At 71.7% G+C, this 55,586-nt stretch carries 57 protein-coding genes (1 of these 57 running past the window's edge); 31 read left to right on the plus strand and 26 right to left on the minus strand.

What is annotated here, in order from left to right:
* Positions 1-310: 310 nt before the first annotated feature.
* Positions 311-700, plus strand: a complete 390-nt coding sequence (locus LZ495_RS39885; RefSeq protein ID WP_235058123.1) for an allophanate hydrolase-related protein — start codon at positions 311-313, stop codon at positions 698-700.
* A 163-nt stretch (positions 701-863) separates the two neighbouring features.
* Here the strand turns inward: LZ495_RS39885 and LZ495_RS39890 are convergent, their stop codons facing one another.
* Complete coding sequence (locus LZ495_RS39890; RefSeq protein ID WP_235058124.1) at positions 864-1,358, minus strand: hypothetical protein; 495 nt, start codon at positions 1,356-1,358, stop codon at positions 864-866.
* Between the two features lie 393 nt (positions 1,359-1,751).
* Between LZ495_RS39890 and LZ495_RS39895 the strand changes: the two genes are divergently transcribed.
* Both LZ495_RS39895 and LZ495_RS39900 read left to right on the plus strand, forming a co-directional pair.
* Positions 1,752-1,982, plus strand: a complete 231-nt coding sequence (locus tag LZ495_RS39895) for a hypothetical protein (protein ID WP_235058125.1) — start codon at positions 1,752-1,754, stop codon at positions 1,980-1,982.
* 216 nt (positions 1,983-2,198) lie between these two features.
* A complete protein-coding gene (locus tag LZ495_RS39900; protein ID WP_235058126.1) occupies positions 2,199-2,543 on the plus strand; it encodes a hypothetical protein in 345 nt (114 codons plus the stop codon).
* Positions 2,544-2,611: 68 nt separating this feature from the next.
* On the opposite strand, the gene LZ495_RS39905 is transcribed toward LZ495_RS39900, so the two are convergent.
* Positions 2,612-3,211, minus strand: coding sequence for a DUF2867 domain-containing protein (locus tag LZ495_RS39905; protein ID WP_235058127.1), 600 nt, complete (start codon positions 3,209-3,211; stop codon positions 2,612-2,614).
* A 103-nt stretch (positions 3,212-3,314) separates the two neighbouring features.
* On the opposite strand from LZ495_RS39905, the gene LZ495_RS39910 reads away from it, so the two are divergent.
* Entirely contained in the window at positions 3,315-3,878 is a 564-nt protein-coding gene (locus LZ495_RS39910; protein WP_235058128.1) for a TetR/AcrR family transcriptional regulator, read from the plus strand.
* Positions 3,879-3,957: 79 nt separating this feature from the next.
* Entirely contained in the window at positions 3,958-6,048 is a 2,091-nt protein-coding gene (locus tag LZ495_RS39915; protein WP_235058129.1) for a serine/threonine-protein kinase, read from the plus strand.
* Between the two features lie 318 nt (positions 6,049-6,366).
* Here LZ495_RS39915 and pucL read toward each other — a convergent pair whose 3' ends face one another.
* From pucL to LZ495_RS39940, 5 genes are all read right to left on the minus strand, one after another.
* On the minus strand, positions 6,367-7,278 hold the full coding sequence (pucL, locus tag LZ495_RS39920; RefSeq protein ID WP_235058130.1) for a factor-independent urate hydroxylase: 912 nt from the start codon (positions 7,276-7,278) through the stop codon (positions 6,367-6,369).
* A 3-nt stretch (positions 7,279-7,281) separates the two neighbouring features.
* Positions 7,282-7,620: a hydroxyisourate hydrolase gene (uraH, locus tag LZ495_RS39925; RefSeq protein ID WP_235058131.1), complete on the minus strand. Its 339-nt coding sequence runs from the start codon at positions 7,618-7,620 to the stop codon at positions 7,282-7,284.
* The gene (uraD, locus tag LZ495_RS39930; protein ID WP_235058132.1) at positions 7,617-8,168 is read right to left on the minus strand and encodes a 2-oxo-4-hydroxy-4-carboxy-5-ureidoimidazoline decarboxylase; all 552 of its coding nucleotides are present in this window, start codon (positions 8,166-8,168) and stop codon (positions 7,617-7,619) included. The genes uraH and uraD overlap by 4 nt, the downstream gene beginning before the upstream one ends.
* 209 nt (positions 8,169-8,377) lie before the next feature.
* Complete coding sequence (locus LZ495_RS39935; protein WP_235058133.1) at positions 8,378-8,749, minus strand: helix-turn-helix domain-containing protein; 372 nt, start codon at positions 8,747-8,749, stop codon at positions 8,378-8,380.
* Entirely contained in the window at positions 8,746-9,027 is a 282-nt protein-coding gene (locus LZ495_RS39940; protein ID WP_235058134.1) for a thiamine-binding protein, read from the minus strand. Before LZ495_RS39940 ends, LZ495_RS39935 begins: the two co-directional genes overlap by 4 nt.
* A 174-nt stretch (positions 9,028-9,201) precedes the next feature.
* On the opposite strand from LZ495_RS39940, the gene LZ495_RS39945 reads away from it, so the two are divergent.
* The 7 genes from LZ495_RS39945 (at position 9,202) to LZ495_RS39975 (ending at position 18,366) form a co-directional block, all read left to right on the plus strand.
* Complete coding sequence (locus tag LZ495_RS39945; protein ID WP_235058135.1) at positions 9,202-10,038, plus strand: hydroxypyruvate isomerase family protein; 837 nt, start codon at positions 9,202-9,204, stop codon at positions 10,036-10,038.
* A complete protein-coding gene (locus LZ495_RS39950) occupies positions 10,038-10,988 on the plus strand; it encodes a 2-hydroxy-3-oxopropionate reductase (RefSeq protein ID WP_235058136.1) in 951 nt (316 codons plus the stop codon). Before LZ495_RS39945 ends, LZ495_RS39950 begins: the two co-directional genes overlap by 1 nt.
* On the plus strand, positions 10,988-12,709 hold the full coding sequence (gene gcl / locus LZ495_RS39955) for a glyoxylate carboligase (RefSeq protein ID WP_235058137.1): 1,722 nt from the start codon (positions 10,988-10,990) through the stop codon (positions 12,707-12,709). Before LZ495_RS39950 ends, gcl begins: the two co-directional genes overlap by 1 nt.
* 355 nt (positions 12,710-13,064) lie before the next feature.
* On the plus strand, positions 13,065-14,234 hold the full coding sequence (locus tag LZ495_RS39960; RefSeq protein WP_235058138.1) for a glycerate kinase: 1,170 nt from the start codon (positions 13,065-13,067) through the stop codon (positions 14,232-14,234).
* Complete coding sequence (gene allB, locus LZ495_RS39965) at positions 14,231-15,568, plus strand: allantoinase AllB (protein ID WP_235058139.1); 1,338 nt, start codon at positions 14,231-14,233, stop codon at positions 15,566-15,568. Before LZ495_RS39960 ends, allB begins: the two co-directional genes overlap by 4 nt.
* 96 nt (positions 15,569-15,664) lie before the next feature.
* Positions 15,665-16,729, plus strand: coding sequence for an allantoicase (alc, locus tag LZ495_RS39970; RefSeq protein ID WP_235058140.1), 1,065 nt, complete (start codon positions 15,665-15,667; stop codon positions 16,727-16,729).
* A 176-nt stretch (positions 16,730-16,905) separates the two neighbouring features.
* Positions 16,906-18,366, plus strand: coding sequence for a catalase (locus LZ495_RS39975; protein ID WP_235058141.1), 1,461 nt, complete (start codon positions 16,906-16,908; stop codon positions 18,364-18,366).
* A 314-nt stretch (positions 18,367-18,680) separates the two neighbouring features.
* On the opposite strand, the gene LZ495_RS39980 is transcribed toward LZ495_RS39975, so the two are convergent.
* The 4 genes from LZ495_RS39980 to LZ495_RS39995 all read right to left on the minus strand — a co-directional run bounded on the left by LZ495_RS39980 (position 18,681) and on the right by LZ495_RS39995 (position 21,951).
* Positions 18,681-19,538, minus strand: a complete 858-nt coding sequence (locus tag LZ495_RS39980; RefSeq protein ID WP_235058142.1) for a hypothetical protein — start codon at positions 19,536-19,538, stop codon at positions 18,681-18,683.
* Positions 19,522-20,055 carry an RNA polymerase sigma factor gene (locus LZ495_RS39985; RefSeq protein WP_235058143.1) on the minus strand — a complete coding sequence of 178 codons (534 nt, stop codon included), beginning with the start codon at positions 20,053-20,055 and terminating at the stop codon, positions 19,522-19,524. Before LZ495_RS39985 ends, LZ495_RS39980 begins: the two co-directional genes overlap by 17 nt.
* A 110-nt stretch (positions 20,056-20,165) precedes the next feature.
* Positions 20,166-20,789 carry an FMN-binding negative transcriptional regulator gene (locus tag LZ495_RS39990; protein ID WP_235058144.1) on the minus strand — a complete coding sequence of 208 codons (624 nt, stop codon included), beginning with the start codon at positions 20,787-20,789 and terminating at the stop codon, positions 20,166-20,168.
* A gap of 121 nt (positions 20,790-20,910) precedes the next feature.
* Positions 20,911-21,951: a PadR family transcriptional regulator gene (locus tag LZ495_RS39995; protein ID WP_235058145.1), complete on the minus strand. Its 1,041-nt coding sequence runs from the start codon at positions 21,949-21,951 to the stop codon at positions 20,911-20,913.
* A 161-nt stretch (positions 21,952-22,112) separates the two neighbouring features.
* On the opposite strand from LZ495_RS39995, the gene LZ495_RS40000 reads away from it, so the two are divergent.
* The gene (locus LZ495_RS40000) at positions 22,113-23,339 is read left to right on the plus strand and encodes an RNA-guided endonuclease InsQ/TnpB family protein (protein ID WP_235058146.1); all 1,227 of its coding nucleotides are present in this window, start codon (positions 22,113-22,115) and stop codon (positions 23,337-23,339) included.
* A 41-nt stretch (positions 23,340-23,380) separates the two neighbouring features.
* Here LZ495_RS40000 and LZ495_RS40005 read toward each other — a convergent pair whose 3' ends face one another.
* On the minus strand, positions 23,381-24,202 hold the full coding sequence (locus LZ495_RS40005) for a DUF4097 family beta strand repeat-containing protein (RefSeq protein WP_235058147.1): 822 nt from the start codon (positions 24,200-24,202) through the stop codon (positions 23,381-23,383).
* Positions 24,203-24,467: 265 nt separating this feature from the next.
* Between LZ495_RS40005 and LZ495_RS40010 the strand changes: the two genes are divergently transcribed.
* Positions 24,468-25,331, plus strand: coding sequence for a DUF4184 family protein (locus LZ495_RS40010; RefSeq protein ID WP_235058148.1), 864 nt, complete (start codon positions 24,468-24,470; stop codon positions 25,329-25,331).
* A 67-nt stretch (positions 25,332-25,398) separates the two neighbouring features.
* Here LZ495_RS40010 and LZ495_RS40015 read toward each other — a convergent pair whose 3' ends face one another.
* From LZ495_RS40015 to LZ495_RS40025, 3 genes are all read right to left on the minus strand, one after another.
* A complete protein-coding gene (locus LZ495_RS40015) occupies positions 25,399-26,598 on the minus strand; it encodes a hypothetical protein (protein ID WP_235058149.1) in 1,200 nt (399 codons plus the stop codon).
* 86 nt (positions 26,599-26,684) lie between these two features.
* Entirely contained in the window at positions 26,685-27,875 is a 1,191-nt protein-coding gene (locus LZ495_RS40020; protein ID WP_235058150.1) for a hypothetical protein, read from the minus strand.
* A gap of 154 nt (positions 27,876-28,029) precedes the next feature.
* On the minus strand, positions 28,030-28,749 hold the full coding sequence (locus LZ495_RS40025) for a TetR/AcrR family transcriptional regulator (protein ID WP_235058151.1): 720 nt from the start codon (positions 28,747-28,749) through the stop codon (positions 28,030-28,032).
* Positions 28,750-28,841: 92 nt separating this feature from the next.
* On the opposite strand from LZ495_RS40025, the gene LZ495_RS40030 reads away from it, so the two are divergent.
* Positions 28,842-30,383 carry an MFS transporter gene (locus LZ495_RS40030; protein ID WP_235058152.1) on the plus strand — a complete coding sequence of 514 codons (1,542 nt, stop codon included), beginning with the start codon at positions 28,842-28,844 and terminating at the stop codon, positions 30,381-30,383.
* Here the strand turns inward: LZ495_RS40030 and LZ495_RS40035 are convergent.
* From LZ495_RS40035 to LZ495_RS40050, 4 genes are all read right to left on the minus strand, one after another.
* Positions 30,310-30,486, minus strand: coding sequence for a DUF6104 family protein (locus LZ495_RS40035; RefSeq protein ID WP_235058153.1), 177 nt, complete (start codon positions 30,484-30,486; stop codon positions 30,310-30,312). The two genes, LZ495_RS40030 and LZ495_RS40035, sit on opposite strands and share 74 nt — an antisense overlap.
* 125 nt (positions 30,487-30,611) lie before the next feature.
* Positions 30,612-34,412, minus strand: coding sequence for a multifunctional oxoglutarate decarboxylase/oxoglutarate dehydrogenase thiamine pyrophosphate-binding subunit/dihydrolipoyllysine-residue succinyltransferase subunit (locus LZ495_RS40040; protein ID WP_235058154.1), 3,801 nt, complete (start codon positions 34,410-34,412; stop codon positions 30,612-30,614).
* Positions 34,413-34,742: 330 nt separating this feature from the next.
* Positions 34,743-35,822 carry a HAMP domain-containing sensor histidine kinase gene (locus LZ495_RS40045; RefSeq protein WP_235058155.1) on the minus strand — a complete coding sequence of 360 codons (1,080 nt, stop codon included), beginning with the start codon at positions 35,820-35,822 and terminating at the stop codon, positions 34,743-34,745.
* A gap of 23 nt (positions 35,823-35,845) precedes the next feature.
* A complete protein-coding gene (locus tag LZ495_RS40050) occupies positions 35,846-36,628 on the minus strand; it encodes a response regulator transcription factor (protein ID WP_235058156.1) in 783 nt (260 codons plus the stop codon).
* Between the two features lie 419 nt (positions 36,629-37,047).
* Here LZ495_RS40050 and LZ495_RS40055 point away from each other — a divergent pair, with 419 nt between their 5' ends.
* On the plus strand, positions 37,048-37,932 hold the full coding sequence (locus LZ495_RS40055; protein WP_235058157.1) for a phosphatase PAP2 family protein: 885 nt from the start codon (positions 37,048-37,050) through the stop codon (positions 37,930-37,932).
* Positions 37,933-38,082: 150 nt separating this feature from the next.
* On the plus strand, positions 38,083-39,627 hold the full coding sequence (locus LZ495_RS40060; protein WP_235058158.1) for an MFS transporter: 1,545 nt from the start codon (positions 38,083-38,085) through the stop codon (positions 39,625-39,627).
* Here the strand turns inward: LZ495_RS40060 and LZ495_RS40065 are convergent.
* On the minus strand, positions 39,587-39,880 hold the full coding sequence (locus LZ495_RS40065) for a hypothetical protein (protein WP_235058159.1): 294 nt from the start codon (positions 39,878-39,880) through the stop codon (positions 39,587-39,589). The genes LZ495_RS40060 and LZ495_RS40065 overlap by 41 nt on opposite strands.
* A gap of 48 nt (positions 39,881-39,928) precedes the next feature.
* Entirely contained in the window at positions 39,929-40,588 is a 660-nt protein-coding gene (locus LZ495_RS40070; RefSeq protein WP_235058160.1) for a TetR/AcrR family transcriptional regulator, read from the minus strand.
* A 114-nt stretch (positions 40,589-40,702) separates the two neighbouring features.
* On the opposite strand from LZ495_RS40070, the gene LZ495_RS40075 reads away from it, so the two are divergent.
* Together LZ495_RS40075 and LZ495_RS40080 are read left to right on the plus strand one after the other, a co-directional pair.
* Positions 40,703-41,029, plus strand: a complete 327-nt coding sequence (locus LZ495_RS40075; RefSeq protein ID WP_235058161.1) for a rhodanese-like domain-containing protein — start codon at positions 40,703-40,705, stop codon at positions 41,027-41,029.
* 93 nt (positions 41,030-41,122) lie between these two features.
* The gene (locus LZ495_RS40080) at positions 41,123-41,836 is read left to right on the plus strand and encodes a helix-turn-helix domain-containing protein (RefSeq protein WP_235058162.1); all 714 of its coding nucleotides are present in this window, start codon (positions 41,123-41,125) and stop codon (positions 41,834-41,836) included.
* Between the two features lie 21 nt (positions 41,837-41,857).
* Here LZ495_RS40080 and LZ495_RS40085 read toward each other — a convergent pair whose 3' ends face one another.
* The 3 genes from LZ495_RS40085 to LZ495_RS40095 all read right to left on the minus strand — a co-directional run bounded on the left by LZ495_RS40085 (position 41,858) and on the right by LZ495_RS40095 (position 45,084).
* Positions 41,858-42,874: a hypothetical protein gene (locus tag LZ495_RS40085; protein WP_235058163.1), complete on the minus strand. Its 1,017-nt coding sequence runs from the start codon at positions 42,872-42,874 to the stop codon at positions 41,858-41,860.
* The gene (locus tag LZ495_RS40090) at positions 42,867-43,826 is read right to left on the minus strand and encodes a threonine ammonia-lyase (RefSeq protein ID WP_235058164.1); all 960 of its coding nucleotides are present in this window, start codon (positions 43,824-43,826) and stop codon (positions 42,867-42,869) included. The genes LZ495_RS40085 and LZ495_RS40090 overlap by 8 nt, the downstream gene beginning before the upstream one ends.
* A 103-nt stretch (positions 43,827-43,929) precedes the next feature.
* Positions 43,930-45,084, minus strand: a complete 1,155-nt coding sequence (locus LZ495_RS40095) for an RNA ligase (RefSeq protein WP_235058165.1) — start codon at positions 45,082-45,084, stop codon at positions 43,930-43,932.
* A gap of 285 nt (positions 45,085-45,369) precedes the next feature.
* On the opposite strand from LZ495_RS40095, the gene LZ495_RS40100 reads away from it, so the two are divergent.
* The 10 genes from LZ495_RS40100 (at position 45,370) to LZ495_RS40145 (ending at position 53,380) form a co-directional block, all read left to right on the plus strand.
* Complete coding sequence (locus LZ495_RS40100; RefSeq protein ID WP_235058166.1) at positions 45,370-45,837, plus strand: nitroreductase family deazaflavin-dependent oxidoreductase; 468 nt, start codon at positions 45,370-45,372, stop codon at positions 45,835-45,837.
* A 178-nt stretch (positions 45,838-46,015) separates the two neighbouring features.
* On the plus strand, positions 46,016-46,813 hold the full coding sequence (locus LZ495_RS40105; protein ID WP_235058167.1) for an enoyl-CoA hydratase/isomerase family protein: 798 nt from the start codon (positions 46,016-46,018) through the stop codon (positions 46,811-46,813).
* 27 nt (positions 46,814-46,840) lie between these two features.
* A complete protein-coding gene (locus tag LZ495_RS40110; protein WP_235058168.1) occupies positions 46,841-47,320 on the plus strand; it encodes a hypothetical protein in 480 nt (159 codons plus the stop codon).
* A gap of 213 nt (positions 47,321-47,533) precedes the next feature.
* On the plus strand, positions 47,534-47,695 hold the full coding sequence (locus LZ495_RS40115; RefSeq protein WP_235058169.1) for a hypothetical protein: 162 nt from the start codon (positions 47,534-47,536) through the stop codon (positions 47,693-47,695).
* Positions 47,696-47,791: 96 nt separating this feature from the next.
* Positions 47,792-48,265 carry a MarR family winged helix-turn-helix transcriptional regulator gene (locus LZ495_RS40120; RefSeq protein ID WP_235058170.1) on the plus strand — a complete coding sequence of 158 codons (474 nt, stop codon included), beginning with the start codon at positions 47,792-47,794 and terminating at the stop codon, positions 48,263-48,265.
* Between the two features lie 157 nt (positions 48,266-48,422).
* Entirely contained in the window at positions 48,423-48,968 is a 546-nt protein-coding gene (locus LZ495_RS40125; protein WP_235058171.1) for a hypothetical protein, read from the plus strand.
* Between the two features lie 184 nt (positions 48,969-49,152).
* Positions 49,153-51,486, plus strand: a complete 2,334-nt coding sequence (locus LZ495_RS40130; protein WP_235058172.1) for an outer membrane protein assembly factor BamB family protein — start codon at positions 49,153-49,155, stop codon at positions 51,484-51,486.
* Positions 51,487-51,543: 57 nt separating this feature from the next.
* On the plus strand, positions 51,544-51,927 hold the full coding sequence (locus tag LZ495_RS40135; protein ID WP_235058173.1) for a DUF4259 domain-containing protein: 384 nt from the start codon (positions 51,544-51,546) through the stop codon (positions 51,925-51,927).
* Positions 51,928-51,953: 26 nt separating this feature from the next.
* Positions 51,954-52,451, plus strand: a complete 498-nt coding sequence (locus tag LZ495_RS40140; RefSeq protein ID WP_235058174.1) for an aminoacyl-tRNA deacylase — start codon at positions 51,954-51,956, stop codon at positions 52,449-52,451.
* A gap of 182 nt (positions 52,452-52,633) precedes the next feature.
* The gene (locus LZ495_RS40145; RefSeq protein ID WP_235058175.1) at positions 52,634-53,380 is read left to right on the plus strand and encodes a tetratricopeptide repeat protein; all 747 of its coding nucleotides are present in this window, start codon (positions 52,634-52,636) and stop codon (positions 53,378-53,380) included.
* On the opposite strand, the gene LZ495_RS40150 is transcribed toward LZ495_RS40145, so the two are convergent.
* A complete protein-coding gene (locus LZ495_RS40150) occupies positions 53,377-54,207 on the minus strand; it encodes an aminotransferase class IV family protein (protein ID WP_235058176.1) in 831 nt (276 codons plus the stop codon). The genes LZ495_RS40145 and LZ495_RS40150 overlap by 4 nt on opposite strands.
* Before the next feature lie 360 nt (positions 54,208-54,567).
* Here LZ495_RS40150 and LZ495_RS40160 point away from each other — a divergent pair, with 360 nt between their 5' ends.
* Together LZ495_RS40160 and LZ495_RS40165 are read left to right on the plus strand one after the other, a co-directional pair.
* Positions 54,568-55,218, plus strand: a complete 651-nt coding sequence (locus tag LZ495_RS40160) for a DUF5753 domain-containing protein (protein WP_235058177.1) — start codon at positions 54,568-54,570, stop codon at positions 55,216-55,218.
* The gene (locus tag LZ495_RS40165) at positions 55,215-55,529 is read left to right on the plus strand and encodes a DUF397 domain-containing protein (RefSeq protein WP_235058178.1); all 315 of its coding nucleotides are present in this window, start codon (positions 55,215-55,217) and stop codon (positions 55,527-55,529) included. Before LZ495_RS40160 ends, LZ495_RS40165 begins: the two co-directional genes overlap by 4 nt.
* On the opposite strand, the gene LZ495_RS40170 is transcribed toward LZ495_RS40165, so the two are convergent.
* On the minus strand, positions 55,526-55,586 hold the 3' end of the coding sequence (locus tag LZ495_RS40170) for an antibiotic biosynthesis monooxygenase (protein ID WP_235058179.1). The gene runs 527 nt beyond the window's last position; only the last 61 of its 588 coding nucleotides appear in the window; its start codon lies beyond the right edge, outside the window; the stop codon is at positions 55,526-55,528. The genes LZ495_RS40165 and LZ495_RS40170 overlap by 4 nt on opposite strands.

Consider the following 55,586-nt stretch of genomic DNA (forward strand, 5'->3'; position numbering starts at 1 on the left):
CGCGGAACGGCCGGGCGGTACCCGGCGGTCGCGGGGGCGCGTCCCGGCGGATGCCCCCGGCCGTTCCGCACCCTTCTCTGCTCCACTCTCTGCGCCACGCGTTTCTCTGCTCCACGCGTTCGACTTTCGTCGGATTCGTCCGCACCGAGCCGTGCTCTCCGGCGGCCTTTCGTCGGATCATCCGATCGCCCGTACGCCGATCCACCCGCCACAATCGGCCGGAACGCCCCTTACCGGGCGGTTGCCGCGTACCCGTCCTGTACGCCGCCCCGGCCACCTCCCGCACACCGAACCGACTTCAGGAGTCCGCATGGCTCGCATGTTCCTCAACGGCCAGGCGATGGAAGGCGGCCCCTTCCACCACCACCTCAAGGGCGCGCCGCTGGTCATGAAGACCCGCACCGCCCCCGGCTACCGCTTCTTCTCGATCGGCGACCGCTGCCCGGGCCTGCTGCCCGCGCCCGGCACCGACACGCAGATCGAGGGCGAGGTGTACGACGTCCCCGAAGAGGTGCTGCGCGACGAACTGCTGCCCACCGAGCCGGCGGAGCTGGAGTTCGGCATCATCAAGCTCGAGGACGGTTCGGCCTCCTTCTCCATGATCCTGCGCGTCGGCGAGCTGGAAAGCGGCAAGCACAAGGAGATCACCGAGTTCGGCGGCTGGCGCAACTACCTCAAGACCCTCGGCCGCGAGAGCTGAGCCCTGCGGCCTGAGGCCCTGAAGCATCGGCCGGGGCGCATCCCCGCTCACCCCGGCCGAGCAGGAACACCGAAGTCCCGTACCCGGGGAGGGGTACGGGACTTCGGCCTTTCCGCCGCGGCCGGGTTGGTGGGCGGCCGCAGCCGTCTCGGGGCCCGGCGGCTCAGCGGCCGGTCACGGTGGCCTCCAGCCGGGAGATGAGCCGCAGCACCTCGGCGCGATGCGACGCCGAGGTGATCCAGGCCGGCAGCCGGGACACCAGCGTCATGCGGATGCCCTCCTCGGTCCACGCGTCCTCGCGCAGCTCGGCCGCCACGTACCGGCGGATCAGCGCCAGGTGGTTGAGGTTGTACGCCCACAACAGCCCGTGCCGCGTGCTGAGTTGCAGCCACAGCGGCAGATAGAAGTACGGGTCGTACATGTGCGTGGCCCGCGCATTGGGCATCGCGTACACGCCGGAGTCCTTGTCCCGCGTGTGCCCACAGTCGGCGCACACCAGGCGCCGCGACTGGAACGGCGACATGACCAGGCGCTTGGGGTAGGCCACCACCCGTGCCAGCGCCTCGCACTTGGGGCACCGGATCAGGATCTCGTCCATGAAGTCGTAGATGGTGGACAGGTCGTCGCGGAAGCGCGGCGGGGACTCGGACGGCACCATCGCTGGGGCACTCCTCTCACGGCACGGGAAGGTCGCGAGCATCCGGGCGGGAACGGCGGCCGCCGCGGGCCCTGGTCCCGCCCGGGGGAGCGGGGGGATCCGAGGGAGTCCCCTCTTGCGGCACCGCCGACGAACGTCGACTGCGCCCATGCAACATCCCCGGGGCACCCCGTACATGAGTGTCCGTACTCAAGTACCTTGCGCACCAACACTGATCCCACGCCCCGCCATTTGCTCCCGTACGCAACCGACCGGTCACGCAACGTCTGTTCTGGCATTCGGGATTCCCGGGCCCTTTCGGGATATCCCGGACGGGCAAGTACGGACAAAGCTACGCTGGTCGACCGCAGCCAAGGGGATGGTTGCGTTCTGCCGACGGAGGGGGACACCGTCATGGCAATTCCTGTCGTCACGTTCGCCAATGGCATCGCCGCATTGCAGGGCGCCGCCGCCGGGACACCGGCCGCGGCGCTCGCGACCGCGTACGCCGGACAACTCAACGCGCTCGCCGGATGGCCCGGCGGGGCACCGTCGATCCAGCAGGTCCACCAGCACGGCCTCGCCGAACCCAAGGCGCACTACGTCGGGGGCGCGGCAACGCCCCGCAGGCCGTGCGGACGCTGACCACCTGGCTGGCGACGTACGTCCCGATCTACACGGGTGCGGGTGTCGCGGTCGGCAATGCGATGGCCGCCAACGCCGCGGACCCGGCCGCCGCCCTGCAGTTCACCAGCACGATCCACAACCCGGGCGCGAACGGCGCGACCGCCTACCTGGCCACGTACTCGACCTTCCAGGTCTACCACTACGAGCGCGTGAAGCAGTTCAGCGCGTCGCAAGTTGGAAGCCAACATCACCGCGAACTACCCGGCGGGCACCCCGGTGGCCAGGCTGTACCGCGCGGAGTGGCAGCGGGCCGGGTTGTCGACCACGGCCAAGATCGGCCTGTACGCCTGCATGGTGACGCACCTGCAGAACGCGCACGCCGGGGCCGCGGCCTTCCCGGCGGGGCTCGCGCTGCCCGCGCTGCTCGACACCAACGCGAAGAACGAAGTCGTCGCGTGGATGAAGGTCAACAACCTCCCGATCGTGGTCACCGCCTTCAGCAAGGACCTCGTACGCACCATGCTGCCGGCCCTCGCCCCGCGCGTGATCGACCCCAAGTGGGTGGCCCGCGCCCAATAGCCGGGGCTCGCAACCGACTTCCCGGCAGGCCGCCGCCTGCCGGGAAGCGGTCCCGGGAACGCAGGCGGTCAGGCGGCGGCGGCCCGGCTCGGGGCGGTCTCCTGCCACTTGCGGCCGATGGCGTTCAGGAGCGCCGGGTACACGCCCAGATAGCGGAACGGCTTGATGCCCAGCATGTAGAGCCTGCCGAGGCGGCCGTTGGGCTTGACCAGCACGGCCATCTGGCCGCGGTAGCCGCCCTTTTCGTCCGGGACCCAGCTGATGTGCATGACGCCGTGCATCGTCTTGTTGGCCGTCTCCGCCACCCACTCGTCGTGCGTCCGGTAGACGGTCTTGAACGGCAGTGCCCGCATGTCGGGGCCGGGGTGGGCGTCCTTCAGGTCGGCGGGCAGGCGGTCGCGGAGAGTCGCGACCCGGCCTCCGATGCCGTCCTGCGGGCGGTCCCAGCCGAACAGCGCGCCGAGCTTCCACCGCAGCGCGAACAGGGCCCGGGAGGCGAGCGAAGACCCGTGCGCCTTCTCGCCCTCGGTGAACTGCTTGACCAGGTGGGCGAGGTCGTCGGGTCCGCCGTGGGTGGGCAGGATCCAGACGTCCTCGAGCTCGAAGTCGTCGGCGATCTCGTGGATGCGCCATGGGTGGTCGGTGTGCGCGGAACTCGGGAGACGCATGGTCGGCCCCTGCCTGACGTCGATGTATACGATGCCGTATAGATCAAGCGTACGCGGGTTTATACGGTGCCGTATACATCGACGGTGTGAAGGAGGCCACAGCATGGGTGCGATCCGCACGCCCCGCGGCAAGTGGGTCGAGGAGGGCCTGCGCGCACTCGGCGCCGGCGGCCCCGAGGCAGTGCGCATCGAGGTGCTCGCCCAAGCGCTCGGGGTCAGCAAGGGCGGCTTCTACGGCTACTTCCGCAACCGCGAGGCACTCCTCGACGAGATGCTCGACACCTGGGAGCACGAGATCACCGAGGCGGTGATCGAGCAGGTCGAGGCAGACGGCGGAGACGCCCGCGAGAAACTGGCCCGCCTCTTCGGCATCGCGGCCGCGGCCGTGGACGCCCCCACCCGGGGCGTGGCCGCCGACCTGGCGATCCGCGAATGGGCCCGCCGAGACCCCGGCGTCGCGGAGCGGCTGCGCCGCACCGACAACCGCCGGATGGACTATCTGCGGTCGCTCTTCCGCGAGTTCGTTGCCGACGAGGCCGATGTCGAGCGCCGCAGCATGATCGTCTTCACCCTCCGCATCGGCAACTTCCTGATGGCCGCCGACCCGCCGCCCGGCACTACCCGCGGGGACGTCCTCCGCGACATCACCGCCTGGCTCCTGGACTGAGGCCGCTCCCGGCACCCGCGTACCCTGTTCGCGGCGCGGCCGCGGCGGGCGGCGCCGGACTGCGATCGGGGGATCGACTGTGGAAGGCCAGCTCCTCGACGGGCGCTACCGATGCCTCGCGCGCATCGGCAGCGGGGGAATGGGCGACGTGTGGCGCTGCCGCGACGAGCGCATCGGGCGGGACGTCGCCGTCAAGCTGCTGCCGTACGCCGCGAACTCGGGCGGTACACCGGACCGCTTCGAGCGCGAGGCGCGCATCGTCGGCACGCTGGCCAGCCCGGCGATCGTCACCGTCCACGACTACGGGCAAACCGAGGTCGGCGGTCGCCTGACGCCGTACCTGGTGATGGAGCTCCTCGACGGCACCGCGCTGAACACCCGGCTCATGACCGGCGAGCCGGTCCCCATCGCCGACGTCGCGGCATGGGGAAGCGCAGTGTGCGTCGCCCTTGAACACGCCCACGCCCGCGGCGTCGTGCACCGCGACATCAAACCCGCCAACGTCTTCTTGTGCGCCGACGGCTCGGTCAAGGTCCTCGACTTCGGCATCGCCCGCCTCGTCGAGCCGGATGCCGCCGGGCACACCCCCATGACGGTCTCCGGCATGATCCTCGGCACCCCGCACTACATGTCCCCGGAGCAAGCAGGCGGCCAGAAGGCGGACCACCGCAGCGACTTGTACTCGCTGGGATGCCTGCTCTACGCCCTGGTAGACGGGCAGCCTCCCTTCCATGCCGAGTCGATGTACGGCATAGCCATGCAGCACCTGACCGCCCAGCCGAGCCCGCCGGGACAGGAACGCCCGGATCTGCCATCCGACTTGCGCCGTCTGATCCTCGATCTGCTGGCCAAGTCCCCTGAGGACCGTCCGCAGAGCGCCGAGGAGGTACGCGGACGCCTTACCGCCCTCGCGGTGACACCGGTCACCACCCCTGTCGCGAACGGCAGTGCGCCTGCATCACCGCCCCCGCCGCCCACCGCACCGCCGCCCACCCTGATAACCCGCGAACCGGCCACCCGCGGCGGCCGGTTTGTCGTCGCCGCTGTGGCGGCCGCCGTGGCTCTCGCCCTCGCGATCGTCCTCGCCGTCCAATGGCAAGGCGACGACACGGGTACGAAGGGCAAAGCCGGCGGAGCCGGCCCGGCAAACGCGAGCAAGACCCCTACTGCCGGCCCGAGCACCACCTCCAGCGCGAAATCCGACCCGGCCGTGAATCCCGGCGCCGGGCAGACCGGTGCCGTCCCCGCCACCATCGACGAAGCGGGCACCCGCGAGTCGACCGCCCCGCTCATGGCGAGGATCCGGGCTGCCGACCCCTGCGCGATGCTGGACCGCGAATTCCCCAAGCGCTTCGGCCCCGTCGTCGTCGAGACGGCCCGCAAAGCGCAAGACTTCACCGAGTGCCAGATCCTGGCGAGCAACGGCGGCCCGACCGACCTCAGCGTTCGGTTCCGGGTCAAGTTGGGTGTACCGCTCACTGCCGCGGAGCGCGCCAAGACGACCCCGGCCACGGAGAACGGCGTGGCGCTCTTCGAACAGCCGGCACCGGCGACGGCCAACACCTGCACCGTCGTCCTCCCCTTCGGGGACACCGGCTTCGGTGCGGAGGTGTACGTCAACCAGCACTACCCGAACAAGGGGTCGGACCAGGCGCCGTGGGCCGAGGGGTGTGCGACGGCCAGGGCGTACGCGGCCCTCGTCGCCCCGAAGGTCTCCGCGCTGGCGCCGCGCGGAACCGCCCCGGCCGGTCGGACACTCGTCGGCAAGGACCCCTGCAACGACATCGACCTGAGCACGCTCAAGGCCGAAGGCTGGTTGTACCAGGGGGTCACCCGGGACCTGCCGTACCGCTGCGAGGCCCTGATGGTGAACGGCGACTCGGAGTACACCGTCTCGATCACCTTCGAACGTGATGCCGAGCAAGTCGCCGAGTCCGCTACACCGCTCTCGGTACGCGGCATGAAGGGGATCCTCCTGCCAGGCAACGACAGGGCGTCCTTCTGCATTGCGTCGCTGACCTACCTCCCCCAGACCTCGAGCACTGCCTGGGACGCCCATCTCATCAGCGTCCATGTCGACCGGAAGTCCGACAAGGGCGGTGCCACACTGGACACTTGCACGCTTGCCGAGACGGCCTACAACGTGGTGACCGCGGCGCTCGGGAGCTGAACCCGCTCCGCAGCAAGCAGAGGTCTTGCCGGTGGGAGCAGCCTGCCAGGCGAGTTGGACTGCAACGGGGGCAGGCCTTGACGTTGGGGTTTCGCACGCGCAGGCACCTGGTGACGGTGCTGATCGCCGTGGGAATTGCGGTGGCCGCGGGGGTCTTCGCCGGCCCTCGTCCTCGTGCGCAGGAGGCGCAAGCGGGAAGGGGAGAGTGCGGCAACTCCGGCCGCGTAGCTTCCCGTTGCCGGTCCGGGCGGCAAGACCGGCTCGGCCCCGGGCGCTTTGTGCGGGCCGGGGCCGTGGCCTTGGAGGGCCGGCGTGGGGTCAGTCGACCGGGATGACCGGGGTGACGCCTTCGCGGTGCACGGTGCCCTCGATCAGGCCGTACGGGCGGTCCGCCGCGAAGTAGACCTCGTTGTCGTTCTTCTGCCCGAACGGGCTGAGGTCCACCAGGAAGTGGTGCTTGTTGGGCAGCGAGAGGCGGATCTCGTCGATCTCCGGGCGGTTGTTGAGGACCCGGTTGCCCATCGCGAACAGCGTCTGCTGCAGCGAGTACGAGTAGGTCTCCGCGAACGCCTCCAGCAGGTGGCGCTTCACCTGGGCGTACGAGCGCTCGAAGTTCACCGGGGCGAGCTCGTCGCCGCTCCACGAGAAGCGCCAGCGGGCGTTCACCTCGGTGGCCAGGATGCGGTCGTACGCCTCCTGCAGCGTGGTGTAGCGGTCCTTGATGTAGCCCCAGAACTCGGAGGCCGTGGTGTTCATGACCACGAGGCCGGAGAGACCCGAGATGATCTGGAACTGCGAGCCGTCGTAGACGATTTCGCTGGTGCGGGTCTCCGCGCCGTCGCGTACGAAGGAGTGCTGCAACTCGTCGGCGCCGATGAACCGGTTGCGCGAGTCGGGCGTCGCGATGCGGTTCCAGGTGTATTCCTCGATGCGGATGCGGGCCCGGGTGATGGTGGGCTGCGAGTCCACGAAGTGGCGCGCGAGGAGTACGCCGAAGTCCTCGGCGGAGGTGACGCCGTGCTCCTGGGCGAAGGCGTACACCGTGTTCTTGGTCGTGTCGGTCGGCAGCACCTCGGCGTTGCCGCCGGTGAAGTGCGTGTCCGCGAGGTCTCCGGAGAGAGCGACGCTGACGTTGAGGTCCTTGACCTCGTGCCGAGTGCCGTCGCGGCGAACCCGGACGATCCGGTTCTCCGCCTTTCCGTACTGGTTCTGGCCGAGCACCATCGGCATGGTCTAGCTCCCTCGGTAAACGGAGTATCCGTACGGGTTGAGCAGGAGTGGTACGTGGTAATGGGGGCGCGCCGGGTCGGTGGTGAAGACCACCTGGACCTCGGGGAAGAAGGCGTCCTCGCCGCGGGCCGCGCGGTAGCCGGCCACGTCGAAACGCAGCCGGACCGTGGCCGGGGCGGGGGCCACCTCGGGAAGGTCGGGGCACCGGCCGTCGGCGTTGGTGTGCGAGGTGGCGAGCACCTGCCACGCGCCGTCGGCGCCGAGTACCGCGAGTTCCACCGCGACGTCGCGCGCCGGGTCGCCGGCGCTGGTGTCGAGGATGTGGGTCGATACGGCGGTCATGCCTGCACCAGCTTTTCCAGACGGATGCGGTTGATCTTGCGGAGCTCCTCGCGGGCGATGTCCCGCTCGGTGCCGGCGTCGTTGCCGAGCCGCTCGCGCAGCGCATCGAGCATCTCGGCGGCGGTCCGGCCGGTGGCGCAGATCAGGAAGACGTGGCCGAACCGGTCGAAGTACTGCTGGTTCGCGTCCGCCAGGTCGGCGAGCAGGGCGTTGCCCGCATCCCGGACGCCGGACTGCTCGCGCTGCGAAGTCGCGTCGCCGGCCCGGGGCTTGCCGATGACCGCGTGTCCGGCCATCGCCTCGTCCAGGTCGGCGGAGGTGAGGCCGGACATCGCGAGGTCGGATGCGGCGAACAGCTCGTCCGTGTCGCGGTACGGCCGGCGCCCGGCGACGGTGTCGATCCAGCTGCGGCTGGCGCACACCTCGCCGAGGAGCTTGAGGGCGTCGTCCGGCTCGGCCTCGTTGAGGCGCGCGAGCCCGGGCAGCACGCCGGGGGATGCGGGGGATGCAGGGGGTGTGGGTACCGGTGAATCGGCTGATTCGGCCACGCCGGCCTCCTGGACGGGAACGGAGTCATCGCGTCCGGATCATCGGAACCGCGCTCGGTTCGAACCGTAGGTCGGCAGGTGACGTGGCGTCAACAGTTTGTTGAAGTGGATCAGCCGGGTGGGCGAACACCCGGTTTTGGAGGATCGCACGATGCCGCGGGGCGGCGGAAGCGGCGGAATCTGCGCGCGGCCGCCGCCGCTCGGGCTTGCTAGGACGGCTGGGACTGCTCGCGGTTCAGGTAGTTGTAGACCGTGAAGCGGCTGACGCCGAGCGCCGCCGCGACCGACTCGACCCCGTGCCGGATGGTGAACGCGCCGCGCTCTTCGAGCACCCGCACCACCCGCTGCTTGTCCTCGCGGCCCAGATCGGCCAGCGGTCCGCCGAACTGGCGCACCATTTCGGCCAGCAGCCGGTCCAGCGCGGCACCCAGGTGCGGCAGCCGGACGGCGACCACCGGATCGCCCTCCCAGTGCAGGACGACGTCGTCCGGCCGGGCTTCCCCGGTCGCCACGAAGTCCGCGCCGAGCGCGTCCACCAGCGGCTTGACGGCATCGACGAGCGGATGCGCCGCGTCGGTCATCGGTCCCCCTCCACACTCTCGCCCGATGCCGCGGCGTCCTCGTCCGGTACGGCCGTGACCTGCACGGAGATGCGCGTGGCACCCACCGCGAAGGTGTCCCGGAAGAGCCGGTCGACCACGGCGAGGACGACCTCCGCATCGCCCACCGCAAGGGTGCCGAACGGGCCCACCTCGACCTCGAGGCCGGCCTCGTCGACGATCCGCCGCGCGGTGACGGCATGCGGCGGCAGGTCCGCCATCTCGAACGGTTCGGTCGTGAACTCCATCTTCAATCGCACGGCCTGAACCCTAGCCATCCGCTTCGGGGCAATCCAGGTTCGTCGGGACGCGGCATTGACAAACTGTTGAAGCATGATGGCATCATTCCGTTAAGCAGAATCCTGCTTCCGCATCGTGGAATTTTGCGCAGCCGGTGACCGGCTGGCGCCAGAGCCGTGGAAGAGGTGAAGAGCGTGAGCGCCGCACTGCGCTTCCATGTCAACCTTTCGATCCTGTTCACCGAGCTGCCCCTTTTGGAGCGGCCGGCGGCCGCTGCCGAGGCCGGCTTCACCGAGGCCGAGCTGTGGTGGCCGTTCGACGGGCCGACGCCGGCCGATGCGGAGCTGGACGCCCTGGAGCGGTCCCTCGGCGATGCCGGCATCGCCCTGGTGGGCCTCAACTTCGACGCCGGCAACATGCCCGGCGGCGACCGCGGACTGCTGTCCCGCCCCGCGGACTCCGACCGCTTCCGCGCCAACATCGACGTGGCGGTCGGCTACGCGGCCCGCCTCGGCTGCACCGCGCTGAACGCGCTGTACGGCAACCGCGTGGACGGCCTCGACCCGGCCGTCCAGGCCGAACTCGCCCTGGAGAACCTGGCCTTGGCGGCCCAGGCCGCACACCGCGAAGGCGCGGTCGTGCTGGTCGAGGCGGTCAACACCGTGGAGAACCCGCTGTACCAGCTCGACTCCGCCAAGGCGGCGGTCGAGGTGGTCGACGCGGTCAACGCCGCCACCGGCCTGGGCAACACCAAGTTCCTGTGCGACCTGTACCACCTCGCCAAGATGGGCGAGGACCTGCCGGCGGTGATCGCCGCGTACGCGGACCGCATCGGCCACGTCCAGATCGCCGACACCCCCGGGCGCGGTCAGCCCGGCACCGGCGAACTCGACTTCGACGACCTGTTCGACCGCCTGACGGACGCCGGCTACGGCGGCCGCATCGGCCTGGAATACAAGCCCGTTGGCCCCAGCGCCGACAGCTTCGGCTGGCTGCCGCGCGAGCGCCGGTCCGGGAGGGGAAACGCCTGATGAGCACCAACGCCACGATCTCCAAGGTCGCTTTCATCGGCCTCGGCATCATGGGCGGCCCGATGGCCGCCAACCTGGTCAAGGCCGGCTACGAGGTCACCGGGTTCAACCTCACCCAGCCGCCCATCGACGCGCTGGTCGCGGCCGGCGGCAAGGGCGCCACCTCGATCGCCGACGCGGTGGCCGGCGCCGACGCCGTCATCACCATGGTCCCGGCCGACCCGCAGGTCGAAGCCGTGATGTTCGGTGCGGACGGCGTACTCGACAACGTCGCCCCGGGCACCCTCGTGATCGACATGAGCTCGATCAAGCCCAGCACCTCCATCGCGGTCGGAACCGCCGGTGCCGCCAAGGGACTCCGCGTCCTGGACGCCCCGGTATCCGGCGGCGAGGCGGGCGCCATCGAGGCCGTCCTCTCCATCATGGTGGGCGGCGAGGCCGCCGACTTCGCGGCCGCGCAGCCGCTCTTCGACGCGCTCGGCAAGACGATCGTGCACGTCGGCCCGTACGGCGCCGGCCAGACCGTCAAGGCCGCCAACCAGCTCATCGTGGCCGGCAACATCCAGCTCGTCGCCGAAGCCCTGCTGTTCCTGGAGCGCGCGGGCGTCGACACCGAGGCCGGCCTCAAGGTCCTCGGCGGCGGCCTGGCGGGCAGCACCGTCATGGCCCGCAAGGGCGACTCCATGCGGGACCGCAACTTCAAGCCGGGCTTCCGCATCGACCTGCACCACAAGGACATGGGCATCGTCTCCGAGGCGGCTCGCGAACTCGGCCTGGTGCTGCCCTTCGGCGCGCTGGCCACCACCCTCGTCGCCGCGCTCCGCGCGCAGGGCGACGGGGACCTCGACCACAGCGGCCTGCTGCTCGGCCTGGAGCGCCTCAACGGCCTCGCCGACAGCCCGTCCGACTCCGCTGCGAACACCGGGAACACTGGGAAGGTGAACGCCTGATGGCTCCTCGTCTGATGCCGGTCATGGACGCCGTCGTCCATGTCCTCAAGTCCGAGGGAGTGGACACCGCGTTCGGCTGCCCCGGCGCCGCGATCCTCCCGCTGTACAAGGCCCTCGAAGACGACGGCACGATCGAGCACCTGATCGTCCGCCACGAAGAGGGCGCCACGCACATGGCCGACGGCTGGGCGCGCACCAACGGCAACGTCGGTATCGCGATCGGCACCTCCGGCCCGGCCGGCACCAACATGATCACGGGTCTGTACACCGCGATCGCCGACTCGATCCCGATGATCTGCATCACCGGCCAGGCGGTCTCCTCCAAGCTGCACCAGGAGGCCTTCCAGGCGGTCGACATCGTGGAGATCGCCAAGCCGGTCACCAAGTGGGCCGTGCAGGTCAAGGAGGCCGCGCAGGCTCCCTGGATCTTCCGCGAGGCGTTCCGCATCGCCCGCTCGGGCCGTCCCGGCCCGGTGCTGATCGACCTGCCGCTGGACGTCCAGCAGCAGAAGATCCTGTGGGACCCCGAGCTGGACGCTCCTCTTCCGGTGGCCGAGGTGCACCCGCATCTCCCGCGCGTCGAGGCCGCCCTCGACATGCTGCTCGCCGCCGAGCGCCCGCTGCTGCTGTCCGGCGGCGGCGTGATCATCGGCGAGGCGCACGAGGAACTCGTCGAGCTCGCCGAGCTGCTGCAGATCCCGGTCCAGGTCACCCTCATGGGCAAGGGCTCGATCGACGAGAGCCACGCGCTCTACAGCGGCATGACCGGCATCCAGACCTCGCAGCGCTACGGCAACGCGTCGTTCCTGGAGTCCGACCTGGTGCTCGCGCTCGGCGCGCGCTTCGGCGACCGGCACACCGGTTCGCTGGACGTGTACCGCGGCGACCGCAAGTTCATCCACGTGGACATCGAGCCCACCCAGATCGGCAAGGTCTTCGAGCCGGATCTGGGCATCGTCTCCGACACGCGGCTGTTCCTGCAGGCCATCCTGGCCGTCGCCAAGGAGCGCGGACTGCGCGGCGAGGCGGGCGCGTGGGTGGCGCGCGTGCAGGAGCTGCGCAGCACGCTGACCCGCCGCGAGGACTTCGACACCGTCCCGGTGAAGGCCCCGCGCGCGTACAAGGAGATCAACGAGGTGTTCGACGAGAACACCTACTTCGTCACCGCGATCGGGCTGTACCAGATCTGGGGCGGCCAGCACCAGAAGGCGTACCTGCCGCGGCACTACCAGATCTGCGGCCAGGCCGGCCCGCTCGGCTGGGAGATCCCGGCCGCGATCGGCGTCAAGAAGGCGCTGAAGAACAGCGAGCCGGACGCCGAGGTCGTGGGCATCGTCGGCGACTACGGCTTCCACTACCTCGTCGAGGAGCTGGCGGTCGCGGCGCAGTACAACGTGCCGTTCGTCATCATCATGCTCAACAACGAGTACCTGGGCCTGATCCGCCAGGCGTCGCTGCCGTACGACATGAACTTCCAGGTGGACATCCACTACGACGACTACGGCACCGACAACGTCAAGATCATGGAGGGCTACGGCTGCTCCGGCCGCCGCGTCTTCGAGCCCGGCGAGATCCGCGAGACCCTGGAGTGGGCGCGCAAGGAAGCGCAGACCACGTCCCGCCCGGTCCTCGTGGAGATCATGATCGAGCGCGAGGCGAACACCCCGCACGGCCCGGCGATCGACGCGGTCCGCGAGTTCGAGCCGCTCCCGCAGGGCTGATCACGCAAGGCTGATCAGGCAAGCCCGCCCGTACCGCCGGCTCCGCCCCCGCGGAGCCGGCCACGGACCGGCGGGGTCCGGTGCCGACCCGGACCGTCTTCCCACAGGACCCCGCTCGGGGGTGTCCTCCGGCCACCGACCTGTCGGCCGGGGGACGCCCCCTCCCACCAAGCCCCACCCGGCGGCGCCAGTTCCGGTGTCGCGGCCGCGCCGCCGGGTGGAATCAAGTCCCCTGACCCACCCGCTTTGGACAAACCAACGTGTCGCGGCGGCCCTCCCGGTCGTGCGATCCGACAATTCCGGGTAGGTCCGGGATCCGAATAGCGTCTGCGACGTCCGGAAAGGAGCGAGCCTCGTGTCACCCGTGAAGATCGTCGTCGCCCCCGACAAGTTCAAGGGCACGCTCACCGCGGCCCAGGCCGCCGGACACCTCGCGGACGGCATCCTGCGGGTGCTGCCCGCCGCCGACGTACGCCGCCTGCCGGTGGCCGACGGCGGCGACGGCACCGTGGACGCCGCGGTCGCCGCCGGGTTCCGCCGCGTGCGCACCCGGGTGGCCGGTCCGACCGGGCACGCCGTGGACGCGTCCTTCGCGATCCGCGGGACCACCGCCGTGGTGGAACTCGCGGAGGCCGCCGGGCTCGTCCTGCTTCCCGCCGGCACTCCGGCGCCGCTGACCGCCAGCAGCTACGGCGTCGGACAACTGATCACCGAGGCGGTGCGCGTGGGGGCGCGTCGCATCGTCCTCGGTCTCGGCGGGAGCGCCTGCACCGACGGCGGAGCCGGAATGGTGCAGGCCCTCGGCGGGCGGCTGCTCGATGCCGACGGCGTCGAGCTGCCGCCCGGCGGGGCCGCGCTGCGCGGCCTGGCCCGCATCGAGGCCGCCGACCTGCAGCGCCGCTACGCGGACCTGGACGTGGTCATCGCGTCCGATGTGGACAACCCCCTGCTCGGCAGCAACGGAGCCGCCGCGGTCTACGGGCCGCAGAAGGGCGCCGGCCCCGAGGACGTACCGGTCCTCGAAGCCGGGCTGGCCCGCTGGGCCGAGATCGCCGAACTCGACGTGCACGCGGTGGGGATCGCCGCGCAGCCCGGGGCCGGCGCGGCCGGCGGCGTCGGCTTCGGCGCCCTGGCCTTCCTCGGCGCGACGCTGCGGCCCGGCATCGAGCTGCTGCTCGACCTGCTCGGCTTCGCGGCCGTGCTGGACGGCGCGGACCTGGTGGTCACCGGCGAAGGCCGACTCGACCGGCAGACCCTGCACGGCAAGGCCCCGGCCGGGGTCGCCGCCGCGGCCCGCGGGGCCGGCGTGCCGGTGGTCGCGGTCGCCGGGCGCGTGGAACTGGCGCCGGCCGAGCTCGAGGCGGCCGGCATCGTCAAGGCGTACGCTCTGGCCGACCTCGCGCCGGACGGCACCGACCCGATGGCCGCCGCCGGGGACCTCGCCGAAGAAGCCGGCGTCGTCCTCGCGAAAGACCTGTCCGCAGTAACGGGTTCGCCCGCAGTGAAGACGGAGGACGCCCCGTGACCCCCACCCCCTCGCGGGTCCTGCGCTCCCGCCGCGTCGTCACCCCGGCCGGCGAGGTCGCCGCCGACGTGGTGATCGCCGGCGGCCGCATCACCGACGTCGCGCCGTACGGTTCGGCGACCGGCCCGCAGGTCGAGGACCTGGGCGAACTGGCGCTGCTGCCCGGCCTGGTGGACACCCACGTGCACGTCAACGAGCCGGGCCGCACGGCCTGGGAGGGCTTCTCCAGCGCCACCCGGGCGGCCGCCGCCGGCGGTGTGACCACGCTGATCGACATGCCGCTCAACTCCATCCCGCCGACCACCACGGTCAGCGCGCTGTACGCCAAGCAGGACGCCGCGCGCGGCCGCGTGCACGTGGACGTGGGCTTCTGGGGCGGATCCGTCCCCGGCAACCTCAACGACCTCGAACCGCTGTACCGGGCCGGAGTGTTCGGCTTCAAGAGCTTCCTCTCGCCGTCCGGCGTCGACGAGTTCCCGCACCTGACCCGCGACCAGCTCGACGAGTCCCTCGCGGAACTGGCCCGCATCGACGCGCCGGCCATCATCCACGCCGAGGCCCCCGAGATCCTCGACGCCGCCCCGCAGCGGGCCGGCCGCGACTACGCCGACTTCCTGGCCTCCCGCCCGGACGCCGCCGAGGCCGTCGCGGTCGCCGGGCTCCTGGACGCGGCCCGCACCACCGGCGCCCGCGTGCACGTCCTGCACGTGTCCTCCGCCGAGGTGATGCCGCTGCTGGCCAAGGCCCGGGCGGACGGCGTACGCGTCACCGCGGAGACCTGCCCGCACTACCTCACGCTGGCCGCCGAGCAGGTACCGGACGGCGACACCGCCTTCAAGTGCTGCCCGCCGATCCGCTCCGAGGTCAACCGCGACCTGCTCTGGCAGGGCCTGGCGGACGGCGAGTTCGTCGCCGTCGTGTCCGACCACTCGCCGTGCACCGCGGACCTCAAGCGCCTGGAAGAAGGCGACTTCGCCCTCGCCTGGGGCGGCATCGCCTCGCTGCAGCTCGGCCTGCCGGCCATCTGGACCGAGGCGCGCCGCCGCGGCCACACCCTCGCCGACGTGGTCGGCTGGATGGCCACCGGCCCGGCCCGCTTCGCCGGACTGCGCCGCAAGGGCGTCATCGCCCCCGGCCGGGACGCCGACCTGGTCGCCTTCGACCCGGATGCCGCGTTCACCGTCGACCCCGGCGTGCTGCACCACCGCAACCCGGTCACCCCCTACACCGGGCGCGAGCTCAGCGGCGTGGTGCGCACCACGTGGCTGCGCGGCGAACCGGTCGACATCGACGGCACCCCGCGCGGTGAACTGCTGGAGCGCGAGACCTCATGATCTCCACCGCCCAGCGCCGCCGCCGCGGCCACGCGCCCCCGCCGCTCCCCGGTTTCTGACCTCGCCGAACGCCCCCGCACGAGACCGGAGTCCCGCATGTCTTCCTCGTCTTCCGCCGTACCCGCAGACTTCACCGAACTGGCCAACCTCGCCGGCCGCGCGCTCGGCGCCGGCGTGGTGGCCGCCAACGACGAGTGGTTCGCCGACAAGGAGAACCTCCTCGTCGACGCCACGCCCGTCTTCCAGCCGCACACCTTCGGGCCCAAGGGCCAGATCATGGACGGCTGGGAGACCCGCCGCCGCCGCGGCGAGAGCGCCGAGGCGCCGCACCCGCACGCCGACGACCACGACTGGGCCGTGATCCGGCTCGGCGCGGCCGGCGTCGTGCACGGCGTGGTCGTCGACACCGCGCACTTCACCGGCAACTACCCGCCGTATGCCTCGGTCGAGGCCGCCTACGTCCCCGGCCACCCGGCCCTGGACGAGGTGCTCGGCGCGGACGTCGAGTGGACCGAGATCGTGCCGCGCTCGCCGCTCAAGGGCGACACCGCGCACCGCTTCGAGGTGGCCGCCGGACGCCGGTTCAGCCACGTGCGGCTCAACATCTTCCCGGACGGCGGCGTGGCCCGGCTGCGCGTGCACGGCGAGGTCGTCCCGGATGCCGACTATCTCGACGGCCTCACCGTGGACGTGCTCGCCGCGGACCTCGGCGGCGTCGCCGAGGCGGCCAGCGACCGCTACTTCTCCTCCCCGCACAACATGAACGCCCCCGGGCGCTCGCGGGTCATGGGCGAGGGCTGGGAGACCCGGCGGCGCCGCGACGACGGCCACGACTGGGTGCGCTTCAAGCTCGCCGGCCCCGCGGACCTGTCCGCGGTCGAGATCGACACCGACCACTACAAGGGCAACGCCCCCGGCTGGATCCGCCTCGTCGCCACCGACGGCGACCCGGCGGACGAGGCCGGCTGGTGGGAGGTGCTGCCCCGGACGCGCGTGCAGCCGGACACCCGGCACAAGTTCCGCGTCGCGCCCGAGCGCCCGGCCCGCCACGTGCGCATCGAGGTCTACCCGGACGGCGGCGTCGCCCGGCTCCGCCTCCTCGGCCGGGTGACCGCCGACGGCATCGCCGAACTCCGGCAGCGCACCGCCGACTCGGTCTGATCCCGGCCGGCACCGGACCTCCCGTTCCGCAAGACCGGGCGGCGGGCCTACCCGTGCCCCGGCAGGCCTTTCGCGGCCCGCCGCCCCTGTTCCACCCGACCCCGCAGTACGCGCGGGGAGCACCCGCGACCAGCGATCCGCGAGAAGCGCGAGAACCGATAGGGAGTCAGCACCCCATGACCGACCAGATATTGACGACCGAGTCGGGCGCCCCCGTCGCGGACAACCAGAACTCCGCGCAGGCCGGCATCGGCGGTCCCGTCCTCATCCAGGACCAGTACCTGCTGGAGAAGCTGGCCCGCTTCAACCGCGAGCGCCTCCCGGAGCGCGTCGTGCACGCGCGCGGCTCCGGCGCGTACGGCTTCTTCGAGGTGACCGACGACGTCACGCCGTTCACCCGCGCGCACTTCCTGGGCGAGGTCGGCCGCAAGACCGAGGTCTTCCTGCGCTTCTCCACGGTGGCCGGCAACCTCGGCGCCTCCGACGCGGTGCGCGACCCGCGCGGCTTCGCGCTGAAGTTCTACACCGAGCAGGGCAACTACGACCTGGTCGGCAACAACACTCCGGTGTTCTTCATCAAGGACCCGCTGAAGTTCCCGGACTTCATCCACTCGCAGAAGCGCGACCCGTTCACCGGCATCACCGAGGCCGAGAACGTCTGGGACTTCTGGTCCTACGCGCCCGAGGCCACCCACCAGGTGACCTGGCTGTTCGGCGACCGCGGCATCCCCGCGTCGTACCGCCACATGAACGGCTACGGCTCGCACACGTACCAGTGGGTCAACGAGGCCGGCGAGGCCTTCTGGGTGAAGTACCACTTCAAGACGAACCAGGGCGTGCGCTCGCTCACCAACGAGCAGGCCGCCGAACTCGCGGGCGGCGACGCCGACTCGCACCAGCGCGACCTGCACCAGGCCATCGAGCGCGGCGTGTTCCCGTCGTGGACCCTGCACGTGCAGATCATGCCTGTGGCCGACGCGCCGAAGTACCGCTTCAACCCGTTCGACCTCACCAAGGTGTGGCCGCACGCGGACTACCCGCTCATCAAGGTCGGGCGCCTGGTGCTCAACCGCAACCCGGAGAACGTCTTCGCCGAGGTCGAGCAGTCCGCGTTCTCGCCGAACAACTTCGTCCCCGGCATCGGCCCGTCGCCCGACAAGATGCTCCAGGGCCGCCTGTTCGCGTACGCCGACGCGCACCGCTACCGCCTGGGCGTGAACCACACCCAGCTCGCGGTCAACGCCCCGCACGCCACCACGGCCAACAACCACGGCCGCGACGGCGCGATGGCGACCAACCCGGGCGGCCGCGCGAAGAACTACGAGCCGAACAGCTTCGGCGGCCCGTACGAGACCGGGCAGCCGCTGCACGCGCCTTCCGCGGTCGTCGGTTTCACCGGCACCCACGAGGCCCCGCAGCACAACAAGGACGACGACTTCTTCCAGGCCGGCGAGCTCTACCGCCTCATGTCCGAGGACGAGAAGTCGCGCCTGATCGCCAACCTGGCCGGATTCATCGGCCAGGTGCAGCGCGACGACATCGTCGAGCGCGTCCTCCCGCACTTCCACGCCGCGGACCCGGACTACGGCCGCCGCCTGGAGGCCGCGGTGCGCGAGATCCGCGAGGCCAACGGCTGATCGGCAGCGCCATAGAGACAGCCGGCCCGGGCAGTTGCCCCCCCGGGCCAGCGCAGACGACCGGGGACCGGCCGGGCCACGAGCGGGGTGGCTCACGAGCCGGGCGGTCCCCGGTACGCAGAACCGCCCGGCGGCGGGGCACGTGACATGTGCCGGTGGTAGGCCCCGCCGTCGGGCGTCGGTACGTGTGCGCAGCGCCCGGAGCCTGACACACAAGCCGCGGGCCCTGGTGCGTTCCTCCGCAGCCAGGGCCCGCATCCATTTCCGGTGGTGCTCCGGTGGCCCGTCGGCCCCTCGTCGGTCCGCCACCGGCTTCAGTCTTGCCAGCCGCCGGTCACGATGCGGTCGTCCCACCGGACGCCGTACTGCTCCAGGTCCGCATCGGTCAGCACGGCGAGTCCGGCGAGCGGGACGGGTTCGGAGGACATGAGCCCCGCCCGATCGGAAGTGTTCATCCAGGCGACCGGATAGCCGGTCACCGGTGGCGAGGTGACCGCGATCAACTGGTAGGCGCCCAGGTCCGCCATGATGGCCCGCCAGTCGACACCCTCGCACGACGTCCACGGGGACGGCTTGATGCGGCGCGAAGTGCCCCCGTGCTCGCGGACGATCATCATCTCCATCATCGGGGTGTAGGCCGCTGCGGCGACGTCCGGCGGATACATGCTGTCCGCCATCCAGGTGCCGCCGATCTTGTCCACGAGCACGCCGTCCCGGACCACCAGCACCTGGGGCAGCTGCGGGCCGGTGAGGCCCACGGCCTTGTCCGGGACGGAGCCGAAGCCGATGACGACTTCCGGTGCGCGGTCGGTACCGCGGGACACGACCCCCTGGATGCCCATCTGCACGTTCGGCGGGATCTTCACCGGTGCCTTCAACGCTGCCTCGACCTTGTCGCCGCAGTGGAGCCCCGGATAGTCGGGGAGCTTGAGCGAGGTCGGAGCGGGCGGCTTGGCCGGGTTGTCCGCATCGCCGCCGAGGACCGTCGGCAGCGCGATTGCGGCCACCACCGCAAGGGCCGCGACGGCGACTCCGCCTCGGACGAGAGCCCTCTTGCGACGCCGCCCCCGCACTTTCTCCGCCAACCCCCGAGGGTCGAGTTCGTACGCTCCGACGTCGTCCGTCATCGCGCTCAACAGGTCGCGGTAGCCGTCGTCATGCCTGGTTGCCATGGAGCACCCCTTCCGCGTCGTCTCCGTACGCCAAGGGACCCAGCAGCAGGGCCAACCGCCTTGTGGCGTCCGACAGATGGCGCTTCACCGCGCCCTCGCTCAGACCCAGCCGGTCGGCGATCGCCGGCACGGTCTGGTCCTCGTAGAAGCGCAGCACCACGCACGCACGCTGCCGCGGCGACAGCGCGCGGATCGCCTTCCGGGTGCTCGCCCCGTCGGGCACCGCGTCCTCCGGCGACGCCAGTTCGGGTGCTGTCGCGAGCCGCGGGACCAGACGCCGCCACCGCTGCTGCCGCCGCCCGCCGTCGATCACCCGGTTCAGCATCGCGGCCCGGACGTAGGCTTCCGCCGCCTCCGGCTCCGCACGACGGCCGCGTCCGCAGAAGACGTGCACGATGGTGTCCTGCACCAGTTCCTCGGCCTCGTGCAGATCACCGGTGAGCAGGTACGCGTACCGCATCAGCGCCGGCCCGCGCGCCCGCGCGAGTTCGGCCAAAGTGCCTTCCCAGTCAGCCACATCGACCTCATTCCCCCTTGGTGTCCTGAAGACGAATCAGGACGCAAAACCGTTGGGGGGCAAGGCTCATGCGCCGACCGCAATCCGGACGGCGGACCGGGGGAGCGGGCTCAGCCCTCCGGGAGGGCCCGCCTCAGCGCTTCGGCCAGCGCCGGATTGTGGTGCGGATCGGCAGCGTTCTCCAGCGCCGCGGACACCCGCCGGACGACCTCGGCAGGCTTGTCCTGGCTGAGCTTGGCCTTGTGGACGACCCGTGTCGGAGCCAGCCGAAAGGACGTCGCTCCCGGCGCGATGCGGTGCGCGTACGCACCGACCGACTCCAGCTTCCACGGCTCCGGCCGGACCGCCTCGAAGTGCGCGACCGTCGCGGCCAGCACCTCGTACGACTCCTCCGGACCGAGCACCTCCGGTGTCCCGTGCAGGTGCAGGACGACGAAGTCCCAGGTCGGGACGTACGGCCCGGCCTCGTACCAGGTCGGTGAGATGTACCCGTTGGCACCCTCGACGACCACCACCGCGGGGTGCTGCCCGAGCTCGTGCAGCTCGGCGTCCCCGCCGGCCAGGTGGCCCAGCAGGGTCAGGTCGTCCCGCGCCGGGTCCAGGAGCACCGGCAGATGCGACACGACCGGCACCCCACCAGGGAGAGCGGTGACCAGCATGGCCCAGGCATGCGCCCGGACGAGCGCCCGCGCGGCCTGGAGGTCGTCCTGCGCATACAGCGGTTGTTCAAGCATCCCGGCATCCTTACCCGCGCCCTCGGCACCCGGAGCCGCGACCCGCCGGACCAGGGCGGAAACGGGCCGCAGCGCCCCTGTTGTGGGTCAGGGGCGCTGCGGGGTCGAGGGAAGGGGGCGGTCAGCGTTCGTCGAAGATGGACTTGAGGTCCGCGGCAGCCCGGACGAGGACGTCGCGGGCGCGGTCGACCTGGCTCGGGGTCAGGCCGGCGTGCCCCGCGGCGGTGTCGATCTCGATCCGGAAGCGGTCGAACAGGCGCTGGATGTGCCGCTCGAACTCGGGCGGGCGGGTACCGCCGTGCGGACCCTTGGGCGGGTCCTGGTGCGCATCACCGGAGTCCTGGCCGCCGGACTCCCGGTCGCCCGGGGCGTCGGGACGGAACGCCGGGCGGGGGCCGCTCTTGGCGCGGGTTCCGGCGGCGGGGCCGCCGTCCTCGTCGTCGACGGGGATGCGCTGCGACTGCGGCTCGTCGGTCTCGCCGGCCCACGGGTCGTCCGGGTCGCGGCCGGTGGTCCGCTCGGGGCCGCCGAAGCGCCGGCGCAGTTCCTCTTCGAGGTGCTGGGTGCGCTGCTCGGTCAGGCCGGCCAGGCCCTGGGCGAGCCCCTCGGCGAGGTCGACCATCTTCTGCGAGAGCGCCGGGCCGAGGCCCTTGGTCCAGGCCGAGAGCGGGTCTTCGCGGTCGGCGGCGCCCCCCTTGCCCGGGGCGCCGGTGTGCGTGGACTTGCCGCCCGCGCTGCGGCCGCGATGCTCCGCACCGCCGCGCCGGGCGTCGTCGCGGACATCGCGGGCCGCCTGGCGCAGTTCGTCGCGCAGGTTGCGTGCCGAGGTGCGGACCTCGTCGCGGATCTCCCGGGCGCGCTCGTAGACCGACTCGCGGATCTCGGCCTCCAGGGCGTCGAGCTCCGGCTGCCGGGCAGCCAGTTCGGCGCGGCCCGCATCGGTGATCCGGTAGACCTTGCGACCGCCCTCGACGGAGTGCGTGACCAGGCCTTCCTGCTCCAGCTTGGCCAGCCGCGGGTAGACGGTGCCGGCGGACGGCGCGTACAGGCCGAGGAACCGGTCCTGGAGGAGCCGGATGATCTCGTAGCCGTGCCGCGGGCTCTCGTCGAGCAGCTTGAGCAGGTACAGCCGAAGCCGGCCATGGCCGAATACCGGTGTCATCGGATGCCTCCGGAGGTGCCCCCGGCTTCAGCCGAGGGATAGAACGGGCCGCCCGTATGCCGGGGCAGGGAAAGGCGCTTCGTCGTCCATGCGAAGTGCTTCGCATGCGACTGCAACGTCACCGTGTATCGGTGTCGGCACTCTGAGTTAGAGTTCCGATCGTGTCCGAGACTTCGGTGAAGCGGTCGTTTCGATACCGCTTCTACCCGACTGGTGCGCAGGCGACCGAACTGCTGCGTACCTTCGGTTGCGTGCGGAAGGTCTACAACCTGGCGCTGGCTGCGCGTGCCGAGGCCTGGTCGGACCGGCGGCAGCGGATCGGCTACTCGCAGACGTCGGCGATGCTGACCGCGTGGAAGCGGACGCCTGAACTCGGCTACCTGACCGAGGTCTCCTGTGTGCCGCAGCAGCAGGCGCTGCGACACCTGGAAACCGCGTTCGGGAACTTCTTTGCCAAGCGGGCGGGCCACCCGCGATACAAGTCGCGGAAGCGGTCTCGGAAGTCCGCGGAGTACACCGTGTCCGGGTTCCGATTCCGCGATGGCAAGTTGACGTTGGCGAAGATGTCCGAGCCGCTGGACGTAGCCTGGTCCAGGCCGCTGCCCGACGGTGCCACAGTGTCGACGGTGACGGTCTCGCAGGACGCGGCGGGCCGTTGGTTCGTCTCGATGCTGTGCGACGACCCATCCGTCGAGCCGCTCCCCGCCGCCGCGCAGGCGGTCGGCATCGACGTGGGTCTGGACAACCTGGTGACGCTGTCCACTGGCGAGCAGGTCGCCAATCCGAGGCATGAACGCAGGGACAGGAACCGGCTTGCCCGGGCGCAGCGCTCGTTGTCCCGTAAGGCAAAAGGAGACGGTGCCAACCGGGCGATCGCCCAGCGCAAGGTGGCTCGGATACATGCGCGATCGGCCGATCGACGGCGTGACTTTCTGCACAAGCTGACCACTCGACTCGTGCGCGACAACCAAACGCTCGTGATCGAGGATCTGGCTGTACGGAACATGCTCAAGAACCGCACGCTCGCTCGATCCATCGCTGACGCTGCATGGTCGGAGCTGCGCAGCATGCTGGAGTACAAAGCAGCCTGGTACGGACGGACGGTGATCGTTGCCGACCGGTTCTTCCCCTCGTCCAAACTGTGTTCCGACTGTGGCGTCGTGCAGGAGAGCATGCCGCTGTGTGTTCGCACCTGGACGTGCAGCTGCGGCGCGAATCATGACCGAGACGTGAACGCAGCCCGCAACATCCTGGCCGCCGGACTGGCGGTTGCAGCCTGTGGAGACTACGTAAGACCCGCGTGGCGCAGTCCACGAGGGCGGTCGTCGGCGAAGCAGGAAGTTGTCCCACCGCAGCGCGCAAGCGCAGCGGCTCAGTCGCGAGACTGAGGGGAATCCCCCTTCGCGAAGGCTTGAGAAGGGGGAGGAAGTCAAGCGCTTACCTTTCCCTCCGGCGCCCGGCGGAGCAATGCCACGTCGCCGGAAACCGAGTGGATCTTCAGGCGGCCTGTCCCGCCGCCCAACGTGCCGACGAGCCGGGAAGTTCCGAAGCCCGATCGGGGGGTGAGGCCGTCGAATGCGGAGCCGACCGTGCCGCCCGACGAGTGGACGTCGACCTCGACGTCGCCGTCGTGCGGCAGCCGGACGGTGAGCGCGCCGGAGACGGTGGACAGGTGCACGTCGTTGCGGCCGAACGCGTCCAGATCCATGACCATGGCGCCGGTGACGGAGTGCGCGCGCACGCGCCCGCCGGTGCCCTCGACCAGGGTCAGGTCGCCCGAGACGGTGGCCACCTGGAAGTCGCCGGCCAGCGACTCGGCCTCGACGGCGCCGGCCACGGTGGCCGCGTCCACGGCGCCGGTCAGGCCGAGCAGGGTGATGCCGCCCGCGACGCTGCGTACCGTGACGTTGCCGTGCATGCCCGAGACGGTCGCGTGCGCGGACATGACCGCCACGTCGATCGTGCAGTCCCAGGGCACCGCGAGGGACAGCGCGCAGCTGCGCCCGGGCACGTCGCGGCTCAGCCAGGTCTTCGGGTTCTTCCAGCTCAGATCCTCGTATCCGGCGTCGAGTTCGCCGGACGCCGGGTCGTGCCGGATCTCCAGCGGCGGTCCGTCGACCGCGCTGACCTCCAGCCGGGCCGGGCCGTCGGTGCCGACGACATCGACGATTCCGGCCACCGCGCGCACGCGTACGACATGGACCGGGTCCAGTTCGAGCACCTGTGGTCCGGTGACGGTCCAACGGGACATGTATCCCCCCTTTTCCCTTCCGGCCGTGCGCGGGCAGGCGCACCATGGCCTGTGGAATGGACGGCGGCCGACGCGCGATACGCGATATATCGTGTGGCCCCGTCATCCACGATATATCGCGTTGACGCGGCGTCAAGGGGTCGGGAACCGGCGTCTGTTCCCGAGAGTCCTACAACCGACGGGATGGCGTCCGCGAACGTGCCGGAACCGCACGCGCGCGCGCTCGCCGTCCCGCCGTCCTGCCGCCGACCCACGGGACCCACGGATGCCCCTCACCCTCAGCCACATCGCGGCCGTGCTCCCCATGCAGTCGGGCACCAGGACCGGACTGGACGGCCGGCGCGGCCCCCTGGTCGCCTCGGCGATGGCGTTCGCGACGATGGCGCCGGACGCGATCTTCTTCTTCCCGCTGGAGTGGCTGCCCTTCGACATGAGCCGCACCGGCACCCATTCCGTGGTGCCGGGCGTGCTGGCCAGTGGGGTCGTGGTGACCGCTGCGTGTGTGGCGGTGTGGCACCTGCTGCTCCTGCGGCCGCTGCTCGCGCTGCTGCCGGACGCGGTACGCGACCGTGTGGCCGATCCGCTGCTGCCCCGGCTGCCCGGCCGGATACGCGCGGCCCGCCGCGAGGGCCGCCCGTGGGCCGGCGAAGTCCTCGGCACTGCGGGATGGTTCGTGGTGTCCGCGTGGATCGGCGGGCTGACCCACGTGTTCTGGGACGCCTGGGGCCACTACAACGACCCCGGGGTGGCCGACGTCGCGCCCTGGCTGCGCGACGAAGGCCTTTTCGGGCGCCCGTGGTTCGTGCTCGTCCAGCACACCGGCACCGCGGTCGGCCTGATCGGCCTCGCATGGTGGGGGATGCGCCAGTACCGGCGGCTGCCGATCCTGCCCCCGGTCCCGGGCACCCACCTGGCAGTGCCGTGGCGCATCGCCGTGGTCGGACTGCTGGCGCTGGCCGGGCTCGTCGGTGCCGTCGACGAGACCCGGCCGTACGCGGGCGGGTCCTTCGAGGAGATCGGGTACTACTTCGCGACGGGCTTCGGCCGCGCCCTCGGATTCGCGCTCCTGGCCTACGGCGCGAGCCGCATGCTGTATTCGAGCATCGCCGCACGCTCCCGGGCGACGTAGCCCCCGAGGGGTTCAGAGGCAGTTCAGAGCCGGTCCCGGCGCCGCCGGGAAGCAGTGCGGAGGCGGCTCAGCGGACGAGCCGCATACTGAACTCGACCGTGGTCGGCTCGAAGGGCCGCTCGGGGTCGTCGATGCGGATGGCCGCGGCGCTGAGCGTCCCGTCGGCATAGCCGAGCGCGGTCACCCGCGCCAAGGAGGCACCTGTCTGCGGAAGCGGAAGCGTCACCCATGTGCCGCCGTCGTAGCGGACCACGGCCTCGGTGGAGTCGTACTGCACCATCGCAGTGAAGCCGCCCGGTGTCAGTACGGCGTGGTGGAGGTGGCGGGTGCCGGCCGGGAGGGGTACTGCGGTCCAGGTCCTTCCGTCGAAGTGGTAGGCGAGCGGCCGGGACTCCCCGGCTTCCGGGTCGTATTCCCAGCCGAGCGCCCAGACGTCGTCCGCGGCCCGGGCCAGGACCGAGCCGATGAGCGTGGACCGCTTTTCGCCCGTGGAGGGCAGCGGCACCCAGCGCCACGACGTCCCGTCGTAGTGGGCGAGCAGCGGGTGCGGCCCGTCGTTGAAGCCGCCGGCCCACACGTTGTCCGCGGCGACCATGTCGACCGAGACCAGGCCCCAATGGACGCCGGACTCGGCGGGTGGAAGCTGCACCGTGCGCCAGGCGGCGCCGTCCCAGTGAGCGGTGATCGGTTCGTAGGAGAACCCGCCGTCCGGATCGGGGCGTTCGGAGCTGCCGACGGCCCACGCGTCCGCCGCGCCTGCGGCATCGACGTCTTCGAGGCTGCCGCCCGTCGCGCCCGGCACCATCGGGACAGTGCCGATGCGCCAGCCGTCGCCCTGGCCATGGCCGGTGAGGTAGCCCCCGAGCTCGGGGACGTGCCTGCCGACCGCCAGGCCGCGGCCGCTGCCGGTCCCGGTGACGGCTTGGAAGACCGCGAAGTTGTCGGGGACGTCGATCGGGGTCTGCCGCCAGGAGCCGTCGGCACCCTTGGCGAACACCACCGGAACCTGCCCCGGACCATCCACCCGGGACCGGGCGCCCACACCGATCAGGCCGCCCCGCCCGTCCTCGGCCAGGTCGAAGACGTAGCCGCCCTTGGGGCCGATCTCCGTCGTCTGCCAGCCCGCCGAGGCCGCGCCGGTGCCGTAGGCGGACACAGTGAACGGCGCCGCGCGTTCACGGACGGCATCGGCCGCCGGTGCGGGCGACGCCGCGACAAGTGCGGCCGCGGCGGCAAGTGCCGCGGAACTACGGGCCAAGACATGCATGTTCCCCTCCTGGTCTCGGTCCTGGCAACCGGTCGCGGCGGTGCCTCCGGGCATGCCGGGACGCACCGCCGCGGCGCGGTCGCCGGTTACGGGTTCAGCTGCGTGCGGTACTCGACAGTCATCACGTGCTCCGGGGTGTCCGGCCGGCGCGCCGCGACGCTGAGCGTGCCGTCGACGTACTCGAGCGCGGTCGCCTGCGGCGCGGCCGGCCCGGTCTGCGGCAGGACGAGGCGGGTCCAGACGCCGCCCGCGTACCGGATCACGCCGTACGTGCCGCCTTCCCGGGTCGTCGCGGCGAAGCCGCCCGGGGTGAGGGTGAGGTCAGTCAGGCGCTGCACGCCCGCGGGCGTGCTCTGCGGCGACCACGACCGTCCGTCGTAGTGGTACAGCAGCGGCCGCGCCGCACCCGTCTCCGCATCGAACTGCCATCCGGCGGCCCAGACATCGTCCGCGGCCCGGGCTTCCAGGCTGTTGACGAGCAGCCGGGTCCGCTTGTCGTCGTACGGGAGCAGCACCCACTCCCAGCCGGTGCCGTCGTAATGCGCGAGGACCGGCTGCTGCCCGTCGAATGTGGCACCGCTCGCCCACACGTCGTCGGTGGCGATCATCTCGACGTCGGTCAGCTGCACACCGACGGCGATCTCGGGGTCGAGCTGCGGCAGGGGCGCGATGGTCCATGCGCTGCCGTCCCAGTGCTCGGCCACCGGGGCGGTGTCGTACGTCCCGTTCGGCGAGGGGACGTTCGATTCGCCCACGGCCCACGCGTCCGCCGGGCCCAGGGCGTCGATGCTGTTGAGCGACCCGAGTTCGGTACCGGGCGGGGCCGGCGCGGCGCGCAGCTGCTGCCACTTGCCGTCGCCGGTCCCGACCACCAGGTATCCGCCGAGGTCCGCGTCGTACCCGCCGACCGCGAGCGCACGGCCGGGGGACAGCGCCGCGACGCCGACCAGCGACGACCAGTCGCCGCTCGCGGTCGGGAACGCGGTCTGCTGCCACGCGCCTCCGGCGCCGGACCGGCCGAACGCGGTCGGCGCGTCGCCGAACCGGTCCGGTCCGTAGCCCGCACCGAACATGCCGCCGAGGCCGTCGCCGGCCAGGTCGAGGATCATGCCGCCCGGCCGGATCTCGGTCGCCGTCCAGCCGGACGACGCGACCGGGGCGGCGGCCGGGGCAGAGCCGCCGGGGCTTCCGGGGCTGCCGGCGGCGAAAGCCGGCGGCACTGCGGCCAATGCCGCGACCACTGCGAGTGCTGCGGATCTCCGGACCAAGACATGCATGGTGCACTCCCGGGCTGCTCGGGGTCGACCGTACGTTTGGGCAACTGTGCACGCGCGGTCGCCGGATGGCACGCAGTTTCGGCGGTGGCCGAAACACTCGCCATCGCAAGGGTGTTGCCCCAGAAGGCGGGCCCCGGGAGAGCCTCCGGCCCGGTCAGGCGGTCGGCGTCAGGCCCAACTCGCGGACCATCGACTTGAGTTCGTCCTCGTACAAGCGCCCCGGGTCGCGCGTCAGCGGACCGGTGTGGCCGTAGACCTCCAGGGCCACCAGGCCGTGCATGCGCCCCCAGACGCGCATGCCCAACGCGGCTGCTGCGGGCGGGAGTTCGGGGTGGTCGCGATGCAGCACCTCGCACAGGTGGTCGGAGAAGTCCGCCCACGTGTAGTCGCCGTCGTGGAACTCCTTCGCGGTCGGCCACGCCGCCGCGACCAGTCCGGTCAGCCCCGCGCAGGCGCGTTCGGCGGCGTCCGCGGCCGCGCCGCCTTCCGGCGGCTGGTAGCCGTGCACGGCGTCGCCGTAGATGAGCCGGAAGCCCTCGGGGTGGGCGAGCGACCAGGCCCGCAGTGCGGTGCCCCAGGCGGCGATCCGCCCGGCGGTGTCGCCGGGTGCGCAGCGGTCGCGGGCCGCCTCGACGGTGTCCACGAGGTCGCCGTACACGTCCTGGATCAGCGCCGTGACGAGGGTGTCCCGGGTGTCGAAGTAGCCGTAGATCGCGCCCGCGGTCATGCCCATCTCGCGGGCGATGGCGCGCAGCGAGATGGCGTCCGGACCGCCCTCGGCCATCAGCCGCAGCGCCACCGTCTTGATCTCGCGGGTGGTCTCCGCACGCAGGCGCTCGCGGCGGGTGGGCGGGGCTGCAGGCGCGGTTTCCATGCTTGACACCTTACAGAGTTCGGCTACTGTTCGGCGTGAACTTACTGAACGCCGTGTAGTAACTGTGCGGCATGAAGAATCGGGTCCCTGCCTTGACTCAGTCCCCAGCCAGGCCGCCCGCCCGCGCCGGGCTCGTCCTCGCTCTGCTCGCGTTCGCCCAGCTCATCGTGGCGCTGGACTACAACATCGTGTACGTCGCGCTGCCCGACATCGGCAGCGCGCTCGACTTCTCCGCGCAGTCCCTGCAATGGGTGGTCAGCGCCTACGCGGTCGGCATCGGCGGCTTCCTGCTGCTCGGCGGCCGGGCCGTGGACCGCTTCGGCGGCCGCCGCGTCTTCCTCGCCGGACTCGCGCTGTACGGCGCCGCCTCGCTGGCCGGCGGCCTCGCCGACGGCTCCGGCCTCCTGGTCGCGGCCCGCGCGGTGCAGGGCCTCGGCGGCGCACTGCTCACCCCGGCCACCCTCGCCCTGGTCTTCGCCGGTTTCCGGGAAGGCGCCGAACGCAACCGCGCGATGGGCGTCTGGGGCCTGGCGGGCAGCGCGGGCCTCGCGGTCGGCGCGCTGGCCGGCGGCGTGCTCACCGAATGGCTGGGCTGGCGCTCGGTGTTCTTCGTCAACGTGCCGCTCGTCGCGATCGCGGTCGCCGCTGCGCTGCGGCTGCTCCCGGACGACGCCCCAGCCGTCCGGACGCGCGGCGGATTCGACCTGCCCGGCGCGCTGCTCGCCACCGCCGGCTCGTCACTCCTCGTCTTCGGCCTGGTCAGCGGTCCGGAGGAAGGCTGGACGTCGGCCCTCACACTCGGCACCGCGGGTGCCGGCCTGGTCCTGCTCGCCGCCTTCCTCGCCGTCGAGGCGCGCACCCGCACCCCGCTCATGCCGCTGCGCATGCTGGCGAACCGCGGCCTGGCCGTGTCGATGCTGGTGATCCTGCTCTTCCAGACCGGACTGGGCGGCGGGTACTACCTGTTCACGATGTACCTGCAGCCGGTCCTCGGCTACAGCGCACTCGAAGCCGGCCTCGCGTTCCTGCCGCTCACCCTCGTCTCGGCGGTCGCCGCGGGCAAGGTCGCCCCGCTGCTGCTCTCCCGCATCTCGCTGCGCGCCACGCTGGGCATCGGCATGGTCGGCACCGGTGCCGGCCTCGCGCTGCTGTTCGCCGGCATGAGCGAAGGCGGTTCGTTCTGGGCGCTGGTCCCGGGCAGCGTGGTGTGGGGGCTCGCAGGCGGCTGGACGTACGTCGCGATGTTCGTCGCGGCGGGCAGCGGCGCCGCCCCCGAGGAGCAGGGCGTGGCGTCCGGACTCGCCACCGCCGCCCAGCAGATCGGCGGCGCGGTCGGCCTCGCGGTCCTCATCGCGGTGGTGAACGCGCAGAGCGGCCACGGCGGTCCGGGCCCCGACGCGGCGGGACTGCTGGACGGCATCCGGGCCGGCGGCTGGGTCGCCGCGGGCGTGGTGGCGGTCGGCGCACTGGCGGCGCTGCTGCTGCCGCGGCCGGGGCGGAGCCGGAGCATCACGGTGGCCGAAGCCGAAGCCGAAGCCGAAGCCGGGGCCGCCCCGCGGCTCACTCGTCGTCGTCGTCCAACCGGGCCAGCCACGTCGCCAGGCGCTCGACCGGCGTCTCGAACTCGGGGTTGAGGTCCACGAAGGTACGGAACTGCTCGGCCAGCCACGCGAAGGAGACCTCCTCCTCGCCGCGCCGGTTCTCCAGTTCCTCGATGCCCCGGTCGGTGAAGTACAACGCTCGCTCCCACTCCTGCTGATCACACGGAAAGACGGAGAAACGGGTCCGCCCCGGCGCATCGTATGCGCCGGGGCGGACCCGTCGGAAAACCGGACCGGTACGCGACCGGCCGCCTGCGGACCTTACGCGAAGGCCTCGCCCAGCAGGCCCTGCTGCTCCGCCTCGTGCCGCTTGGCCGAGCCGACCGCCGGCGACGATGCCGCCGGGCGGGCGATGCGGCGCGGCGTCGGCAGCCCCGCCTCGACCAGGTTCAGCGCGATGAACGGCCACGGGCCCTGGTTGGCCGGCTCTTCCTGGGCCCACACGAGCTCCAGGCCGTTGCCGTACCGCTCCATGCCGTACTTCGTCAGTTCGGCGCGCATCTCCTCGACCGGCAGCGGGTAGAGCCGCTCGACGCGCACGATCGCCACGTCGTTCGCCCCGGCCTTCGCCCGGGCGGCCTCGAGGTCGTAGTAGAACTTGCCGGAGCACATGACCACGCGCCGCACCTGCGCCGGGTCCACCGCGGTGTCGCCGATGACCGGACGGAACTCGCCCGCGGTGAACTCCTCGATGCGCGACGCGGCGGCCTTGAGGCGCAGCATCGACTTCGGGGTGAACACCACCAGCGGCTTGTGGTGCGGGTTGTGCGCCTGCCAGCGCAGCAGGTGGAAGTAGTTGCTGGGCAGCGTCGGCGACGCGACCGTCATGTTGTTCTGGGCGCACAGCTGCAGGTAGCGCTCGATGCGCGCCGAGCTGTGGTCCGGGCCCTGGCCCTCGAAGCCGTGCGGGAGCAGGAGCGTCACACCGGAGTGCTGGCCCCACTTCTGCTCGGCCGACGAGATGAACTCGTCCATGATGGTCTGCGCGCCGTTGGCGAAGTCGCCGAACTGCGCCTCCCACAGCACCAGCGCGTTCGGCCGGGCCAGGGAGTAGCCGTACTCGAAGCCCATCGCGGCGAACTCGCTCAGCAGCGAGTCGTACACGGTGTACTTCGCCTGCTCCGGCGTCAGGTTGGCGAGCGGGGTCCACTCGCCGCCCGAGTCGCGGTCCACCAGCACCGCGTGGCGCTGGCCGAACGTGCCGCGGCGCGAGTCCTGGCCGACCAGGCGGACCGGGTGGCCCTCCATGAGCAGCGACCCGAACGCGAGCGTCTCGCCCATCGCCCAGTCGATCGTGCCGTCCTCGACCATCGCCGCGCGGCGCTGCAGCTGCGGCTGCAGGCGCGGGTGCACGGTGAAGCCGTCGGGCAGCGAGATCTGCGACTCGACGATGCGCTTGACCGTCTCGGCGGCGATCGGGGTGTGCGCCGGCGCCGGGAACTCCGGCAGCGGCGGCACCTCGGCGTGCACCGGAAGCTGCGCGGTGGCCGCCTCGCGGACCTCCGCGAACACCTTCTCGAGCTGGTCCTGGTAGTCCTTCAGCGCCTGCTCGGCCTCTTCGACGGTGATGTCGCCGCGGCCGATCAGCGCCTCGGTGTACAGCTTGCGGACCGAGCGCTTCTTGTCGATCAGGTCGTACATCAGCGGCTGGGTGAACGAGGGGTTGTCCGCCTCGTTGTGGCCCCGCCGCCGGTAGCAGATCAGGTCGATCACGACGTCCTTGTGGAACGCCTGGCGGTACTCGAACGCGAGCTGCGCGACGCGCACGCAGGCCTCGGGGTCGTCGCCGTTCACGTGGAAGATCGGCGCCTCGACCATGCGGGCCACGTCGGTGGCGTACATGGAGGAGCGCGACGACGCCGGGGCGGCGGTGAAGCCGACCTGGTTGTTGATGACCACGTGCACGCTGCCGCCGGTGCGGTAGCCGCGCAGCTGCGACATGTTGAGCGTCTCGGCGACCACGCCCTGGCCGGCGAACGCGGCGTCGCCGTGCAGCAGCAGCGGCAGCACCGTGAAGCCCGCGCCGGCCATGTCGATGATGTCCTGCTTGGCGCGCACGACGCCCTCGAGGACCGGGTTCACGGCCTCCAGGTGCGACGGGTTCGCCACCAGCGACACCTTGACCTGCGCGCCGTCCTCGGAGGTGAACGTGCCCTCCGCACCCAGGTGGTACTTCACGTCGCCCGAGCCGTGCATCGACTTGGGGTCGATGTTGCCCTCGAACTCGCGGAAGACCTGCGCGTAGCTCTTGCCGACGATGTTGGTCAGCACGTTGAGGCGGCCGCGGTGCGCCATGCCGATCGCGACCTCGTCGAGGCCCGCCTCGGCGGCCGACGACAGGATCGCGTCGAGCAGCGGGATGGTCGACTCGCCGCCCTCCAGCGAGAAGCGCTTCTGGCCGACGTACTTGGTGGCCAGGAACGTCTCGAACGCCTCGGCGGCGTTGAGCTTGCGCAGGATGCGCAGCTGGTCCTCGCGGTCCGGCTTGGTGTGCGCGACCTCGATGCGCTCCTGGATCCAGCGGCGCTGCTGCGGGTCCTGGATGTGCATGTACTCGACGCCGACGGTCCGGCAGTACGAGTCGCGCAGCACGCCGAGGACCTCGCGCAGCGTCATCATCGACTGGCCGGCGAAGCCGCCGACCGCGAACTCGCGCTCCAGGTCCCACAGCGTCAGCCCGTGCTCGACCACGTCGAGGTCCGGGTGGCGGCGCTGCTTGTACTCCAGCGGGTCGGTGTCGGCCATGAGGTGGCCGCGCACGCGGTACGAGTGGATCAGCTCCTGCACGCGCGCCGTCTTGTTGACGTCGTCCTCGTGGCTGGCGGAGATGTCCTGCACCCAGCGCACCGGCTCGTACGGGATGCGCAGGGAAGCGAAGATCTCGTCGTAGAACCCGCCCTCGCCCAGGAGGAGCTGGTGCATGCGACGCAGGAACTCGCCCGACTGCGCACCCTGGATGATCCGGTGGTCGTAAGTGCTGGTCAGGGTGAGGATCTTGCTGACCGCGAGGCGGGCCATGGTGTCCGAGGACGCGCCCTGGAACTCCGCCGGGTACTCCATCGCGCCGACGCCGACGATGGTGCCCTGGCCGGGCATGAGGCGCGGCACCGAGTGCACCGTGCCGATGCCGCCCGGGTTGGTCAGCGAGACCGTCACGCCGGCGAAGTCGTCCACCGTGAGCTTGTTGGCGCGGGCCCGCCGCACGATGTCCTCGTACGCCTGCCAGAAGCCGAAGAAGTCCATCTCTTCGGCCTTCTTGATGGCCGCGACGACGAGCTGGCGGTCGCCGTTCGGCTTCGTCAGGTCGATCGCGAGGCCGAGGTTGATGTGCTCCGGCTTGACCAGGAAGGGCTTGCCGTCGACCTCTTGGTAGCCGTGGTTCATGGACGGCATCGACTTGATCGCCTGGACCAGCGCGTAGCCGATGAAGTGCGTGAACGAGACCTTGCCGCCGCGCGCCCGCTTGAGGTGGTTGTTCACCACGATGCGGTTGTCGATCAGCAGCTTCGCCGGCACGGCGCGCACGCTGGTCGCGGTGGGGATCTCCAGGCTCGCGTCCATGTTCGCCACCACGCGGGCGGCGGGACCCTTGAGCGCGACCCTCTCCGGTCCGGCGCTCGCGGCGGCCGGCACAGGGGTGGCCGGCTTCGCGGTCGCGGGCGGCGGGTCGGCGGGCGTCGGCTTCACCGGGGCGGCACTGGCCGCCGTGGCGTTGTTCGACACACCGCTGGTCACCATGGGGTGGCTGGACGCCGGCCCCGGGGTGGTCGCGGCAGGCCCGGCGGCGACCGGGGCGGCTGCGGGTGCGGCAGGGGCGGCCGCGGCGGCGGCCTGGATCGGTGCGGGCGCGGTACCGGCAGCAGCGCCGGGCGCACTCTCAGTGCTGGTGGTGATGGGACCGCTCCGGTTCGACGAGTCTGCGGCGGGTGCGGCTACCGCGTCTCCGCTGGGCTTGTAGTCGGCGAAGAAATCCCACCAAGCACGGTCCACAGAATTCGGATCCTGTAGGTACTGCTGGTAGATCTCGTCGACAAGCCACTCGTTGGGGCCGAAGCTGGCCATCGGGTTGCTAGGGGACTGTGACGACACGGCGGCAACCGCCCTCTTCCGCTTCCTGGGGTGGTGGACAGCGGGAAACAAGGCTACGCCCTTTCGGCCATGGTGCGCAGGCCCTACGTCCTACGCGTCGCGTAGATCACAGAGAGATGACCGAGTGGCGGAGATTTGTCCCTTTGCGAGCGATTCTATGTGACGGTATGTCATAACCGGACCGGTGGGTTCCGGATGCGCTCCGCGCGATCTGGCTGTTCCACACGCGTCCACCAGTACAACTGTGCGAAGAGCCGTCTTGTGAGGTTTTGTCGCCTCTCACCGAACGTCATGGCGCGCGGCTCAGCCGGCCTCCTGCCGGGCCCGGCCCGGATCGCCCGGCAGCACCACCCGGATCCGGCATCCGTAGCGTGATTCGGCCACCGCGATCTCGCCGCCGTGCAGGGCCACCGCCCAGCGCGCGATGGCCAGCCCGAGGCCCGTGCCGCCGCCCTCGCGCCGCCCGCCGCCGCCCTGGTACGGCACCGCCGCGCCCTCGCCGCCGATCGCCGACCGGTCCCCGCCGCGGATGAACCGCTCGAAGACCCGGGTGCGCTCCTCGCGCGGGATGCCCGGGCCCTGGTCCTGCACCTCCAGGCGCAGGCTGCCCACGCCGTCGTCGGCCTGCGCGTGCAGGCTCACCCGGCCACCCGGCGGCGAATGCCGGCAGGCGTTCGCGAGCAGGTTGGTGACCACCTGGTGCAGCCGCTCGGTGTCGGCCAGCGCGGTCAGCGCGGCCGGCTCGACGTCCACCACGAAGACCACGTCGTGCCCGAGCGCCTCGGCCTCGCGCAGCACCGACTCCAGGAACGGCCGGACCGCGAACTCGCGGGGCCGCAGCGGCACCACCCCGGCGTCCAGGCGCGACAGGTCCAGCAGGTCCGCGACCAGCCGGCCCAGCCGCTCGGTCTGGGTCAGCGCCTGGCCCAGGTGCTCCTTGTCGGGCTCCTGGACGCCGTCGACCATGTTCTCCAGCAGCGCCTGCAGGCCCGCGATGGGCGTGCGCAGCTCGTGCGAGACGTTCGCGACCAGCTCCTTGCGGTGCCGGTCGACCTGCTCCAGGTCGGACGCCATGCGGTTGAACGCGGTGGCCAGCTGGCCGACCTCGTCCCGCGAGGTGTCGCGCACCCGGCGCGAGTAGTCGCCGCGGGCCATCGCGCGCGCCGCCGCGGTCATCTCGCGCAGCGGCGAGGTCATGCCGTGCGCGAGCAGCAGCGTCACCGACAGGCAGGCCAGCGAAGTGACCACGAACATGTACCGGAACTGCACCTCGGCCCGCAGCCCGAGGATCATCAGCAGCGTCGACACGAAGACCGAGGTGACCACGAGCACCCCGAGCTTGGTCTTGATCGAGCGCAGCGGATCGAGCGGCCGGGTCTTCATCCACGCGGGCCTGGGCACCCGGCTCACCCGCCGAGCTGTCCGGGGATGCCCGGCGTCTCCAGGGCGTACCCGACGCCGTGCACGGTGCGGATCCACTCCGCGCCGAGCTTGCGGCGCAGCGCCTTGATGTGGCTGTCCACCGTCCGCGTGCCGGACGCGTCCACCCAGTCCCACACCTCGGCCAGCAGCTGCTCGCGGGACAGCACCGCGCGCGGCCGCGAGGCGAGGCAGACCAGCAGGTCGAACTCGGTCGGGGTCAGATGCACCTCGGCGTTGTCCAGGTGCACGCGGCGCTGCGTGCGGTCCACCCGCAGCGCGCCCAGCCGGACCGTCTCGGGGGCCGCCGCCCGGGCCGCGGCCTCGGCGCGCTCCATCCGCCGCAGCAGCACGTGCACGCGCGCCACCAGCTCGCGCATCGAGAACGGCTTGGTCATGTAGTCGTCCGCGCCGACCGCGAGCCCGACCAGCAGGTCCGTCTCGTCGTCCCGGGCGGTCAGCATGAGCACCGGGACCGCCGGGTGCGCGGTGTGGATCCGGCGGCACACCTCCAGGCCGTCCAGGCCCGGCAGCATGACGTCCAGCACCACGATGTCCGGCCGGGTCTGCTCGGCCAGCGCGACCGCGGACGGGCCGTCGGTGGCCACCATCGTGCTGAACCCCTCGGCGCGCAGCCGTGCCGCGACGGCCTCCGCGATGGTCGGCTCGTCCTCGACGACGAGGATCAGGCGCTGCTCGCCGGGACCCGGCACAGTGCCGCGCTGGGCCGGAGCAGGCAGGGACGGCGATGCGGATGCGTGGTCGCTCATGTAGCGCAGCGTACGGAGGGAGGCCCGGTGTCCGTACAGAGGTTGACTTCCCAGCCGCGCAGTTCCGACCCGAGGCGGATGTGGCGACCCGGCCGCGCGGCATAGGCTGGGCGGCAGTCCTGCCGACTCCATCCCGACGAAATCGCGGCTACTTCGCGCCGACTCGGCGTCGACTCGGCGTCGACACTGAGTGGACATTGCGTCGACTTTCCGGCGCCGCCGCGAAGAACTCATGGCGTCCTGCAGGTTGACGGACGCCTTAGGCTTGCCTGCGGTCCTCTTTCGGCACTTGATCACGCACTGCGGTCAAGTGGTTACCGACGGGCAGGAACTGACTGTACGTCATGTGCGTCGGTTCTCCCAGGAGGACACGCACGGAACGCGGTGCACGGTACGCAGGACGGAAGCGAGGGGGATCGGTGATCAGCAAGCTCAAGGCGCGGTTCGCCGGGAGAGCGGACCTCGCCGCCGCGGCCGAGCCCGTGGACCCGCTCGACCCGGTCGCCGTCCAGGCCGCGAAGAAGGCCAAGCGCCGGCGCACCATACGCGATGCGATCCGCGAGCTGCTGCTCGTCGCGGCGCTGTTCCTCGTCTACAAGTTCGGCCGCAACCTCGCGCCCGGCTCGGACTCCACCGCGCTGCACAACGCCAAGGAAGTCCTCACGCTGCAGAAGAACCTGCGGCTGCCGGACGAACTGGCCATCCAGCAGTGGTGGATCCAGTCGGATTGGCTGGTCTCCGCGGCGAACCGGTACTACGCGTACGTCCACTTCCCCGTGACGGTGGCCTTCCTCCTGTGGCTGTGGATCCGGCACCGCGACCACTACAAGTGGATACGCAATCTGCTGGCGATCATGACCGGCATCGCCCTGGTCATCCACATCCTGGTGCCGCTGGCCCCGCCGCGCATGATGGACGGCTTCGTGGACACCGGCATGATCGACGGGACGTCCCCGTATGCCAGCGAGGTCGGCGCCAAGATCGCCAATCAGTACGCCGCGATGCCCTCCCTGCACTTCGGCTGGGCCATCGTCGTGGCGATCGGCGTCATGGCCGTCTGGTGCAACCGCGATCCGATGCGCAGGGTCGGCAGCAAGCTGATCTGGCTGCACCCGGCGATAACGCTCCTGGTCATCGTCGTCACGGCCAACCACTACTGGCTGGACGCGTTCGTCGCCACGCTGCTGCTGGCGGTGGCCATGGTGGTGGTCCCCTTCCCGGACCGCTCGCCGCACGCGAAGCTCGTCCGGATAATCCCGAGCCCCCGGGCGCCGGTCCGCGAAAGCGTGTCCGCCAGGCCCTGACGGCCGGTCCTCCGAGTCCGCTGCGAAGCCCGTCCCCGCACCCGCGGGGGCGGGCTTCGGCGTCTCCGGCGCCCGCTCGGCATCCGGGGGGCGGCCCCGAACGGGCGTGTTCCGGGGGCGGTCCGGGTGGTCGGCGCCGATGATCGGGGTATGGCGGAGACGGTGCAGCCCGGGGGAGTGCGGTACGGGTCCGGGGTCGGGCGGTGGATTCTGCTGGCCACCGTGCTGGGGTCGGGCATCGTCATGCTGGACGGCACGGTCGTCAACGTCGCCCTGCCGACCATCGGGCGGGACCTCGACGCGTCGGTGGCCGCGCTGCAGTGGATCGTCAACGCGTACACGCTGACGCTGGCCGGGCTGATCCTGCTGGGCGGGGCGCTCGGCGACCGGTACGGGCGCAAGAAGGTGTTCGTCATCGGGGTGGCGTGGTTCGCGGTGGCGTCGCTGCTGTGCGGACTGGCCCCGAACGTGGAGATGCTGATCGCCGCCCGGGCCCTGCAGGGCATCGGCGGAGCGCTGCTGACGCCGGGTTCGCTGGCCATCATCCAGGCCACGTTCGCCGCGGACGACCGGCCCAAGGCGGTCGGGGCGTGGTCCGGGCTGGGCGGCGTGGCGACCGCGATCGGGCCGTTCCTGGGCGGCTGGCTGGTCGACTCGGTGAGCTGGCGGTGGATTTTCCTGATCAATCTGCCGCTCGCCGTGGTGACCATCGCGGTCGCGCTGCGGCATGTTCCGGAGACATTCGATCCGAAGGTGTCGGGACGCTTCGACGTGGGCGGTGCCGCCCTCGCCGCGCTGTCGCTCGCCGGGGTGACCTGGGCGCTGATCGCCGCGCCCGACTCGCTGCCCACCGCGGTCGGCGCCGGGATCGTCGGGGTGGGCGCGGGCATGGCGTTCGTGGCCCTGGAGCGCCGCGTGCGGGAGCCGATGCTGCCGCTGGACATCTTCCGGTCGCGGCAGTTCACCGCGGTCAACATCGTGACCCTGTGCGTGTACGCGGCGCTCAGCGCGGTGATGTTCTTCCTGGTCCTGCAGCTGCAGACGGTCTCGGGCTACTCCCCGCAGAACTCCGGCCTGGCGACGCTGCCGATCACCGTGCTGATGCTCCTGCTGTCCGCGCGGGCCGGGGAGTTGGCCAAGCGCATCGGGCCGCGGCTGCCGATGACCGTCGGCCCGCTGCTGTGCGCGGCCGGGCTGCTGCTGATGCTGCGGATCGGCCCGGACGCGAACTACATGACCGACGTCTTCCCCGGTGTGGCCGTGCTGGGCCTCGGCCTGTCGGTCACCGTGGCCCCGCTGACGGCGACCGTGCTGGCCTCGGTGGACGTCGCGCGGGCCGGCATCGCGAGCGGCGTCAACAACGCGGCAGCCCGGGCCGCGGGCCTGCTGGCGGTCGCCGGGCTGCCCGCGGTGGTCGGGCTGACCGGGGACGGCTACCAGGTCCCCGGGACCGTCGACTCGGGTTTCGACCAGGCGATGTGGATCTCCGCGGTCCTGCTCGTGCTCGGTGCGGTGCTGGCCTGGCTGACGGTGCGTTCGGACGCGCTGGAGACCCCGCCGGACGCCGAGCCGCACGCCGAGCCGTGCTGCAAGACTTGCTGCGCGGTCGGGGCACCGCCGCTGGAGGGCGATGCGGCGCGCAGCCGCCCCGAGGTCAGCGGCCCCGGCGGCGGGCCCGCGCCCGGCGCACACTGACCGCGACGGTCAGCGCGGCCAGCGCCGCGGCGAAGGTGACGGCCCCGACGGCGATCGGGGTGGCGTCGGTCGGATGGAAATCGCCGATCTCCCGCCAGATCGCGAGGTGGGCGATCGTGACCATGAGCGGCGCCAGGACGATTCCGAGGGCGGGGAGCAGGAGCCACAGGGCGCGGGGGCGCCCGCGGGGAGCGGCGGATCCGCGGTGCGGTCCGGTGACGGCGTCTTGCGGTGCCGGAGGCTGCAGAGTCATGTCCGCAGGTTCGCCGCCGGGCGGCCCTGCCGACAAGAGCACGCGTACTCAGTTCCCAGGGCCTGCTTGGGTGTTCGCCGGTGCGGCGAGGACGGTACGCGCCTGCCAGGCCAGCGCGTCGGCGATCTCCCCGGGCGTCCGGCCCGCTTCGAGCTGCGCGCCGAGGTGGTCCGCGGCGAGCGGTGCGAGCAGGGCGCCGGCCAGGACGTCGGCGGCCGTCGCGGCGTGCCCGGCGCCGGCGAGCAGGACCGCCAGGTGCCGGTGCCAGAACCGGTACGCGCCGATCCGGTAGCGCGCCCCGGGCGAGGCGGTCTCGGAGGCCCGGACCAGTTCGAGGTTGGCGAAGGCGTACTCCAGGTAGGCGCGGGTGAAGGCCTCGGCCCGGTCCGCGGCCCGGTCCGCGGCTGCGGCCGCGGAGTCCGGAGCACCGGGATACGGGCCCAGCGGTGCCGGCCCGCCGAGGATCGCCTGCTGCAGGTCGGTCTCGCGCTCGTTCAGCAGCGCCGCGGCCAGGCCGGCCCGGTCCCCGAAGCGCCGGAACAGCGTGCCCTTGCCGACCCCGGCCGCGGTCGCGACGGCGTCCATGGACACGTTCTCCACGCCGTGCTCGGCGAAGAGCGCGGCGGCCGCGTCGAGGATCAGGCGGCGGTTGCGGACCGCGTCGGCGCGCTCGCGGCGCGGCGGTCCGGAGCCGATCGCGAGGTCCACGGAATCAGTCGCGGCATCGGTCGCGGAATCGGTCGTTGACGAAGCGGACTGCGGTCCGTTACGTTTGCCAGGCACAACCGGACCATAGTCCACTTATCTGAGGGGTGTCCACTCATGACTGCTCTGATCACCCGTGAGGAGCTGCGCGAGGCGGTCGCGGCCGGCACGGTCACGGTCGTCGACGCGCTCGGCGGCGAGTACTACGCCAAGCAGCACCTGCCCGGCGCGGTCGCGCTGCACCCGTCCGAGGTCGCCGACCGGGCCGCCGAGGTCCTGCCCGACCCGACCCGCCCGGTCGTCACCTACTGCAGCAACGCCGCCTGCCCCAACAGCGGCCAGGTCGCCGACGCGCTCGTCCGGCTCGGGTACGCCGATGTGCGCAAGTACAAGGAGGGCATCGAGGACTGGGTGGACGCAGGGCTGCCCACCGAGAGCGCCTGAGCGGACCGGAAGAACCGCAGGCCGGCCTGACATCGGCCGGGCCGGCCGCGCCGCGAAGTGCCGTGGTCCGCAACGGGCGATTTAATGGCCGACATGCCCCGCAAGCAGCCTGCCGTGCCCGCCGAACCCCCGGACCCCGCGGACTCGGCGGAGGCCGAGGCGGTATCCGGGGCTGCCGTCCCGGGGGCCGCCGCCCCCGAGTCCGCGGGTCCCGGCGCGGCCCGCCTGGCGGCCGCCGATTCGTCGGTGGCGGCCGTGGTGGCCCGCAACGTCCGGGCCCGGCGCACCGAGCGCGGCATGACCCTGGGCGAACTGGCCGAGCGCTCCGGGGTGAGCCGCCGCATGCTGACCCTGATCGAGCAGGGCCAGGCGAACCCGAGTCTGGGCACCGTCGAGCGGATCGGCCGCGCGGTCGGCGCGCATTTCGCGGAGCTGGTCGGCGCGCGCACCGGCCCCGGCCTGTCGCTCGCCGGACCCGCGTCGATGATCACGCTGTGGACGTCGCCGGCCGGCGGCTACGGCCGCATGGCGGTCACCGGCTCGGGTCTGCACCGCACCGAGCTGTGGGACTGGCTGCTCATGCCCGGCGACCGCTACCGCGCGGTCCAGGACCCCGCCGGCACCGAGGAGTTGCTCCTCGTGTCGGACGGGGTCCTGGTGCTGGAGTTCGCCGACGGGCGGCACCCGGTGGCGGCCGGCGCCGCGGCGCGGTTCCCGGCGGACCAGCAGTACGCGTACGTCAACGAGTCGGACCGCCCGGTCCGCTTCGCCCGCAACACCCTTCCGGCGCCGCTGCCCGCCAGCTGACGGCCGGCCGCGGAACCCGGTTCAGGTACGCCGCGCCGCGAGCGCGTCCGCCAGCGCGCTGCCGACCGCGGCGTCCTCGGCGCCGATCCCGGTCAGGTCCGCCACCGTGATCTGCTCGGCCGAGGTCCGCCCGGCCGTGCGTCCCGCGATGACGTCGCCGAGGGCCACCAGCGGCAGCGAGGCCGCGATGCCCGCGGCGGCCGCGTACTGGAGTTCGCCGACCCGAAGGCACTGGGCCACGTCGTCGGCCGCGACGACATCGGCGCGTTCGAGGACCGACAGCGCCAGTTCGCGCTTGCCCTCCATGTCGGCGCCGACCGCCGTGACATGTGCGCCCGGCTTGAGCCAGGCCCCGTGCACGAGCGCCTCGCGCGACGGGGTCGCGGTGACGACCACGTCGGCCTGCCGCACGGCCTCTTCGGCGCTGCCGGCCACCTCGACCGTCCAGTCGTGCAGGAGGCGCATCCGGGCGGCGAACTCCTCGGCACGGCCCCGGTCGAGGCCGTACACGAGCAGCCGGGACGGCTTGCGCACCTGCAGCAGCGCGGCCATCTGCCGGACGCCCTGCACACCCGTGCCGATCACCGCCGCGGTCCCGACGTCCTCGCGGGCGAGCGCGTCGGCGGCGGCGGCACCCGCGGCACCCGTGCGGATGTCGGTCAGGTAGCCGTTGTCCAGGGCGATGACCACGGGGAATCCGGTGGCCGCGTCGGCGATGATGCTCAGCCCCGAACCCGTGGGCAGGCCTTGGTCCTTGTTGCCGTAGAAGCCGGTCGCGAGCTTGGCCGCGTAGTGCGCGGCGCCGTGGATGTGCGCGCCCTTGATGTGCACCTCGCCCTGGCGGTCCGGGATTTCGAGGTGCCAGGGGTCGGGCTGCGAGACCTGCCCGGCGGCCTGCGCGACGAGTGCTTCGCGGGTGACGTGCAGCGCGACGTCCGCGGTGACGAGTGCCTCCACTTCGGCCTGCGACACGACGGTCGGCACGGGGAGGCCGCCGTTCGCGGCAGAAGTCTCGGCGGGGCTGGGCAGTTCAGTCATGGTGCAGAACCTTCGCGTAGGCGTCCGCGGTGATGTTGCGGCCGCTGAGGACGACGGCGAGGCGGCCCCGGTCGGGGGCCGGCACCCGCCCGGCGAGGACCGCGGCCGCGGCGGCCGCCCCTGCGCCTTCGACGACGATGCCGTGGTGCGTGAACAACCACCGCATGGCGTCGTGGACTTCGGACTCGGATACGTGGGTGAGGCGGACCGTGCCGTCGCGCACTCCGGCGCGCAGCACGTCCGGCGTCGGGCAGCCGTCCTCGAGGTTACCGGTCAGCCCGTCGGCGATGCTGTCGCCGATCTCGCAGGGCATGATGCGCCCGGCGTGGACGGCGGTCGACACCGCCCGGGAGGCCTCGACCTCGACGCCGACCACGCGGGCGTCGCCGTGCTCACGGGCCCACAGGGCCAGGCCTGCCGCCAGCCCGCCGCCACCGACCGCGCACACCACGGTCAGCGGCCCCGGCACCTCGGCGGCGATCTCCGTGCCGATGGTGGCCTGCCCGGCGATGACGTCGGGATGGGCGTACGCGGAGACGTAATGCGCGCCGCGCTCGGCGGCGAGCTTGAGGGCATGCCCCTCGGCCTCGTCGAACCCGCTGCCGTGCAGCACCAGTTCGATCGGACTGCCGCGCAGCTTCGCGATCTTGGCGGGAGAGGCGTCGCGCGCCACCACGACGGTGACCTCGCGGCCGGTCGGCCCGGCGGCGTACGCCATGCCGAGAGCGTGGTTGCCCGCACTCGCGGTGACGGCGGAAGCGCCCGGCGGCAGCGCGTCGAGCGCGGCCAGCGCGCCGCGCACCTTGAACGCGCCGACCGGCTGCATGGTCTCCAGCTTGAGCAGCGCACCGGGGGCGAGCCCGGTGGCGATCAGCGGCGTCGGCACGAGATGCCGCGCGACGACCGCGCGGGCACGGGCCAGGTCATAGGGGGCGGAGATGTCGTCGGGCATGCTTCGAGCATTACACCGTTCCCCTAGATGTGCAATATATTGCGCAACTCTACGGTTGGTCCTGCTCTGGCTCAGCCGCGGATCCGGCCTGGCCCGGCCCGGCTCAGCCCGGCTCCACCGGTCGGAACGGCGGACCGACCGGAGGCTTGACCGCCCGCCAGGCCAATACGTCCACCGGCCGGCCGTCGAAGAGCAGGAAGAGCGCGCTCTTGTACTCCTTGTATCGGGGCGCTGCGGCCGCTGCCGCGAAGGACCGGCGGTCGGGCTGCGGTCCGATTTCGGCGTACGCCGCCTGTGCCGCGTCCGTCCAGGCATCGTGTGCGGCCCGCAGGCGCCCCGCGACGCCCAGGATCCAGGTCCGGAACTCGTCGGGCATCCGCTCGAACAACTCGGCCACGTCCCCGCCCGCGGCCAGGACCTCCCAGATCGAGCGCTCGGTGGTGCGCGAGACCGCGGCGTGCAGCCGCACGTAGTCGGCGAGTTTGACCTTCACCCGCACGCCGGAGGCGAAGCGCACCACCCACCCCTCGGCCGACGTCCCGGCCACCGGGGCGCCGTCGATTCCCCGGTCCGCCTTTGCCAGCCGGGCCAGTTCGGCCAGCGAGGCGACCTGGTGCACCCGCACGACCCGGCCGCCCAGTTGCCGCCAGGCCGCCACCCCGTACGGAAGCGGGAGTTCGGTGCCGTCCGCGGCGAATACGGCGATCAGCACCAGGGATTCGGTGCTCCCGTTGTCGACCACGATGCGGTTGCCCGGGTAGACGATCTCCGCGAGGTACGTCACGCCGGGGACCAGCGCCGAGGTGTCGCGGGCATCCAGCCAGTCCTGCGCCCACCGGGCCTGCTCGGAGCGGAACGCGGCCTTGGTCGCGACGTGCCAGCCGCCCGCGTAGTGGAAGACGATGCCGAGACTGCCGTCGACCTTGTCGTACACCTCGAACGCCTCGCCGTCGGGGAGTTCCGGCGCGTAAGGCGAATCAGCTTGGTGCTGCTCGTAGTTGAAGAACTTCGGGAACGCCGTGGCGACCAGCTCGCCGGTGCGGTCGTCGGCCACCAGGCCGCGGCAGCGGCGCGTGACGTCCGTCCAGTGGTTGTCGAACACGCACTGCGGTCCGTACGAGTAGACCGACAGCGGAAGCGAGGGATGCTGCGTGCGGCGCACCCGTCCCGCCGCTATCTCGGCGGCCAAGTCGGCGGCGTCCAGGATCTCGGACAGCAGCGGACGGGCCGGGGCTGGTGGAGCGGGCAGGGCGGACATCCGAAACTCCCGGGTTGGCATCGGCCGGCAGCCCGATTATGCGAGCCCGCACCGCCGCAAGGCGCGCCATTTTCCGCGGGCGCACCGCCTACCCCGGGGCGGCGTCGCGACTACGCATATCGGGTTCTTTAGTCCCGTCCGTCGTGTCCGCCGCGTTCCCAGCGGATAGCGGGCGAACGCCGGGTGGGCATCGGCCACCCGCGGACGTGCCGGCGCCCCGGTTTCGTTGCGGATACCGGGTGTGCGCCGCATAGCGTCGACGGCGTAGAAAGAAAGGACCATTCGATGGACACCAGCCGCAACGCCGAGATGAAGCGCTTCAACGAGGCCCTCATCGCCGAGTTCCGGGCCGCCGGGGGACGCCTGGGCGGGGCGTTCGAAGGGCGCCAGATGCTGCTGCTCACCACCACCGGCCGCCGCTCCGGGATCCCGCGCACCTCGCCGCTGGCCTTCTCGCGCGACGGCGACCGGTACGTCGTGGCCGCCTCGAACCGCGGCGCGGACGACCACCCCTCCTGGTTCCGCAACCTCACCGCGGACCCGGACGCGATCATCGAGATCGGCGGCCGCACCCTCCCGGTCCGGGCCGCCGAGATCACCGACCGCACCGAGCGCACCCGCCTGTACGCGGCGCACAAGGCCCTCGTGCCGTCCTTCGGCGACTACGAGAGCGCGACCGAGCGCACCATCCCCGTCGTGGTCCTCCAGCCGGTCGGCCAGGCGGCCCGCTCGTTCCTCGACGAACTGGGCTGACCCGGCCCGGCCGCCGCGCCCGCCTCAAAGCCCCCGCCGCGCCTGCCCCGCTGTGCCCCCGCTGTGCCCCCACCCTGTTCCCGCCCCTCCGCCCCCGTACCGTGGTCGGCGACGGACCACACCGGACCGGACCCGGCGGCCGCCGGGCCGGTACAACGGCGGAAGGCGGCGGGGCGGCATGGGCGCACGGCAGGTGGACACCGGAGTCGCAGGGCTGGTCCTCGGCGTCGAGGACGGCGTCGCGACGCTGCGCATCGACCGCCCCGAGGCCAAGGGCGCGCTGACCGCCGCGATGTGGGCGGCGATCCCCGGCCTGCTCGCCGGGCTGGCCGCCGACCCGGAGGTCCGCGTCCTGGTGCTGACCGGCACCGGCGGGGTCTTCTCGGCCGGCGCCGACATCCGCGAACTGCAGGGCCACTACGCCACCGCCGAATCCGCCGACGCGTACCACGCCCTGAACTCCGCGGCCGAGCAGGCGCTCGCCGCGTTCCCGAAGGCCGCGATCGCGTTCGTGCAGGGGCCGTGCGTGGGCGGCGGCTGCCAGCTGGCGGTGGCCTGCGACCTCCGCTTCGCGGACGCGACCGCGCGCTTCGGCGTCACACCCGCCAAGCTCGGCATCGTCTACGACGCCGCGTCCACGGCCCGCCTGGCGCGCGTGGTCGGCGTGTCGACGGCCAAGTACCTGCTCTTCTCCGCCGAGCTGATGGACGCTCAGCAGGCCCTGCGGGCCGGGCTCGTCGAGGACGTCTTCGCCCCCGAGGACGCCGAGGCGCGGGTGTACGCACTGGCCCGGACCATCGCCGCGCGCTCCCAGCTCACCGTCCGCGCCGCCAAGGATCTTCTTGCCTCGGACACGGCCGACCCGGACCGGGTGGCCGCCTGGGAGCAGGCCTCGCGCGCCTCGTCCGACGTCCGTGAAGGCCTCGCCGCCTTCACCGAGCGCCGGGCCCCGCACTTCACCTGGGGCACCGCGTAACCGCAGGCGGGGTGGCACCATGCCCGGATGGACATCATCCCGGAGGTCGGAGTCGCATCGGTCAAGCTCGGCGACAAGCGCGCGGACGTGGAGCGCAGGACCGGCGATCCGGTGCACGGCCCGGGCAGGCAGCGGGCCGTCTACCGGACCACGCCGTCCCTGGTCGTGCACTACCACCCGGACGGCACGGTCGAGTTGGTGGAGCTCGGCTACTCCGGCCCGGGCCGCGGGCGCGGGCCGCAGGACGAGGTGTGGTTCGACGGTGTGCAGCTCACGTACCGCTTCCTCGACGAGGTGGTCGCGGAACTGCACGCGAAGGGCTACACGAGTACCGAGTCCGGCATCGGCCACAACTTCCATGCCGGGTTCGCGGTCTGGTCGATGGGCTCGCTGAGCGCGGCCGAGCTGGACCCGGACAACTACACCGAATCCGAGGACGACGAAGACTGGCGCGACGTCGCCGAGGGGGTCTCGGTGGCCCCGTACTCCTACTTCACGGGTGCCTGACCGACGCCGCGCCGCACCGCGACAACTGAAACATGTTCCAGAAAATGCTTGTCGGCGTCATGCTCCTCGGCCATCATTGCTGCGGCCGTCCGCTGGGGCTCGTGCAGGGGCTGTGCGCCGCAATGCGCCGTGGCCGATCGATGGATCGAGCGCGGCCGCACAGGCGTCGGTACCTCGGCGTCCGCCTGGCCGCGGAACCCGAGAGGCGGAACCGTGGGCTTTGTCATCGGCATGGTCATGATCCTGGCGCTCAACCCGGTGTTCGTGCGCCTCGGCAACTACGTGACCAAGCGCTACCAGACCAAGTGGGGCGCGATCGTCGGCCTCGGCGGCGTGGTGGTCACCAGTGGCAGCGCCCTCGTCCTCATGTTCTGAGGCTTCTGCGGATTTCCGAGGGTCCGGAGGCTCCGAAAGCGGCCTCTCCGCCGGATTCGACGGCGCGTCACTTAGTAGCCATGTACAGTATTTGACATGAGCGACAAACCCGAGGGCCCCACGCCCGGATTCCTGGTGTGGCGGCTGTCGATGAAGTGGCGGGTGGCCGTCGACCGCGCGCTGGCCCCGCTGGGCCTCACGCACGCCCAGTACTCCCTGCTCGGCTCGCTGTCCGGGATGGCCCGCGAGGGCCGGGCGCCGAACCAGCGCGAGCTGGCCGACCACTCCGGCCTGGAGGCGCTGTACGTCTCCAAACTCGCCCGCACGCTGGAGGCCGACGGCCTCATCGAGCGCACCCGCGACCCCAAGGACACCCGCGCGGTACGCCTGGCCCTGAGCGACCGCGGGCGCGAGGTGACGGCGGCGGCGATCGTCGTCGTGCACGAGCTCATAGACCGCCTCATGGAGCCGCTCGGCGGGCTGGCCGGCGAGGGCACCGCGTCGCTGAAGCGCGACCTCGGCCTGCTGCTCGACGTCCCGCTCGACGCGCCGACCGAAGCAGGGGCCTGACCCGGCCCGACGCGTCGACCTCGACCGCGGCCCCACGGCCGAGGCCGGATCACACCCGCGGGCATTCTGCTCATTTCCGTTCGAACCATGTCGATTCAGTGCGTCCAAAAGCCCTGATCCGAGCGGGACTTGACCGTCCCTGCAACAATCACCGGCCATGACGAGGATGACCCCGGCAATAGCAGCCCTGTCCGGAGCAGGTATCGGCTCGGTGGCCACCATCCTGGGAGTGTGGGTGTCCCAGGCGTTCAGCGGCCGCCGCGAGCGTGCGCACCGGACCTGGGACCGCCGCGCCGCCGCGTACGAGGACATCCTCATCGCCATGGCCAAGCTGCGCGGCGAGCGCAAGGAGGCGACCAGCACGGGCCAGCTGCGGCTGGCCAGGCTGGCCAACCCCGACTCCGAGGACGGCGCCCGCCTTGCCGCGCAGGCCAACCTGTACGGCTCGCCCGAACTGCGCAAGGTCCAGGAAGCGGCATTCGCGGCGCTCACCAAGTGGCTGATGGCCCTGATGGCCTGGCGGTCGTACCACGACACCTACTCGTCGCTGCCCGACACGCCTCCGCACCGCGGCACCGACGCGCTCTGGGACTCGGTCCTCGAAGCCGGAGCCGAGGCCGACAAGGCCGACCTGGCCCTCACCGCGCAGGTCCGCAAGGAGGCCCTCGGCGAACGCCCCCGCCGCTTCTGGCGGGGAAACTAGTCGTCCGCGGCCGCAGTAGCGCACGCTTGCAAGCTCCCCGAACGCTGACCGAGTCGAGGAGACGACCGTGTCGTCGCGGCAGACTGCAGAGCCTTTCCCGGTCGCACCCGAGTGGCGTTCCGGTGGTCGGGTGGGTACGTCCAACACCCACAGAGCTTTGGGCAGTTGGTGCATTCCCGGCACGGTGGCACGGGCTTCCCGGAAGTCGGTGTACGGCTTCTCGACCAAGACCGGGCTACCGCATTGGCACTGGCCGATTCCCGGGCGAGGCGACCTGATCGCGCTCAGCAGCGGTGTCGCCGACGGGGTCGGCCTCATTCTGTGCGGCACGGCAGGGCCCTCGCAGCACGGCCGCGTCACCGCGACCGCCCTCGACGTCCGCAGCGGCGAAGTCCGCTGGTCCCGGCGCCTCGAAGCCCAGGCGGGCCAGGGGCGCGGTGCGCTGCCCGAGGTGCCCGCCGCTGCGGTGGTGCCGGGCAGAGCCGTGCTGCTCTACGGGCGACGGCTGGAGGCCTGCGACCTGCGGACCGGAAAACCGGTGTGGTCCAGGCGGATCGGCGGCACGGCAGAGCCTCCCGCACGGGGCCGGCTCGCAGTCTCCGGCGGCGCCGTCGTGCACGTCTCGGTGGACGGCGGCCGCGCCACCGTGTCCCGGATCGGCGCCGCGGAGGGCACCGTCGCCTGGGAGTCCGACCTGCCCTTCCACGGTGAGGTCGGCGGCGTGCGGGTGCTGCACGAGGATCCGCTGGTGCTCCTCGCCGAGGGCACCGGGAGAACCGGGCGAGGCCGGGCCTTGTTCGCGTACGACGAGGAATCCGGGGAGGTCGTGGGCCGAGCCGCCCTCGAATCCCTCGGCGACAGCGTCGCGTACAGCGGCTTCGGTATCGGCGGGGACCGGCCGCTGACCGCCACCGGCGAAGTCCTCGTCGCGCGGACGCGCGTCCCGGGACAAGCCGAGGACCATCTGACCGCCTTCGGCAGTCTCGGCGGCGACGTCCGCTGGCGGTGGCGGTCGCAGGGACTCATCACCGGGCTGACCCGCAGCGCGGGGACGATCGCCGTCGTGAGCAGGAAGTCCGGAGCCCAGGTCGTCGTCCACCTCTTGAACGAGGCCGACGGGTGCGTGGCGGCCGCCTACGAACTGGATGCCCCGCAGGCCGGCGAGCGCGGCCGCGTCCATCTCGAAGGCGACCGGCTGATCCGGGTCTCGTATCTCGGCGAGAACGACCGCGACGAACTCCAGGCCTTCCGCCTCTGCGAGAACGAGGCTCCGAGCGCCGTGACAGTGCCGGAGGAGACCCCACCGCAGCCGAAGGCGAGGGTGCGCGGCGCGTTCCTCCTCGGTCTGCCGCACACCTTGGCGGAATCCTGGTCCGTCACCGGGCGCAGCGGTACCGACCTTGATGCAGTGGGCAGTTGGTGCGGCGCCGAAGTGGTCGTCCGCGGGACGAAGGACGTCCTCCACGCGTTCTCGACCGACACTGGAGAGATGGTGTGGTGGCGGCCCGCACCCGAAGGCGGTGTCGTCGTCGGCATGAGCGGTCGGGCCGAGGACGGAATCGGACTGGCCCTGATGTCGGACGACGACGGCACCCGCCTCGATCGGCTCACATTTCGCGCCATCGACGTGCGGACGGGTGACGTGCGGTGGTCGTCCACCCTCGGCTTCGGACCGCGGGACGTGCCGCACAGGGGCGGACCCGCCGGGCTGATCACCGCCCTTCCGGGCCGGGCCGTGACCCTGGACGGGACCCGCCTGACGGCCCGCGACCTGCGCACTGGTGAAGTGATGTGGGAGCACCCCCTCGACGCCCACGACATGGCCTCGTCCGCGCACACTCGCCTTGCCGCGGACGGCAGCGACGTCGTGCGGGTGGCGGTCCACGAGGGCCGCGTGACCGCACGCCGGTTCACGGGCGCGGAGGGGACGGCCGGGGAGCCGGTCGACGTCGCTTATGCCGGGCGTGCTGCCGGCGTCCGCGTGATCCACCACGCCCCTCTGACGCTGCTGGTGACGGGAGCGAGGCCGAGCCGGCCGGAGCCCGTGATCGTGGTGTTCGACGCCAGGGGAGGGGTGGCCAACCGCGTCCCCGTCGCCGCCATCCACGCCCAAGGCCTGCTCGCGGACACCGGGTTCGGGGCCGACAGCCGCGTGGTCGCGACGGAGGACGCACTCATCCTCAGGACGTACTCGAAGAGGTCAGGGCGAATGAGCCTGACCGCCGTCCCCCGGTACGGCGGATCGCCGCTGTGGAGCCGGGCGTTCGACGCGGACATCGGCGGTGTGCTGAGCGTCGACGACTGCATCGTCGCCATCGTGCCCGACCGGAAGGGCGCGCCGTTCACGCACCTGCGTGTCCTGGACCCGCTGACGGGAGACACTCTGGGAGGTCGCGGAGTCGCCGACCGCGAATTCGGCCTCAAGGGTCGATTCCATCGCGACGAAGACCGCGTGATCCGGATCTCCGCCCGCGAGGACCTGCGGGCGAAGTCGATCCAGATGGTCCGGTTGCGCTGATCGGCCGCAGTACCCCGTCCACACAGACACACACCCGGAAGAAGGAGCACGACCGCCATGGGCACATGGGGCAGCGGGAACTTCGACAGCGACACTGCGGCCGACCACTTGTCGGAGATCACCGCGCGGCTGATATCCGAGGTCGCCGCCGCGATGGACGGCGACCCGGTCGAGATCGAGCCCGACGAATACTGGGGCGTCGCCGTCCCGTGCAACCTCGAACTCCTCCTTCTCCTCTCCCGCCAGGGCTACGTCGGAGCAGGGCTCCCCGACCCCGGCGTGGTGGCCGACTGGAAGACGAAGTTCATGGCCGTCTGGGAGGAGTCCATCGACGGCCTCGAACCCGCCCCGGGGCACAAGGACGCGCGCCGCGCGGTCCTCGCCCGCACCTTCGACGAATTGGCCCAAGCCTGCGCGGCCCAAGTGGACGATGCCTCGTAGCACCCGCCCCGGCTAGCCTCGACCGGGTGAACGCACCTGCTCCTGCCAGTCCGTCCGAGCTCCTCACCGCCCTCGGAACCGCCCACCGGCTGCACGAACACCCCGGCGTGACAACGCCGGTCGAGGTGTGTGCGGTGCTCGGCGTACCGCTGTCGGAGACCGTCAAGACGCTGGCGTTCGTGCTCCCCGACGACCGCCTCCTCCTGGCCGCGATGCCCGGCCACGCACGGGTCCGGTACGGCCCGCTGGCCCGCGCGGCCGGCGTACGCCGCCCGGACCTGACCCCGGCCGATGCCGCACGCCTCGCCCGCGCGGGACTGCAGCCGGGCGGCGTCAGCCCGGTGGTCGACGAGCCGGACGCCGTCGTGGTGTTCGACGAGTCCGTCCTCGGCATGGGCCGCATCCACTGCGGCGGCGGCCGCGCCGACACGAGCATCGAGATCCGGTCTGCGGACCTGATCGCCGCAGTCGCCAAGGCCACCACCGCGCAGATCGCCGAACTCCCGGACGCCTCCGCCGACTAGAGCAGGCGGAAGCGCGATCGCCGGCCGCTGATCTCCCTCTCCGGGCTGCCCCTTGATGCCTGCGGCTGTTCGTGATCATCTGGGGCGGGTCGGTGCCCGATGTCCGCACAGCAGCAATGCGGCAGCCATCCGGTGGTCGCGGCGCCGCGCGGCATCGCCACGTCGGCAGCAGGGGGGGTCCCATGAGCGACCAGGTCGTGTTCGTCAGCGACACCGGGCAGGCACTCACCGTCGGTGATCTCGACAAGCCCGTGGAGGGCCTCCCGAGTTGGCGGGTACTGGTCGAGGCGCAGCGGCTCCACCAGGAAGGCCGGGCCGCCGGAAGCAAGAACGAACTCGCCCGCGCGCTCGAGTGCTTCGAGCAGGCGTACAACCTGTCCCCGGAGTGGCCGTACCCGCGGTACGACGCCGCGTTCACGGTGCTGCTGCTCGACGACCCGGTGCGCGCCGCGCAGCTGTACGAGGAGGTCGACCGGCTCTGCCCCGGCGGGTTCTACACCTGCAAGACCACCCTCGCCATGCTCCGCCGGGAGCTGGCCGGTGAGTTCTTCCCAGGTTTCGCCAAGGCGTTCATGCAACTGGAGTGGATCACCGACGCCGACCACAAGGCCGGGATGCTGGCGGGCATCGTCGAAAAATACCCGGACTTCGCCCCCGGATGGAAAGAGCTCGCCGCGCTGCTCCGCGACCCAGAGCAGCGCCTCTACGCCCTCTACCGGGGGCTGAAGGCCGACCCCGACCCCGAGACCAAGGGCATGCTGGCCGCCAACCTCGGCTTGGCTCTCGCCCAGCGGGGCGAACGCGACGCTGCGGTCCGCGTGCTCGCCGAGCTGATCCTCGACCCGAACCGCAGCATGGCCGGCGAACTGCACGCCAAGAACGCGCTCAAGCAGGTCCTCGGGATCGGGGGCACGCCGGACGCGTCTTAAGGCGCCTCGGCCGGTTCGCTGCGGAACGCGTCGTGCAGGGTGCGCATGAACGCGGGCGCCGCGGGGATGGCGGTGCCCCCGATGCGGTGCACCGCGATGCCGGGCGTCCAGGAGTTGACGACCGCCGCACCGGCCAGGCCCGGCAGATCCGCGGGGCTCAGCACCGCGTCGCGCTGCGGTACGCCGAGGGCGGCGAGGCGGCGCCGCAGGATCTGCAGCGTGGTGCCTTGCAGGATCGGCGCCTTCGGCCAGACGACCGCGGTGCCGTCCCAGAAGACGAGGTTCCAGATTGACGCCTCGCTGAGGTTGCCGCTGCTGTCGAGGAAGGCCGCATCGTCGAACCCTTCGGCGACGGCGCGGCGCTTGTAGTGGGTCTTGGCGACCTCGCCGACGTGCTTGATGTGCGGGAGGACGCGCTCGTACGCCACGAGCGAGAGCGCGAGCGGCCCTTCGGGCCCGTCCGAGGGCGGCCCGATGCGGACCAGGACGCGCAGGCCGGCGCCGTCGTCGGCGACGAACTCGCCGGAGGGCTCGTAGACCACCGCGGTCAGCGATACGTCCTGCGGTGCGCCGGCGAGCGCGGTACGCAGGTACCCGACGATGCGCTCGTCGGGCAGGGCCCGCCCGTACATCTCCTCCGAGCCGTTGCGCAGCCGGGCCAGGTGCAGGTCCAGGCCGCGTATGCCGCCGCCGCGGACCTGCATCGCGGTGAAGTGCGCGTGTCCGGCGAATGCGAGGGGCGCCAGGTCCGCGGCTTCGGCAGGGCGTCCGTCCACCTGGACGACGGGGACGAACGGCGGCGTGGCGGGGGCGGCGGGGGCGGACATGGTGTGGTCCCTCCGGGCTGAATGATCGATTCCCTATTCGTGTGCGGCCCAACGGCCCTCTGTTGCAACCTATTCCGACCGTGGTGATCGTCGGATTCGTCCTCGCCATACGGCGAAGGGCCGCGCCGCAGCCACGCATCCTCGCCACTGCTCAGGGTCTTGTCAGCCACCCGCCGATGCTCCCAGTCACATGCAGGAGAGTTCGCACCAGACCGACTTGCGATCGGGGGAGCGAGTGAAACCCCAACGGGTGGCGAGGTGTTCGACCAGGCGCAGGCCGCGGCCCGAGAGACGGTCCGGTGCCGGATCGCCGGGGACAGGTAAGCCAGGCCCGGTGTCGAACGGAAGCCGCAGTTGGACATGTCGGAACGCCTCGACGCGGTGCTGCGGACCGACGGCTTGTTGAAGCGCCTGTGCAAGTTGGCGAACCGTTCGCGGCATGCGGAGTATTTCGAGGAAGCCGCCGATTTGGAGGGGCGGGCGAAGTCGATCCATGAGTTCGCGCCTGCGCTGATCCCAGGCCTGCTTCAGACTGAGGCCTACGCACGAGCCGTGATCCTCGCAGCGCAGCCGACCCTCCCCGAAGCGGAACTGCGCGAGTTGGTGACCGCCCGACTCGAACGATCTCGTCTGCTTGACGACCCAACAGGGGTGTTGTTGTGGGTTGTCCTGGACGAAAATGTTCTCAGGCGACCGATTGGCGGTAGGAAGGTCATGGCCGAGCAGCTGCAGCACGTCGCGGACATGGTCAGAACGCGGCGAATCGTCATGCAGGTGCTGCCGTACGAGGCCGGCGCTCATTCGATGTTGGGCAGCATGATCTCGATCATGCGGTTCGACGATGCGCCCCCTGTGGCCTATCTGGAGGGCGTCCATGCAGGGCAACTGCTCGACGATCCCGTGGTCTTGGAGAAGTGCCAGCTGTCCTACGATCTCGTGCGAGCGGCGGCCCTGTCGCCTGAGGCATCACTGGCGTTGCTTGAATCAGTTTGCGAGGAGTACTCGACGTGACTAAGCAGCATGGATTCGCGCCCGTCGGTTGGCGCAAGTCGTCGTATAGCAACGGAACAGGCGGCAGCTGCGTTGAGGTGGCTCAGTCATGGCGCAAGTCGTCGTACAGCGGCGGCAGCGGCGGAAACTGCGTTGAGGTCGCTGGCGCCTGGCGCAAGTCCTCCCATAGCGGTGGCAACGGGGGGAGCTGCCTCGAAGTCGCCGACGGGAACCTCCCTCTGGTCCCCGTCCGCGACTCGAAGGACGTGGCCCGCGGGTTCATCCTCATTCCGGCGGGCTCGTGGGCTGAGCTCGCCAAGGCGCTGTCCTAGCTCTTCCGCGGCTTCGTCAGCCAAGGGCGCAGCAGCTTCTGGATGAGCGGCAGCGCG

The organism is Yinghuangia soli, from assembly GCF_021502675.1.
GTDB classification, from domain to species: Bacteria; Actinomycetota; Actinomycetes; order Streptomycetales; family Streptomycetaceae; genus Yinghuangia; species Yinghuangia soli.

Excerpts from the sequence above, each read along its gene's own strand:
- LZ495_RS39885 (WP_235058123.1), top strand. The coding sequence starts at position 311 with ATGGCTCGCATGTTCCTCAACGGCCAGGCGATGGAAGGCGGCCCCTTC.
- LZ495_RS39890 (WP_235058124.1), bottom strand. The coding sequence starts at position 1,358 with ATGGTGCCGTCCGAGTCCCCGCCGCGCTTCCGCGACGACCTGTCCACC.
- LZ495_RS39895 (WP_235058125.1), top strand. The coding sequence starts at position 1,752 with ATGGCAATTCCTGTCGTCACGTTCGCCAATGGCATCGCCGCATTGCAG.
- LZ495_RS39905 (WP_235058127.1), bottom strand. The coding sequence starts at position 3,211 with ATGCGTCTCCCGAGTTCCGCGCACACCGACCACCCATGGCGCATCCAC.
- LZ495_RS39910 (WP_235058128.1), top strand. The coding sequence starts at position 3,315 with ATGGGTGCGATCCGCACGCCCCGCGGCAAGTGGGTCGAGGAGGGCCTG.
- pucL (WP_235058130.1), bottom strand. The coding sequence starts at position 7,278 with ATGCCGATGGTGCTCGGCCAGAACCAGTACGGAAAGGCGGAGAACCGG.
- uraH (WP_235058131.1), bottom strand. The coding sequence starts at position 7,620 with ATGACCGCCGTATCGACCCACATCCTCGACACCAGCGCCGGCGACCCG.
- LZ495_RS39935 (WP_235058133.1), bottom strand. The coding sequence starts at position 8,749 with ATGACCGACGCGGCGCATCCGCTCGTCGATGCCGTCAAGCCGCTGGTG.
- LZ495_RS39950 (WP_235058136.1), top strand. The coding sequence starts at position 10,038 with ATGAGCACCAACGCCACGATCTCCAAGGTCGCTTTCATCGGCCTCGGC.
- gcl (WP_235058137.1), top strand. The coding sequence starts at position 10,988 with ATGGCTCCTCGTCTGATGCCGGTCATGGACGCCGTCGTCCATGTCCTC.
- alc (WP_235058140.1), top strand. The coding sequence starts at position 15,665 with ATGTCTTCCTCGTCTTCCGCCGTACCCGCAGACTTCACCGAACTGGCC.
- LZ495_RS39975 (WP_235058141.1), top strand. The coding sequence starts at position 16,906 with ATGACCGACCAGATATTGACGACCGAGTCGGGCGCCCCCGTCGCGGAC.
- LZ495_RS39980 (WP_235058142.1), bottom strand. The coding sequence starts at position 19,538 with ATGGCAACCAGGCATGACGACGGCTACCGCGACCTGTTGAGCGCGATG.
- LZ495_RS39990 (WP_235058144.1), bottom strand. The coding sequence starts at position 20,789 with ATGCTTGAACAACCGCTGTATGCGCAGGACGACCTCCAGGCCGCGCGG.
- LZ495_RS39995 (WP_235058145.1), bottom strand. The coding sequence starts at position 21,951 with ATGACACCGGTATTCGGCCATGGCCGGCTTCGGCTGTACCTGCTCAAG.
- LZ495_RS40005 (WP_235058147.1), bottom strand. The coding sequence starts at position 24,202 with ATGTCCCGTTGGACCGTCACCGGACCACAGGTGCTCGAACTGGACCCG.
- LZ495_RS40010 (WP_235058148.1), top strand. The coding sequence starts at position 24,468 with ATGCCCCTCACCCTCAGCCACATCGCGGCCGTGCTCCCCATGCAGTCG.
- LZ495_RS40015 (WP_235058149.1), bottom strand. The coding sequence starts at position 26,598 with ATGCATGTCTTGGCCCGTAGTTCCGCGGCACTTGCCGCCGCGGCCGCA.
- LZ495_RS40020 (WP_235058150.1), bottom strand. The coding sequence starts at position 27,875 with ATGCATGTCTTGGTCCGGAGATCCGCAGCACTCGCAGTGGTCGCGGCA.
- LZ495_RS40025 (WP_235058151.1), bottom strand. The coding sequence starts at position 28,749 with ATGGAAACCGCGCCTGCAGCCCCGCCCACCCGCCGCGAGCGCCTGCGT.
- LZ495_RS40040 (WP_235058154.1), bottom strand. The coding sequence starts at position 34,412 with ATGGCCAGCTTCGGCCCCAACGAGTGGCTTGTCGACGAGATCTACCAG.
- LZ495_RS40045 (WP_235058155.1), bottom strand. The coding sequence starts at position 35,822 with ATGAAGACCCGGCCGCTCGATCCGCTGCGCTCGATCAAGACCAAGCTC.
- LZ495_RS40050 (WP_235058156.1), bottom strand. The coding sequence starts at position 36,628 with ATGAGCGACCACGCATCCGCATCGCCGTCCCTGCCTGCTCCGGCCCAG.
- LZ495_RS40060 (WP_235058158.1), top strand. The coding sequence starts at position 38,083 with ATGGCGGAGACGGTGCAGCCCGGGGGAGTGCGGTACGGGTCCGGGGTC.
- LZ495_RS40065 (WP_235058159.1), bottom strand. The coding sequence starts at position 39,880 with ATGACTCTGCAGCCTCCGGCACCGCAAGACGCCGTCACCGGACCGCAC.
- LZ495_RS40075 (WP_235058161.1), top strand. The coding sequence starts at position 40,703 with ATGACTGCTCTGATCACCCGTGAGGAGCTGCGCGAGGCGGTCGCGGCC.
- LZ495_RS40080 (WP_235058162.1), top strand. The coding sequence starts at position 41,123 with ATGCCCCGCAAGCAGCCTGCCGTGCCCGCCGAACCCCCGGACCCCGCG.
- LZ495_RS40085 (WP_235058163.1), bottom strand. The coding sequence starts at position 42,874 with ATGACTGAACTGCCCAGCCCCGCCGAGACTTCTGCCGCGAACGGCGGC.
- LZ495_RS40090 (WP_235058164.1), bottom strand. The coding sequence starts at position 43,826 with ATGCCCGACGACATCTCCGCCCCCTATGACCTGGCCCGTGCCCGCGCG.
- LZ495_RS40095 (WP_235058165.1), bottom strand. The coding sequence starts at position 45,084 with ATGTCCGCCCTGCCCGCTCCACCAGCCCCGGCCCGTCCGCTGCTGTCC.
- LZ495_RS40100 (WP_235058166.1), top strand. The coding sequence starts at position 45,370 with ATGGACACCAGCCGCAACGCCGAGATGAAGCGCTTCAACGAGGCCCTC.
- LZ495_RS40105 (WP_235058167.1), top strand. The coding sequence starts at position 46,016 with ATGGGCGCACGGCAGGTGGACACCGGAGTCGCAGGGCTGGTCCTCGGC.
- LZ495_RS40110 (WP_235058168.1), top strand. The coding sequence starts at position 46,841 with ATGGACATCATCCCGGAGGTCGGAGTCGCATCGGTCAAGCTCGGCGAC.
- LZ495_RS40120 (WP_235058170.1), top strand. The coding sequence starts at position 47,792 with ATGAGCGACAAACCCGAGGGCCCCACGCCCGGATTCCTGGTGTGGCGG.
- LZ495_RS40125 (WP_235058171.1), top strand. The coding sequence starts at position 48,423 with ATGACGAGGATGACCCCGGCAATAGCAGCCCTGTCCGGAGCAGGTATC.
- LZ495_RS40135 (WP_235058173.1), top strand. The coding sequence starts at position 51,544 with ATGGGCACATGGGGCAGCGGGAACTTCGACAGCGACACTGCGGCCGAC.
- LZ495_RS40145 (WP_235058175.1), top strand. The coding sequence starts at position 52,634 with ATGAGCGACCAGGTCGTGTTCGTCAGCGACACCGGGCAGGCACTCACC.
- LZ495_RS40150 (WP_235058176.1), bottom strand. The coding sequence starts at position 54,207 with ATGTCCGCCCCCGCCGCCCCCGCCACGCCGCCGTTCGTCCCCGTCGTC.
- LZ495_RS40160 (WP_235058177.1), top strand. The coding sequence starts at position 54,568 with ATGTCGGAACGCCTCGACGCGGTGCTGCGGACCGACGGCTTGTTGAAG.